General features: G+C 37.3%; 37 protein-coding genes and 1 pseudogene. 12 read left to right on the top strand and 26 right to left on the bottom strand.

Annotated elements, in window-relative coordinates; all coding sequences use genetic code 11:
- The first annotated feature begins 191 nt into the window (after positions 1-191).
- Genes holA through ACO6FI_RS10250 form a run of 6 tightly spaced genes read left to right on the top strand, consistent with a single transcriptional unit; the run spans position 192 to position 4,566 of the window.
- Positions 192-1,160 (top strand): DNA polymerase III subunit delta, encoded by a 969-nt coding sequence (gene holA / locus ACO6FI_RS10275; protein ID WP_485457257.1) that lies wholly within the window; start codon positions 192-194, stop codon positions 1,158-1,160.
- Between the two features lie 34 nt (positions 1,161-1,194).
- Positions 1,195-1,782, top strand: a complete 588-nt coding sequence (locus tag ACO6FI_RS10270) for a xanthine phosphoribosyltransferase (RefSeq protein ID WP_485457256.1) — start codon at positions 1,195-1,197, stop codon at positions 1,780-1,782.
- 1 nt (position 1,783) lies between these two features.
- Positions 1,784-2,338, top strand: a complete 555-nt coding sequence (gene yfcE, locus ACO6FI_RS10265; RefSeq protein ID WP_485457255.1) for a phosphodiesterase — start codon at positions 1,784-1,786, stop codon at positions 2,336-2,338.
- Positions 2,322-3,473, top strand: coding sequence for a THUMP domain-containing class I SAM-dependent RNA methyltransferase (locus tag ACO6FI_RS10260; RefSeq protein ID WP_485457254.1), 1,152 nt, complete (start codon positions 2,322-2,324; stop codon positions 3,471-3,473). Before yfcE ends, ACO6FI_RS10260 begins: the two co-directional genes overlap by 17 nt.
- Positions 3,474-3,488: 15 nt before the next feature.
- Positions 3,489-4,091 (top strand): RdgB/HAM1 family non-canonical purine NTP pyrophosphatase, encoded by a 603-nt coding sequence (gene rdgB, locus ACO6FI_RS10255; protein ID WP_485457253.1) that lies wholly within the window; start codon positions 3,489-3,491, stop codon positions 4,089-4,091.
- The gene (locus ACO6FI_RS10250) at positions 4,072-4,566 is read left to right on the top strand and encodes a metallophosphoesterase family protein (protein WP_485457252.1); all 495 of its coding nucleotides are present in this window, start codon (positions 4,072-4,074) and stop codon (positions 4,564-4,566) included. Before rdgB ends, ACO6FI_RS10250 begins: the two co-directional genes overlap by 20 nt.
- A 75-nt stretch (positions 4,567-4,641) precedes the next feature.
- Here ACO6FI_RS10250 and ACO6FI_RS10245 read toward each other — a convergent pair whose 3' ends face one another.
- From ACO6FI_RS10245 to ACO6FI_RS10195, 11 genes are all read right to left on the bottom strand, one after another.
- Complete coding sequence (locus ACO6FI_RS10245; protein ID WP_485457251.1) at positions 4,642-6,285, bottom strand: cell wall-binding protein; 1,644 nt, start codon at positions 6,283-6,285, stop codon at positions 4,642-4,644.
- Positions 6,286-7,362: 1,077 nt separating this feature from the next.
- Positions 7,363-11,076 carry a glycosyltransferase gene (locus tag ACO6FI_RS10240; protein ID WP_485457250.1) on the bottom strand — a complete coding sequence of 1,238 codons (3,714 nt, stop codon included), beginning with the start codon at positions 11,074-11,076 and terminating at the stop codon, positions 7,363-7,365.
- Between the two features lie 11 nt (positions 11,077-11,087).
- Positions 11,088-12,416: an ABC transporter ATP-binding protein gene (locus ACO6FI_RS10235; protein ID WP_485457249.1), complete on the bottom strand. Its 1,329-nt coding sequence runs from the start codon at positions 12,414-12,416 to the stop codon at positions 11,088-11,090.
- A gap of 8 nt (positions 12,417-12,424) precedes the next feature.
- Positions 12,425-13,234, bottom strand: a complete 810-nt coding sequence (locus ACO6FI_RS10230; protein WP_485457248.1) for an ABC transporter permease — start codon at positions 13,232-13,234, stop codon at positions 12,425-12,427.
- 23 nt (positions 13,235-13,257) lie between these two features.
- Positions 13,258-13,809 (bottom strand): dTDP-4-dehydrorhamnose 3,5-epimerase, encoded by a 552-nt coding sequence (gene rfbC / locus ACO6FI_RS10225; protein ID WP_124953030.1) that lies wholly within the window; start codon positions 13,807-13,809, stop codon positions 13,258-13,260.
- A gap of 141 nt (positions 13,810-13,950) precedes the next feature.
- Positions 13,951-15,060 carry a molecular chaperone DnaJ gene (gene dnaJ / locus ACO6FI_RS10220; protein WP_485457247.1) on the bottom strand — a complete coding sequence of 370 codons (1,110 nt, stop codon included), beginning with the start codon at positions 15,058-15,060 and terminating at the stop codon, positions 13,951-13,953.
- A 15-nt stretch (positions 15,061-15,075) separates the two neighbouring features.
- Positions 15,076-16,944 carry a molecular chaperone DnaK gene (dnaK, locus tag ACO6FI_RS10215; protein ID WP_485457246.1) on the bottom strand — a complete coding sequence of 623 codons (1,869 nt, stop codon included), beginning with the start codon at positions 16,942-16,944 and terminating at the stop codon, positions 15,076-15,078.
- Positions 16,945-17,023: 79 nt separating this feature from the next.
- Positions 17,024-17,638 (bottom strand): nucleotide exchange factor GrpE, encoded by a 615-nt coding sequence (gene grpE / locus ACO6FI_RS10210; RefSeq protein ID WP_485457245.1) that lies wholly within the window; start codon positions 17,636-17,638, stop codon positions 17,024-17,026.
- A 10-nt stretch (positions 17,639-17,648) separates the two neighbouring features.
- Positions 17,649-18,680, bottom strand: a complete 1,032-nt coding sequence (gene hrcA / locus ACO6FI_RS10205; RefSeq protein WP_485457244.1) for a heat-inducible transcriptional repressor HrcA — start codon at positions 18,678-18,680, stop codon at positions 17,649-17,651.
- A 166-nt stretch (positions 18,681-18,846) separates the two neighbouring features.
- Complete coding sequence (locus ACO6FI_RS10200) at positions 18,847-20,193, bottom strand: sodium-dependent transporter (RefSeq protein WP_485457243.1); 1,347 nt, start codon at positions 20,191-20,193, stop codon at positions 18,847-18,849.
- An 81-nt stretch (positions 20,194-20,274) separates the two neighbouring features.
- Entirely contained in the window at positions 20,275-21,960 is a 1,686-nt protein-coding gene (locus ACO6FI_RS10195; protein ID WP_485457242.1) for a tryptophanase, read from the bottom strand.
- 592 nt (positions 21,961-22,552) lie between these two features.
- Between ACO6FI_RS10195 and ACO6FI_RS10190 the strand changes: the two genes are divergently transcribed.
- The gene (locus tag ACO6FI_RS10190; RefSeq protein WP_485457241.1) at positions 22,553-23,212 is read left to right on the top strand and encodes a helix-turn-helix transcriptional regulator; all 660 of its coding nucleotides are present in this window, start codon (positions 22,553-22,555) and stop codon (positions 23,210-23,212) included.
- 115 nt (positions 23,213-23,327) lie between these two features.
- Entirely contained in the window at positions 23,328-24,122 is a 795-nt protein-coding gene (locus ACO6FI_RS10185) for a cell wall-binding protein (RefSeq protein WP_485457240.1), read from the top strand.
- A 203-nt stretch (positions 24,123-24,325) separates the two neighbouring features.
- Here ACO6FI_RS10185 and ACO6FI_RS10180 read toward each other — a convergent pair whose 3' ends face one another.
- The 8 genes from ACO6FI_RS10180 to ACO6FI_RS10145 all read right to left on the bottom strand — a co-directional run bounded on the left by ACO6FI_RS10180 (position 24,326) and on the right by ACO6FI_RS10145 (position 31,764).
- Positions 24,326-24,697, bottom strand: a complete 372-nt coding sequence (locus ACO6FI_RS10180) for a hypothetical protein (protein ID WP_485457239.1) — start codon at positions 24,695-24,697, stop codon at positions 24,326-24,328.
- Between the two features lie 222 nt (positions 24,698-24,919).
- Positions 24,920-25,930 (bottom strand): signal peptide protein, encoded by a 1,011-nt coding sequence (locus tag ACO6FI_RS10175; protein WP_485457238.1) that lies wholly within the window; start codon positions 25,928-25,930, stop codon positions 24,920-24,922.
- A gap of 160 nt (positions 25,931-26,090) precedes the next feature.
- Entirely contained in the window at positions 26,091-27,173 is a 1,083-nt protein-coding gene (locus tag ACO6FI_RS10170; protein ID WP_485457237.1) for a DUF5305 family protein, read from the bottom strand.
- Entirely contained in the window at positions 27,173-28,360 is a 1,188-nt protein-coding gene (locus ACO6FI_RS10165) for a signal peptidase I (RefSeq protein ID WP_485457236.1), read from the bottom strand. The genes ACO6FI_RS10170 and ACO6FI_RS10165 overlap by 1 nt, the downstream gene beginning before the upstream one ends.
- Entirely contained in the window at positions 28,341-28,718 is a 378-nt protein-coding gene (locus ACO6FI_RS10160; RefSeq protein ID WP_485457235.1) for a hypothetical protein, read from the bottom strand. The genes ACO6FI_RS10165 and ACO6FI_RS10160 overlap by 20 nt, the downstream gene beginning before the upstream one ends.
- 8 nt (positions 28,719-28,726) lie before the next feature.
- The gene (locus ACO6FI_RS10155; RefSeq protein WP_485457234.1) at positions 28,727-29,464 is read right to left on the bottom strand and encodes a hypothetical protein; all 738 of its coding nucleotides are present in this window, start codon (positions 29,462-29,464) and stop codon (positions 28,727-28,729) included.
- A gap of 46 nt (positions 29,465-29,510) precedes the next feature.
- Positions 29,511-30,146, bottom strand: coding sequence for a response regulator (locus tag ACO6FI_RS10150; protein ID WP_485457233.1), 636 nt, complete (start codon positions 30,144-30,146; stop codon positions 29,511-29,513).
- Positions 30,147-30,156: 10 nt separating this feature from the next.
- Positions 30,157-31,764: a sensor histidine kinase gene (locus ACO6FI_RS10145; protein ID WP_485457232.1), complete on the bottom strand. Its 1,608-nt coding sequence runs from the start codon at positions 31,762-31,764 to the stop codon at positions 30,157-30,159.
- Positions 31,765-32,105: 341 nt separating this feature from the next.
- Between ACO6FI_RS10145 and ACO6FI_RS10140 the strand changes: the two genes are divergently transcribed.
- Positions 32,106-33,068, top strand: coding sequence for an Mbeg1-like protein (locus tag ACO6FI_RS10140; protein WP_485457231.1), 963 nt, complete (start codon positions 32,106-32,108; stop codon positions 33,066-33,068).
- Positions 33,069-33,123: 55 nt separating this feature from the next.
- Here ACO6FI_RS10140 and ACO6FI_RS10135 read toward each other — a convergent pair whose 3' ends face one another.
- Positions 33,124-33,966: an aldo/keto reductase gene (locus ACO6FI_RS10135; protein WP_485457230.1), complete on the bottom strand. Its 843-nt coding sequence runs from the start codon at positions 33,964-33,966 to the stop codon at positions 33,124-33,126.
- A 7-nt stretch (positions 33,967-33,973) separates the two neighbouring features.
- Entirely contained in the window at positions 33,974-34,465 is a 492-nt protein-coding gene (locus ACO6FI_RS10130) for a DapH/DapD/GlmU-related protein (RefSeq protein ID WP_485457229.1), read from the bottom strand.
- 123 nt (positions 34,466-34,588) lie between these two features.
- On the opposite strand from ACO6FI_RS10130, the gene ACO6FI_RS10125 reads away from it, so the two are divergent.
- Entirely contained in the window at positions 34,589-35,470 is an 882-nt protein-coding gene (locus ACO6FI_RS10125; protein ID WP_485457228.1) for a LysR family transcriptional regulator, read from the top strand.
- Between the two features lie 220 nt (positions 35,471-35,690).
- Here the strand turns inward: ACO6FI_RS10125 and ACO6FI_RS10120 are convergent, their stop codons facing one another.
- Positions 35,691-36,548, bottom strand: a complete 858-nt coding sequence (locus ACO6FI_RS10120) for an N-acetylmuramoyl-L-alanine amidase family protein (protein ID WP_485457227.1) — start codon at positions 36,546-36,548, stop codon at positions 35,691-35,693.
- A gap of 594 nt (positions 36,549-37,142) precedes the next feature.
- On the opposite strand from ACO6FI_RS10120, the pseudogene ACO6FI_RS10115 reads away from it, so the two are divergent.
- Positions 37,143-38,512 (top strand): annotated as a pseudogene (locus ACO6FI_RS10115) (transposase).
- Positions 38,513-38,753: 241 nt separating this feature from the next.
- Complete coding sequence (locus ACO6FI_RS10110) at positions 38,754-38,993, top strand: DUF4411 family protein (protein WP_485457226.1); 240 nt, start codon at positions 38,754-38,756, stop codon at positions 38,991-38,993.
- A 157-nt stretch (positions 38,994-39,150) separates the two neighbouring features.
- On the opposite strand, the gene ACO6FI_RS10105 is transcribed toward ACO6FI_RS10110, so the two are convergent.
- The 4 genes from ACO6FI_RS10105 to ACO6FI_RS10090 form a co-directional block, all read right to left on the bottom strand.
- Positions 39,151-39,369 carry a hypothetical protein gene (locus ACO6FI_RS10105; RefSeq protein ID WP_485457225.1) on the bottom strand — a complete coding sequence of 73 codons (219 nt, stop codon included), beginning with the start codon at positions 39,367-39,369 and terminating at the stop codon, positions 39,151-39,153.
- Positions 39,370-39,416: 47 nt separating this feature from the next.
- Entirely contained in the window at positions 39,417-39,647 is a 231-nt protein-coding gene (locus ACO6FI_RS10100; RefSeq protein ID WP_448947794.1) for a transposase, read from the bottom strand.
- Between the two features lie 36 nt (positions 39,648-39,683).
- Positions 39,684-39,929 (bottom strand): hypothetical protein, encoded by a 246-nt coding sequence (locus ACO6FI_RS10095; protein WP_485457224.1) that lies wholly within the window; start codon positions 39,927-39,929, stop codon positions 39,684-39,686.
- A gap of 259 nt (positions 39,930-40,188) precedes the next feature.
- Positions 40,189-40,413: a hypothetical protein gene (locus ACO6FI_RS10090; RefSeq protein WP_485457223.1), complete on the bottom strand. Its 225-nt coding sequence runs from the start codon at positions 40,411-40,413 to the stop codon at positions 40,189-40,191.
- Positions 40,414-40,895 lie beyond the last annotated feature (482 nt).

The following is a 40,895-nucleotide window of genomic DNA, read 5'->3' as shown; positions in this document are numbered from 1 at the left end:
AAAGATTTATAGCACAGTACTTAATTTAAATATTGTATCGTGAATAATTCAGGATCATTTATGCTTGACACAACTTTTTTAAATTTTTTCTATTTTTCTATTTTTTTAAGTTGACCCAAAACTGTATTTTTTCCTGAAATACTCTCTATTTACACTGGAGGCTTTCACCCTTTCATGTTATAATCTTGCACATGAAAGTATTAAATAATGATTTGAAAACTTCTACATTCAAAGGCATTTATGTACTATCAGGTGATGATGAATTTTTAAAGAACAGCTACAAAAAAAGACTTAAAGCAGCTATCGTAGGTGAAGACCAAATGAATTTTGCTTATTTTGAAGGAAAAGGAACAGATGCAGATGCCGTTATCGAATTTGCAAATACTCTTCCCTTCTTTTCAGAATACAGATGTATCCTTATAGAAGGAAGCCGGTGGTTTAAATCCGGAAACGATAAGTTTTTAAACTATATATCAGATAAGCCCGATAGCACAAAAATCATTTTTGTGGAAAACGACTTGGATAAACGTTCCAAGCTTTACAAAAAAATAAAAGAGCTTGGATATATTGCAGAACTGAATCATCCTACCAATGATGAACTGATAAATTGGGCGGGAAATATCATAAATAAATCCGGCAAAAAAATCACAGTTTCAAATATGGACCTGTTCATTGCCAGAGTGGGAAATGATATGGAAAGACTGAAAAGCGAGTTGGAAAAGCTTTTATCCTTTACTCTTGACAAAGATATTATAGAAGAGGAAGATATAAGGGCTATAACAAGCATAAGTCTGACAAACAGAATCTTTGAATTGATAAAATCTATTACCAATAATAAGATACAGGATGCATTAGATATATATGAAGATTTGGTAGCTTTGAAAGAACCACCGCTGAAAATAATGATTCTCATCACAAGACAGTTTAACCAACTTTTGCAAATCAAGGAATTGATAGCAGCCGGTTTTAACGAAAAGGATATAACCTCAAATATGAAATTAAATCCTTATGTAGTAAGGAATCTGATGCGTCAAGCAAGAGGTTTTGATATGGCTATGCTTTTATCTTATGTAAAAAATGCAATCGAGTTGGAAGAAGCTATAAAACAAGGTAATATCAATGATAAGCTGGCACTTGAGATGCTAATGCTTACACGCTAAACACTTATGTGTTTTCAAAAGGAGAGGATTTTTCATGAAACTGTTAGAAGAGCGTATCAAAAAGGATGGAGTTATCAAAGAAGGTAATGTTGTAAAAGTTGATTCTTTTTTAAACCATCAGATGGATGTACAACTCTTTTTAGAAATGGCAAAGGAATTTAAGTCAAAGTTTGCTTCACAAAATATAAACAAGATTTTGACAATAGAGTCCTCAGGTATAGGTATCGCTGCTATTGTCGCATTAGAATTCGGTGTACCGGTAGTCTTTGCCAAAAAATCAAAATCCATAAACATTGACGGTGATATGTACACTGCAGAGGTTGAAAGCTTCACACACAAATGCAAGAATCAGGTTATCGTTTCAAAGAAGTTTTTAGGTCCTAAAGACAAGGTACTTATAATTGACGATTTCCTTGCAAACGGCTGTGCACTTCAAGGACTTATCTCAATTGTCAATGAATCAGGTGCAAGTGTAGAAGGTATCGGTATTGCTATCGAAAAAGGCTTCCAAAGCGGCGGCCGTGCCATAAGGAACTTAGGTTTCCGCTTGGAATCACTTGCAATAATAGATTCAATGGATGCCGCTACACAAAATATAGAGTTCAGAGCGCAGGAATCCTAATATGAAATACTTTTTTGCATCCGACATTCACGGCTCATCATTCTATACAAAAAAGATTATTGAGAAATATAAAGAAAGCAATGCTTCAAAACTGGTACTACTTGGTGACTTATTATACCACGGTCCTAGAAATGACTTGCCTAAAGATTACTGTCCCAAGGAAGTCTTTGCAATGCTCAATGAATATAAGGATAGTATCATTGCAGTCAGAGGAAACTGTGATTCCGAAGTTGATCAGATGGTCTTGGATTTTCCAATGCAATCCGACTACTGTATAGGCATATTCAATGATATCTATTTCTTCATAACACATGGACATATATACGGAGAGGATCATATGCCGAAGCTTGCCAAAGGAAGTGCCTTCATATACGGACATGTCCACCTTCCGATAGCGAAAAAATCCGGAGATATTTATATATTAAATCCGGGATCCGCATCACTGCCCAAGGAACAAAATCCCAACTCCTATGCAATACTTGATGATGATATTTTTACCATATACGACCTTGACGGCGATGTATTAAAGGAGATAAAACTTGAGAAAAATATTTGAGTTATACGCGCCCTGCCACTTCGGACTTGAAGCAGTACTGAAAAAAGAAATCGTAGATATAGGCTATGATATCACCAAAGTCGAAGACGGAAGGGTATACTTTGAAGGAGATGACGAAGCCGTTGCAAGAGCCAACATGTGGCTTAGAACGACCGAAAGAGTAATGATAAATGTTGCACAATTTAGGGCGACCTCTTTCAGCGAGCTGTTCGACTCGGTCGCAGATATCCCTTGGGAAGAATATATTCCTGTCGACGGAAAGTTCTGGGTCAGCAAATCTACATCAGTTAAAAGCAAGCTCTTCTCACCTTCCGATATCCAGTCCATTGTAAAGAAAGCTATGGTCGAAAGACTGAAACGTATCTACAAAAAAGATTGGTTTGAAGAAACCGGTGCCGAATATCCGCTCCGTGTTTCTATAAACAAGGATATTGTTACTGTGGGACTTGACACCACCGGAGTATCACTTCACAAAAGAGGCTACAGAACTATGACTGCAAAAGCTCCTATTACAGAGACTCTTGCAGCCGCGCTCATTATGCTGACTCCATGGAAAAAAGACAGAATACTTGTAGACCCGTTCTGCGGCAGCGGTACATTTGTCATTGAAGCAGCTATGATGGCCGCAAATATTGCCCCTGGGCTAAAAAGAGGATTTTTAAGTTGTAAGTGGTCTAATCTTATTTCAAAAAAAGTTTGGGATAATACTTATGAAGAAGCACGTGAAATGGTGGATATCGACACAGGTGTTGATATCCAAGGCTATGATATTGATAAAAATATTGTAGAGGCAGCCAGAAGCAATGCCACAAGAGCCGGAGTCATAGATATGCTTCACCTTCAGTGTAGAGATGTCGCAAGTCTGTCACATCCGAAAAAATACGGTTTTATCATTACAAATCCGCCTTACGGTGAACGACTTGAAGAAAAAGAAAACCTTCCGGCTATATACAAGGCTATAGGTGAGAGGTATGCAAACCTTGACTCTTGGTCGCTTTATCTTATAACCTCATATGACGATGCTTGTAAGTATATTGGAAGAGAACCTGATAAAAACCGCAAGATTTACAACGGTATGTTACAAACCAGATTTTATCAATATATGGGACCGAGACCGCCTAAAAAGACTAAATAAAGGTTTTAATACAGTATGAAGAAAATTATTTTTGCAACCGGAAATCAGCATAAACTTGAAGAAATCAGAGCTATTTTGCCTAATTTTGATATAATCTCCGCTAAAGAAGCCGGAGTATCACTTGATATTGAAGAGACCGGAACGACATTTAAGGAAAACGCTTATATAAAGGCAAAAGCTATTTGGGAAATTACAGGCGGTATCGTAATGTCTGATGACTCCGGACTTGAAGTGGATTATATCGACGGCGAGCCCGGAGTATACTCATCCAGATATATGGGCGAGGACACCTCCTACACTATAAAAAATCAAAATATAATAGACAGATTAAAAAATGCCTCCGGAAATGAAAGAAGTGCAAGATTTAAAGCCTGTATCTGTGCTATACTGGAAGACGGTACCACATTATTTTGTGAAGGCAGTATGGAAGGGCTGATTGCCACACAAATCTTAGGTTCTAACGGATTCGGCTATGACCCTATACTTTACCTACCTGAATATCAAAAAACAAGTGCCGAGATAAGTTCTGAGGAAAAGAATAAGATAAGCCACAGAGGCAAGGCACTTACAGCAATGAAACAAAAGCTGGGGGAAATTTATGAAAATACTGATTGTTAGTGACACACACAGAGTAGACGATATTTTAAAAAAGGTAATATCAATAGAAAAACCTTTCGACATGTTCATCCATCTGGGTGACGGCGAAGGCAGCGAGACAAAGATAAGCCTTATGCTTGACCCTACATGTGCATGTCTTATGGTAAAGGGAAACAATGATTTCTTTTCGCAACTCCCTGCCGAAAAAGAAGTCAATATAAAAAATCACAAGGCACTCCTTGTACACGGACACCAGTACGGTGTAAGCATGGATATCTCAATACTCAAAGACGAAGCTCTCGCCAGAGGTTGTGACTTTGCAATGTACGGACATACACACAGACCTTATCTAAAGACTATAGACGGAGTGACCGTACTAAATCCGGGTTCACTCGGCTATCCGAGACAGGCAGGTCATATACCTACATACATGGTGATGAATGTAGACGATGACGGCAACTTTGAAATAGAGACCAAAGAAATAATGGGAGCATAATAAAAAGGGCTACACGCTTTGTGTAAGCCCCTTTTTATTTTAAGATTTCAAAAATGATTCACTTTATAAATTTCTCTATTCAAGTGTAACAGTTGTAACCACCTTGTTGTTTACTCTTATCTTGTAGTCCTCGACGTCTCTCTTTGTTCCGCTCTTTAGAACAACTCCGGCATTACTGAGTAACTTCACCTGATAATTTGAATTCGGTGTTGTTATATGCCATGTAGTCTTCTTCTCAGTCTCTTCTACAGAAGATACATATCCCGGCATATTAAGAAGTTCTCCTACAGTTCCCTTAAATACAAGCTGATTATCGTTACTCTTATCAACTACAACAACTTCATACTTGTCATACTGATCGGCCTTTATATTAAGACCTCCGATATAGAGTTTATCATCTCTTATTCCGTTAAATCCGGCACCTCTGTTGGAACCTGCCTCTCTGAAATAGAACGTTCTGTTTTCATCATCAAGCTTAATGCTCTGCTTGCCGTACTTTTGAGAACCGTCCTTACCGTCTCCGAAGTACATCATACGATACTTACCTGACAAGAATTCACTGTAATGAATCTTACCGATGGACTCTTCGATATTCTCCTGAGTCTCATACGGAATCTTCTTACCGTCTCTACCAAGCTTATCTACAAACTCTGTAGTAGAATACTTACCGCTTGGCAGCTGCTTCATCTCAAACAATGCAAGACCTGATATCATTCCGCCCTTATCGTCAAAAGCATACTTCTTTCCGTTAATGGTCTTTATCTCATTTGCAATCAAATGACCTTTGCCGTCTGCATAGTACCAGGCACTGCCGTCTTCTTCCCATTTACCCTTGTTAAGGAAGTAGCCCGGAATAACTTTGAACCATCCTTTTGTAGATTTTGCACCGTCCTCAGGTGTAGAGAAGTACATAAAGCTCTCGCTGTATTGAGCTCTCTGTGATTTCGGAACTGCTGTAGAAGGAGTAGCCTCCGTATACCAGCTTGCAATCATTCTACCGTCTTCGTCAAATCCATACTTCTTTCCGTTGATGGTCTTTCCAAGACTCTTTACCTCTTTCTTACCTGAGGCATTGAAATAGAACCATCTTACCTGATCGGTATCCCAGTAATCAATATTCGGTTGTTCTTCCATGGTTCTTGCATTGTCGTCATGAACCATAATCTCTCTCCAACCTGTAGTCATTGCACCGTCATTTGCATCACCGAAGTAATACTTTGCATTCTTCCATGCATCCTGATCTATAAGTCTCTCACCCTGTGATACCCATCCGAAAAGCATCTTTCCGTCAACATCAAAAGCATACTTCTTTCCGTTGATAGTCTTTAGAGAAACATCACTTGAAGATGATTCGTTTCTCTTATATGCTTTTCCGTTGTCACCAAAATAGTACCACCACTGATCAGGCTCATCCTTGTCGTAGTCATTTGTATTCGGCACAGCAACCCACTGATTTCTTACCATTACACCGTTTACATCCACATAGTATGTAGCGTTTCCGTCATCGATAAGAGAATCTTTTGCCATATCTCCCAAATCATCCAAATAATACCAATAGTCCCCTGATTTTTGCCACTTCTGTGATAATTTCTCCTCGTTTTTGTCATAGTATACCCAAGTACCGTTCTCCTGTTGCCAACCTGTTGCAGCAAAAGATGTCATCGCACCTGCAACACTCATAGCGCCTACGAGTAATGCCAGCTTTGTCTGCTTCTTCATTATATTCTCCCTGCTAATCTATTTGATATAAGTCAGTATGCTAATATACATAACCACTTTATCTGTACATATTTTATCAGAATAGAGTCAAAATATAAAGTATTTATTTATATTTTTTATATATATCTATAATCTTTATAAATTTTATACAAGTATAATTACATAAAATTTTTATATCAAATCTTATTCAAGTCTAATTTTATAGTTTATTTAAAAATTTGACTCTAAAATATATGCAATATATTTGGGTTAAATTGCACAAAGCGGATTTTAGTTAGTAAACGCTAACTAAATTCTTATACGAAGACCTTTCCATAACCTTTCTTTGTGAATATTCTACCGTATAAACTCTTTTATACACAATAAGAAGAGAGCACCGACCTTCCACATCAACGCTCTCTTCAACATATTCCTGGCTCCAATGGATTAATCCTCTCTTTCTAATAAACCGGAATTTCTATATCTGATGCCTCCTAAAAATTATTGACATCCTGTATAGTTATTGCTATTCAGTTTTTAATTTATCCTCCTATAAGCTTCCTTTCACTTCTAATACATGGTTGTTATCAATCTATCTACACGGTCTATCTCTCGTACGAATCTCACTTTCTCGTCATAAGACTTATACGAATACTATCCTAACCGATTCTTCAGATAGTAACTTTTAAAGTTTTCAATAATATATTATCTAAATAATCTTCTTATAGGTTCCGGATTAGATCAAAGTCTAACCATTACTTACGTTTTCTTCGGACCGTACCTCCTTTTTTATTTCCACTTAGCAAATCTGCTGCTTGCTTGCTTCCTCCTCGTGGATACGTTCATCAAACTTTCTAAGAATATATTCTCTTTTGTTTATGTCTACAGTATATCAGATTTTTTCTTCTTGTCAATAGTATTTTTTAAATTTTTATATTAAAACGGCATTTTATTTTATTTCTTTTCTTGATTTCGTATTTATATCTGTCTTAATTGTGTATATTGTTTTAATTATCTGAGTATTATATGTAATTCAAAAAATACTTTATGTAAAAAGTGGGCTGAAAAATCAACCCACCCCAACACTTGACATAGAACCTAAAAATCCTCTTTAATTATCTTCCACACCGCATCTATGCTGTGTCTGTTCTTTACATACTCTGTCGCCTCAAGGTGCATATTCTTTAGAGCTTCCTTATCGGTATAGAGCGCGACACATTTTGTTATAAACTCGGCTGGTTCATCCGCCACAAGCATCTGATTATATGAGTTGTCTATGCCCTCCGCACCTACACTTGTGGTGATTACAGGGTCTCCGTAGTAGAGCGCCTCTATTACCTTACCCTTGACTCCCGCTCCGTACCTTAGAGGTACTACCACAAGCCTTACCTTGGTGTATAGCTCTTTTAACTCTTCTTCACTGACAAAGCCTTTGAAAATGATACCCTTTGCCTCATTATGCATTGCCTTGATCTCATCTGTAGCATTGGATCCGACTATATAAAACGGTGCTTTTATCTGTGCGTATATTTCATCCCACATATTATCAAGGAAGTACTTCAGTGCATCGGCATTCGGCGGATGTGAAAATCCTCCGACAAACAGTACACCCTCTCTGATATCAGGATTGTAATCTATATCCATAAACTTATCAAAGACGTAAGCGGTGATTGCCTTGGCGTTTATCTTCTTATCAAAGGTATGTATGTAGTCCACCTCTACACTTGACGGGTAGTAGCTTATGCTCGCCTTTCTCATAAGATCAAGTTCCATACTCTTCCAGTATGCACTTGCATTCTTCTTCTCCACGTCCCCGGTAAGCTCATACTCGCGCCTCTCACGAAGGAAATGCAAATCATGTCCATAGTATATGACCTTGATATTTGTCTTTTCCTTGATAAAATCAATATACTTCGTGGCGATATGAGGTCTGTTGAGGTAGGCAATATCAATATTTGACTGATTGTTTTCAATCCACTCAAATATATTTGTCCTCATCTCATTGCCGTAGAGTACCTCCACTCCCATCTGCTCCAATATGGTGGTGTACGGCTCTGACTTTGCAAAATTGTCAGGTAGGAACTTCACTACATATCCTCTTTCTATAAACATCTTTATATACTGAAATGTAGTCTTTGAACCTGCATCCTTATCAAATGTAGGCACATAGTGATCTACAAACAGAATAACTTTTTTGCCCCTGCTTCTTTCTCTGGCTCTGAAGGCATTCGGCACACCCACATTGTCATACTGATTTTTAAACTCATCACTCCATTTTTCCTGAAGCTTTTTGTTGTTCTCCACCTGATATCTCTTAAGCCCCGTGCCGTTGACGTCGGTACCGTTTGATACACCCTCAAAGTGAATTACTACACTGAGCGGCTGATATACCACTCGCAAGTTTCTCTTTCTTACCTCAAAGGCAAGATCCGAATCCTCACAGTATGCAGGCGCATATCTTGTATCAAATCCGCCTATCTCTTCCCAAAGTTTTCTGCTAAGCATTATCGCGGCACCTGATATATAGTCCACGTCTCTGACATAGTTATACTCAGGCTTGTTAGGGTCGTCACATCTGCCGTAGTTCCATCCGCTGCCGTCACTCCATATGATGCCTCCCGCCTCCTGAAGTCTGCCGTCAGGGTATACCAGTTTGGAGCCTACCATGCCTATGCTCTTATCTGACTCAAGCAGCTTTATAAGCGGAGGAAGCCAGTTCTTTTCCACTGTAGTATCATTGTTTAAGAAAAAGATGTACTCTCCCCTTGCCTTTTTTGCGGCATTGTTACAATTTTTCAAAAAGCCCTGATTGGTTTCATTTCTTGCAATCACAAGCCCCGATACAAACTTGTCTATTTCACTTGTCGCATCGGTTGAAACGTCATCCGCAATTATCACTTCATAGCTGTATTCATCTGTATTTTCAAGCAGTGATACCAGACAGGCATAGGTATAATGTATCTGGTTGTATACAGGAATGATAATACTTACCTTCGGGTTTTCCACATATGGGAAATTAAGCTTGCCCTTTTCTCTGTATATATCACCTATCTTGAATTCGCCCTCAATGAGATTCTTGCCTTCAGCGGAATGTGTCAACTTGAAATATTTTATAGGGTGAGTGATACTCATTATCCTGTAGTTTAACTTCTTTCTCTCAATACTTCCCTTAGGATACTTTTTGTTGTAGATGGTACTGAGCTTTCTTCTGATTCTGAATGGTATTGACAGGTTGCCGTTATATACATTCAGAGTCTTTGCAAGTTCTTCATTCTCATGCCTTAAGTTATCTATGATTATACCCAGATTATTTACATGATTGTCTGTCAGAGTTCTAAGCCTTGTCATCTCTTTTATAGCCAGTTCTCTGTCCTGATTTATCGCATCAAGCTCTCTTATCTTATTCTTTGCATGCGGCAATTCTTTTAAAGCTTCAATTCCCTCATTCAGGATATCACGGCTTACAGTCTCTACAAAGTAGTTGTCAAGGTAAACTTCCTGATAATCTCCATGTATATACTCTTGGAACTGCCTTTCTATAAAGTCAAGCCCGTCCATATCATCTATCTCAAACTTTAAGAGGAATTGTTCTTCACTTAGGTTGAACTTATCCTTAATCTTCTTTGCATTATTCTGATAGAAGTTATGCAATGCACGATACTTTATAAAAGTCTTTCTGTCATTTATAAAATCCATCGAGCTGTCATATACCCACTCACAGTCAATGGCGGTCAGTTTGTCACCTTCAAAGATAAAGTTGTCAAATATCGCATCAAGATTCAGTGCATCCTTATCTATTATCTTATCAATATACTCACAAAGCTTTTCAATGAATTTATCAAGGCTGTATTCAATGCACTCTTCACATACGGTACTTAAAGACTTTCCCTCAATAAACTCAAAGTTTATCTCTCCGGCATTTTTAAACACTCCCTTAAGTACATTTACATTGTCATTTTTAATAAGCTTTGACTTGTCATACATACCTAAGATATGTGGAATACCGTCCTTTTTCAGCGCGGATTTTACAACATACTTCTTGTTATCTTTGCGCCTTATTTCAGTCTTTATCTGATATTTCGGAAGTCTGGTTCTGTTGTATTTTATATAGATGCTCTCTTCATCTCCACCTGATACTATGACATATGAGTTTGCAAAGCTGTCAAAATCATTTGACTTTGCCGCTTCACAAAATCTGTCTCCGATATCCTTAAGTGCAAACTTAGGATAATCGTATGCCTTTATCTGTGAGAGTTCTCCTGCACCCGGCATTTCCTTATCTGAAAAGAGCTTGTATACATATCTGTAATTAGGATACGGGTAATATGTATCGCTCTTACCTATCCAATTTCTTACATCTTTTACACTTAGTGCATTCTTATCGCCAAACTCATCTTCAAAGTAATTAAGTCCGTACCTGTTATCAAATATCAGCACAATCTTTTTATCAGGTTTTTTCACGCTCATAAGCTTAGATACCATATCACTGCCGTAGGCAATTACAGTATCAAACTCATTAAAATCTATGTTTTCAAAAGCTTGAATATACTCTATATTGCTTTCAAAAACAGCTTTTATACTTTCAAGTTTTTCAGGTTCTTCTTCATAGACATATACTTTTGATTTTTTTATCAAATCATCCAGTACGACTACCTGACTTCCCAGAAACAATGTCCTTCCCTTTATATTAAGCCACTCGGTATTTCCAAGTGCCAAAGATGAGAAAAACGACAAGTTACAAAGGCCGGGATTTTCCTTCAAAAGCCCGTATTCATCTTTTCCATACTTTTTTGCAAGTTCTAAAAAACCCATTTTCTCTCCCGTTATTTGCTATTTTGAGTAAGCTTTACTTTCGACTCCATATCATATACACCTACAGTGTTCTTGTTTGAGATAACTGTAATGAATGTCACATCATATAATCTGTGATAAACCACATGTGTACCGTTCTCAAATCCGGTACAGCTCATACTTAAAAGGTACTCACCGCCCTGTAAGGTCATCTTCTGCTTAAACTCCACTACCGCATCGTCACCCGGCTTTACAGGTTTTACCTCCACACCTTCAAACATGGTATTGGTTCCTGTAAGTTCTGTACCCTTTTTATCCTTGATGGTAAATGTGAATATAGGCGACTCGATATTTGCATTGAATTTTATCTTCTCTCTAATCGTAAACTCCTCACCTTTTAGTAAAAGGTTGGTCAGCTCACCCTTTGAGTCCAATATTCCAAGGTCATAAATCTCCGCCCTACCGTCACCGTATTCGGTCTTATTCGGATTGATTGACATTTTTTCCTTCATAAGTCCGTCATGTTCTTTTACATGAGTTTTATTGATGTCATTGTTAAGTTCCATCATATCCGCAAAATTACTGTCAAGTCTCTTTGCAAGGTCCGCTTCAAGATCATCCATTCTTCCTGCCAGTATCTTCTTGTACAAATCCACCATCTCTCCGGCAGGTCCCTCTGCAAGGAATTTTCCCTTATTAAGAAGTATTACCTTGTCACAGTATTTTATTACACTTCCCATATCATGAGTTACCATAAGTATGGTTGTACCGGTCTTTCTTATCTCTTCCATTCTCCTGTAACATTTTGCCTGGAAGAAAACGTCTCCCACGGAAAGTGCCTCATCCACTATCAATATTTCAGGTTCCACATTGATTGCAAGTGCAAAGGCAAGTCGCACAAACATACCTGATGAATAGGTCTTTACAGGCTGATATACGAAGTCGCCTATATCCGCAAACTCAAGTATCTCATCAAGCTTTTCATCCATCTGTGCCTTTGAAAATCCCATCATGGTGCCGTTCATATAGATATTTTCAATACCTGTATAGTCCATGTTAAAACCCGCACCAAGCTCAAGAAGTGCTGATATATTACCGTCCACTTCCACGCTTCCTGTGGTGGGATTTAATACACCTGTTATTATCTTCAGTATGGTGGACTTTCCCGAACCGTTTGTTCCGATAATGCCCACCGTAGAACCCTTCTCCACGCAAAAGGATATTTTATCCAGGGCAAAAAATTCCTTATGATATTTTTTATGTGTGAGGGAAATACTTTCCTTTAACCTGTCTATAGGCTTATCATACAGTCTGTAAATCTTTGTTACACCACAGACATTTATTGCTAAGTTGCTCTGCATACTTCTCCTTATAATACATCTGAAAAATGTGGTCTTAACTTATTGAAAAGTCTAAGTCCGATAAATAAAAGTACTATTGTGACCACCCAAAAATATAGTGTAAGTCCCGGTCTTTCAAAAAAGTAGTTTCCTCTTAGGATACTGTCTCTGTAACCCACCACCACATAGTACACAGGATTCAGCTTCATTATTGTCTCCACTTTTGAAGGAAAATAACTGAACATTGTAGGGTCCCACATAATCGGTGTCATCCACATACCGAACTGCAATGCGATACCCACTATCTGCGCCATATCCTTAAAGAATACATTGATTGCACAGGTTATATATATAATTGCAAGTGCAAATACTGAAAGGCAGAAGCTGTAGTATATTATTCCTATCCAGCTTACCATAGGCAATCTTCCGAATGCCAATGTCATCACAAGCATTATTACCACGAAGATTCCATGAACTATAAGGCATGAAATCACCTTTATTACAGGAAGTATCGACACATTAAATACTACCTTTTTTACCAGATAATTATATTCCGAAAGTACCGAAGTACCCAAGTTAAGCGACTCCGCAAAGAAAAACCAAGGTACGATTCCCGGTACAAGCCATACTACATAAGGCACTCCGGGTATAGGCGGTACACTTTTAAATCCCATCTGGAAAATCAAAAAGTATATAAGTACCGTTACCACCGGCTGCACAAACATCCATGCCACGCCAAAATAGGACCCGACAAAGCGCTTCCTAAAATCAGCCTTTGCCAAATCCCATATGATATTTCTTGATTTTAATATTTCTCGTATAAGCGATATTATATTCATATCCGTTTCCATTCGTTATTTTATTAGAACTTGAATGTCTCCTTCAGTCCTTTCCACTTTGTATCCTTCTCAGACATGATTAGATTGAGTCCTTCTATAGGCCAATCTATACCTATATCAGGGTCGTCATACTTAAGTCCGCCCTCATCATTAGGATGGTAGAAGTCGGTACACTTATATGCAAATACCGCCTCATCTGAAAGTACTACAAATCCGTGTGCAAATCCCTTCGGTATATAAAACTGCTTCTTGTTCTCGTCTGAAAGTACCACACCGAAATATTTTCCGTATGTTTTTGAGTCTTTTCTTAAGTCCACAGCCACATCATATACTTCACCGCTTAGAACTCTTACAAGTTTACCCTGCGGATGTTCCTTTTGGAAATGCAGTCCGCGAAGTACTCCCTTTGATGACTTTGACTGATTGTCCTGTACAAACTCCATGTCAAGACCGGCTTCTGTAAAATCATTTTTATTATATGTCTCTACAAAGTAACCTCTGTCATCCTTAAACACTGTAGGAGTTATCACACAGAGTCCTTCTATATCACATCTTTCAACTTTGATCTTTCCCATAAATACACCTCATTATTAGCTTTATTCTGACCTTGATTATACTTCACAGCTGTATATACGTCAAATACGAACGTAAAAGAAGCCACGAGATATAATCCCGTGACTTCCAAATCGTCCAAACAATAAAAGTTTTGTAAAATATTATTTATTCATTGTAGCATCAAAAGCCTCAAGTGCGGCCTTCTGCTCTTTTGTAAGCCTTGTAGGTACCGATACCACCAATGTAATATAGTGGTCACCTCTTACATTCTTATTTCTGAGAGAAGGGACACCTTTGCCCTTTAATCTGACTCTGCTGTCTGTCTGTGTACCTGCTTTAATAGATACGTCCACATCACCGTCCACAGTCTTTACTCTGATACTGCCTCCAAGTGCAGCCCTTGCAAAGCTTATCGGCACTGTGGAATATATATTTGTATCCTGACGCTTGAATATAGGATGAGGACTTACAATGACCTCTACAAGCAAATCTCCTCTAGGTCCTCCGTTTACTCCCGGTTCACCTCCGCCTGCAACTCTCACAGACATACCGTTGTCAACACCTGCAGGTATATTCACCTCGAACTTCTTCTTTATCTGAATATATCCGTTTCCGTGACAGTCAGGACATTTATCCTTTATAATCTTTCCGCTGCCGCCGCAGTCAGGACAGGTCTTTACATTCTGCATAGTTCCGAATATTGTCTGCTGCGAATATCTTATCTGTCCCTTACCGTTACACTTCGGACATGTGGTAGGTGAAGTGCCTGCCTTGGCACCGCTTCCGTGACAGGTAGCGCACTCGTCCTTGTAGTTGACTGTAACATCTCTCTTACATCCGAAAACAGCCTCTTCAAATGTAAGCCTTACCGCAACTTTGACATTGGCGCCCTTCATAGGACCGTTTCTTGTGGCTCTGCCTGCACCGCCGCCTCCGAACATTCCTCCGAAGAGGTCGCCGAATATATCGTCACCGCTAAAGTCAAAGCCTGAGAAGCCTCCGAATCCGCCAAAGCCTCCGGCTCCCGCACCTGCTCCACCGTCAAAGGCAGCATGACCGAATTGGTCATACTGTCTTCTCTTTTCAGGATCGCTTAGTACGGCATACGCTTCGCCGGCTTCCTTGAACTTTTTCTCGGCTTCAGGATTGTCCGGGTTTGCATCCGGATGATACTTCTTTGCCAGCGCTCTATATGCCTTTTTTATTGCAGAGTCATCAGCGTTTTTGTCAACACCGAGTACTTCATAGTAATCTCTTTTACTCTCTGCCATCCTTTGCTCTCCTTATTATACCTCTTTGTAATCAGCATCTATAACGTCGTCATCACTTGATGAGCCTGTTGCCTCGCCGCCTGCCTGTGCAGCACCCTCGGCACCTGTTGCTCCCTGTGCTCCGGACTTCTCATATACCTTTGCAAACAACTTCTGAGCGCTTTCCATAAGCTTCTCCTTGCCTGCCTTGATATCATTTACCTGATCTTCAGTCATTGCATCGATAGGTGCTCTGTTTATGGCCTCCTTAAGTGTGTTAAGATCCGCTTCAACTGCAGCCTTATCACCGGCATCCAAGCTGTCTCCTACTTCCTTAAGAGCATTCTCTGTCTGGAATACCATAGAGTCCGCTTCGTTTCTTGCATCGATACCTTCTTTTCTCTTCTTATCCTGAGCCTCGAACTCTGCAGCTTCCTTTACAGCCTTATCTATATCGCTCTCAGACATATTTGAACCTGATGTGATTGTGATATGCTGCTCCTTGCCTGTTCCAAGGTCCTTAGCTGAAACATTAACGATACCGTTTGCATCTATATCAAATGTAACTTCGATCTGCGGAACACCTCTCTTTGCCGGAAGGATTCCGTCAAGTCTGAACTGACCGAGAGTCTTGTTGTCTCTTGCAAACTGTCTCTCACCCTGTACTACATGGATATCAACAGCTTCCTGGTTGTCTGCCGCTGTAGAGAATATCTGGCTCTTCTTTGTAGGTATTGTAGTGTTTCTCTCGATAAGCTTTGTAGCGACACCGCCCATTGTCTCGATTGAAAGTGAAAGCGGAGTAACATCAAGAAGTAATACATCTCCTGCACCATCTTCATTGTTTAGCTTACCGCCCTGAATACTTGCTCCGATTGCAACACCCTCATCAGGGTTAATGCTCTTTGAAGGCTCCTTACCTGTAAGCTCTTTTACCTTCTCCTGTGCATTGATCATTCTTGTAGAACCGCCTACAAGCAATACTTTACCAAGCTCGCTTGCTGTAATACCTGCATCCTTAAGTGCGTTCTGTACAGGTACTGCAGTTTTCTCGATAAGGTCATGAGTAAGCTCATCAAACTTAGCTCTTGTAAGAGTCATATCAAGGTGCTTAGGTCCCTCAGCAGTTGCTGTGATGAAAGGCAGGTTGATATTTGTAGTTGTTGATGTTGAAAGTTCCTTCTTAGCCTTCTCTGCAGCTTCTTTTAATCTCTGAAGTGCCATCTTATCTGTTGAAAGGTCTACACCCTCAGCCTTCTTAAATTCGCTTACAAGCCAATCTGTAATCTTGTTATCAAAGTCGTCACCACCAAGATGTGTATCACCGTTTGTAGCCAAAACTTCTATAACGCCGTCACCGATCTCAATAATTGAAACATCAAATGTACCGCCACCAAGGTCGTATACCATAATCTTTTGCTCAGCATCGTTGTCAAGACCGTATGCAAGAGCTGCCGCTGTAGGCTCGTTGATAATTCTCTTTACATCAAGACCTGCAATCTTACCTGCATCCTTTGTTGCCTGACGCTGTGCATCGTTAAAGTATGCCGGAACTGTGATAACGGCCTCTGTAACCTTCTCACCCAAGTAGCTTTCAGCATCCGCTTTCAGCTTTTGAAGAATCATTGCTGAAATCTCCTGCGGTGTATATGACTTACCGTCAATAGTTACCTTGTAATCCGTACCCATATGTCTCTTGATTGAAGAGATTGTTCTGTCGGCATTTGTAACCGCCTGACGCTTTGCAGGCTCACCTATAAGTCTCTCACCTGTCTTTGTAAATGCTACAACTGAAGGTGTTGTTCTTGAACCTTCAGAGTTTGGAATAACTACAGGCTTTCCACCCTCCATAACTGCTACACAGCTGTTTGTTGTACCTAAATCTATACCGATAATCTTGCTCATTATAATTTCCTCCAATAATAAAATATTTAATCTATATAAAATATTTGACACCTTTTACAGTGTAAAATATATTGTCAACTTAGTTGGCAACCTTTACCATACTATGTCTAAGAACACTGTCCTTATACATATATCCCTTTAAAAGTTCCTCCGCAACCACATTCTCACCAAGACTTTCATCTTCAACATGCATCACCGCATTGTGAAAGTTCGGATCAAACGGCTGCCCTACACAATCAATAGGCTTTACTCCCAAATCCTCAAGAGTCTTTTTTAATTGATTATATATCATTGTAATTCCGTCAGCAAATGCCTTACCGTCTCCTTCCTTAGGTGCCGCCACCATTGCACGTTCGAAATTGTCAACTACCGGCAAAATCTTTTCCACAATACTTCTTGTACCCATATCAAACATGGTCGCTTTTTCCTTCTCGCTTCGCTTTCTGAAATTATCAAACTCCGCCATGCTTCTTTTGAGTCTGTCTGTCAAATCCGCAATGGCAATATCTTTTTTATCCTGCTTTTCTTCAAGGTTTTCATCGCTGAAAGCCTCACCCACTTCAGCTTCCATAGCTGCAGCCTTTGCCGCCGCTTCCTCAGGAGTTTCGTCGGCCTCAGCAGCTTTACTTGCTTCTTCGCCCTCTAAAACTTCCTTATTTTCTTCCTGTTCTCTTTTAAAATCTTTTTCTTCCACAACCCTCTCCTTATTCATCATTTTTAAACTGCTCATCCAAAGATGCCATCACAGTCTTTACAGTCTTTAATACCTTCTCATAGTCCATTCTCTTCGGTCCTACTATACCGATAGTACCTCTAAGTCCTTCACCAATCTCATAATTGGCAGTAACTACCGAAAGGTCTTTCATATCTGAAACCGGCACTTCATTCCCTATATACACCTTGACACCGTTCTCACAATCCTCATTTACATCTGAAAGTATTTCCTTTAACTTATCCTTTTCCTCAAAAGCGTTTACAAGCTGACTTGCCTTTTCTCTGTCGGATATTTCAGGATACTTGAAAATATTTGTCGTACCGCTTGTATATATCTCCAGATTATCGGTAGCACTTTCAAACACCGCCGCAACCTCTCGCAAAACCTTATCAACTATATCTCCGTAAACTCCTGCATCTGTCCGTAACTTGTTCATAATGCTTAAGCTTATCTCTTCTACAGTTAGACCGTTAAGAGAAGTATTTATAAGAAGATTCAAATTTAAAATCTCGCTGTCGGATATTTCACTGTCGATATCTATTATCTTATTATTGATAATATTTCCCTCAGCTACCGTAACAAGCAGAAGCTTAAACCTGTCCATCTTTGAGAGCTGCAAAAACTTTACTTTATTTGAGTGAATAGTAGGTCCTGATATCATTGCGGCATAATTGGTATCTCTTGCAATTATCTTTGCCAACTGCTTCAAGACGTTTTCCAATCTGTCCACTTTTTTGAACATCAGATCCTTGAACTCCTCAGTCTCTATCTCCTTTTCTCTCAAGATCTCATCTACATAAAATCTGTATCCCTTATCTGAAGGAATTCGTCCTGCCGAAGTATGCGGCTGCAAAATATAGCCCATCTCTTCAAGGTCGCTCATCTCATTTCTTATAGTAGCGGAACTTAAGTTTAATTCAGGGAGCTTTGAAATAGTTCTTGAACCGACCGGCTCCCCGGTTTCCATATAGTTCTTTATGATAGCTTTTAAAATAATCGCTTTCCTGTCATCTGAATCCATTCGCTCCTCCCTTCTTCGTTTGTTAGCACTCACTTATATAGAGTGCTAATCTCTATTAGCTACTATATTCTATATATAAGGATTTGTCAACAACTTTTTTTAAAAAAATTGCACAAAAAACTCCCAACTTTTTTGAGTTGAGAGTTTTATAAAATATGTAATAAAATCAACCGATTCCGCCATAGAATGCGCCGGCTATAAGTGCCAGTAATGCAAGTCCTGTATATACATACTTTCCAAGGAAGAACCATATTTCTCCCTTCGGTTTCTTTGCACCGGTATTTACAGCTTCCATTGTATATTTCTTTCCAAATACAAAGAACAACATTACAGAAGCAAGTACCGCACCTATCGGGCAGATATATATTGATACCGCATCCATCCAGTTTGAAACAATTCCCTGTATAAGTATTGCAACAACAACTCCGATTACTCCTATAATACCTACAGACTGTAATCTGCCAAGCTTAAACTGCTGCTGCAAGGTAGCTACAGGCGCCTCATATAAGTTGACCAAAGAACTGAGTCCTGCAAATGTAACACATACAAAGAATACTATTCCGACTATCATTCCGCCCGGCATCTGATTCATGATATTTACAAGGTAGATAAACATAAGTCCCGGACCGCCTTCGCTAAGCTCCGCACCTGATGTAGCCATAGCCGGTATAATAACAAGAGCCGCCAAAAGAGCCGCACAGGTATCAAATATAGCTATATTCATTGCCGAGAACGGTACATCCTCTTTCTTACTTAAGTAAGAACCGTAAATAACCGTACCGTTGCCGGCTATAGACAGTGAGAAGAATGCCTGTCCGAATGCAAATATCCAAAGTCTGATATCCTTTAATCCTTCCGGATTTACAGTAAATATATACTTATATCCGTCAACCGCTCCCGGCTGTATACCTATATAAACAGCCAGACCTATCATCATTACAAAAAGCAGCGGCATCATAAGCTTGTTTGCTTTCTCAATACCGTCCGCAACTCCAAAAGCCATGATTGCAAAATTGACAATAAGCGCAATTACTATCCACATATTATTGCCGAAGGCACTTGCAGTTGTACCGAAGGTAGTACCTATAAGGTCCATATTTGTACCCATTGCAAATACCTTACCTGTAAATGCCATTACAACATATTTGAATATCCATCCGACTACACATGAATATCCGATAGCAAGTGCCAAAGAACCTATAGTAGGTATGATGCCGATGCTCTCACCTACTTTTCTACTCTTACCTGCATGCGCCATAGCTGCACCGAAGGCTCCTATAGGACCTTTACCTGTGCTCCTTCCTAGTGCGATTTCCTCAACAACACCTGTACTTCCTATAAGTATAACAAATATGAAGTAAGGAATCAGAAAAGTCATCCCCCCCCAGGCTGACACCAACACCGGAAATCTCCACAGATTTCCCATACCTACGGCAGAGCCTACACATGCTATAATAAACCCTATTTGTGAGTTAAAACCATCCTGCTTTGCAGGTGTATTATCCAAACTCATAAACTTCCTCCATCTTGTTAAAAAAACAAGTCCCCCTTATTGGATAGCAGCCCGACCGCATCGGCCGGACCGCTTTATATCTTATTTATTTTCCCAATATTTGTAGTTTTCCTCATCACACATCTCTTCCTTAGTCGGAGCATAAGGCTCTGCCCAAGCGTGGAAATGTCTCATCGGCAATGTGTGACCGAATGTAATCTTAAGATTCGGGATAGTATCTCTATCCTTGTAAAGCTGTGTCAATGCTGCAATTATATAGTCCATATGCTGTTTGCTGAACTGGCTTCTGTTGATAGCCAAACGAACAACATTACATACCTCTTTTTGCTGCTCAGGAGACTTAAGATCATACTCCATTGAGAAATCTCCAAGCTCTGAACAACGTATACCGTAACGATGAATCATCTCAAGTGAGAGTGCCTGACCTGCAAAGCTTTCATGTCCTCTCTTATAGTTGAAGAACTTGTCAACATCAATATAGACTCCATGTCCGCCGGCCGGCTGTACTACAGGTACACCGTTAGCTGTAAGTCCGTCTGCCAAATACTGGCACTGTCTTACTCTCTCATCCTGATAATCAAATCTTGCCTCTTCATACATTCCTTGGCAAAGTGCCATGATGTCATGTCCGGACATACCGCCGTAAGAATCATTACCATAAGCCGATATCTGACGAACCTTCAAAAGATGTCCGATATCCGTCTTTACGCTGCCGTCCTCATTGAACTCCGAAAACTTCTGCCAGAACAGACCCTTGTCACGGAAAGCCAAAACTCCGCCCATATTTGCATGTCCGTTTTTCTTAAGTGAAGCGGAAACAACATCAAAGTAAGAGAACATCTCTTTTGCAATCTCACAGATTGACTTATCTCTATAGCCGTCTTCATTCATCTTGATAAAGTAACAGTTTTCAGCCCATCTTGCGCCGTCCATAACAAAAGGTATATTGTACTTATGAGCGATCTTTGAAACCTCTCTGATATTGCCCATAGATACGGCCTGTCCGCATACGGAGTTGTTGGTTACTGTTGAATATATAAGCGGAATATTCTCAACGCCTACAGCCTCTATAAGCTGATTCAGTTTATCAATATCCATATCTCCCTTGAAAGGATTCTTCTCATACTTTCCGCTCTCAGGCACTTCAAACAAAACTTCCTTATGGAAAAGATTTCTTGGAATATTTCCCATCTGCTTGATATTGCCCTCTGTTGTATCAAAGTGTGCATTTGACGGAATGGTAAATACCTTACCAGGCCATCTTCTTGCAAATAAAGGCTTTAATACGTCAAATAAAAGTGCCTCTGCACAACGTCCCTGTGGAACAATAAATGTATTCGGTCTGGAAAGCTGGTATTTACCTCCGTTGATAAATCCACCCTCGTAGTCAACCAGATACACCTCGTTCATCATCTTCTCTACATCATCTTTGTCAATGCCTTCTTTTATGTAGTTGATGAGTCTCTTCTGGTCATCGCCTCTCTCCCAAACGTCTCTGAATGCATCCAGTAAAACATAGTATCCCTTATTTCTACCATATGATTCATCTGCAAGGAACATAGCCGACCACTGTGTATCTGTCATTGATGTAGTACCTGAGTCTGAAAGACAGTCAATATATAAAAGGCCTGCCGGGAATGCAAACTCATTGTAATGAGTCATCTCAAGCGCCTTTCTTCTTTGCTCCTGTGTAACTGTAGGAACCTCTCTGACTACATGTGTCCATGACTTCGGTGCCTCCACACCTAACATTTTCTCATACTCCATTTTAATACCTCCAAATATATTTATTTGATACCCCGGTCATCGTAACAAACGACTGGCGGACGGTATTACAATTTCTATAATATAGTAGATAACACTTATTCCTTCACATTGTATTTTTTATATTGCGTACACATTTTATACAATTTATTTGTATTTTTAAGGTTTATTATCTAAATATCCTTATGAGAATAATTTATCACTAATTTTAATTATTGTCAATATTGTTTAATAAAAAGTCTCTGTAAAAATATTTTTCGTATATTTCTGTGCAATATGCATTAAAATATGATTTTCTAAATTTTCTCAACAAAAGCAAAAACTTCCTACTGATAATTTTTTTGAAATATTATTATCTGTATCTTTACAGTAAAACCGATGTATTTTTGCTTTCAAACTTCCTTTGAGAATTTTTATGAGAATTTTTAAGCACTCGATTTTCGGTCTTAATTTCTCTTTTATTTTCTTATTTTAGCTAATTTGTATAATTTTTATTTTTTCTATTATATTCTTTCAAGTTTTGATATAATAAATATAGAGCGTTTCAGTTTGCAATTTATATTTTGCTGACTAAACAAAACTATCGGGGGTAAATATGAATGAATTTAATATAGGCAGGTACATTGATATTTCAAACTTTTTAAGTACACTGCTCGGTCCCGACTATGAGATTATAGTATATGATCTGAAGCATATATTGCACATAGTAAACGGAGAAATAAGCGGAAGAAAATCAGGTGACACTATAAGTCCGGCTATGAAAACCATACTTAATAAAAGTACTTCATCTACTGAAAAGTGGCTCTCCAACTACCGTGCACTGTCAGGTAACGGTAAGATTTTACGATGTTCCACTTTTTATATAAAGGATGCCGATAATAATCTTATCGGTGCATTGAATATAAGTTTTGACGACAACCGGTATAAGGAGCTTTCAAACCTTGTGTTCTCACTCTGTCATCCCGACAACTATGTGAGTAAAAATATCTCTATTGAGATAAAGGGAAACTGTGAACAGGAAATCTTCTCAGACAGTATTTCAAATGCTATTGACGAAATACTGCTTCGTATCGACAACAAACTGCCGTTTAATAAGCTTAGCCATATCGAAAAGCTTGATATAATAAAGCAACTTTATCAAAAGGGTATTTTTTCCATGAAGGGAGCTATAAAAACTGTAGGGCACAGACTCTCGTGTTCTCCTGCAAGTATGTACAGATATCTTTGTACAGTAAAGAACGAGAGCAAACTTTAAGAAAGAGTAAACTATATTTAATTAAATTTAATATAAAGTATTGCCTTTATATGCTAGAATAGAATTATGAGTGTGTCTTTTAAGACAAATAGAACTTATAAAAGAAAGGATATTTATGAAGAAACTGATTTTAATGTTATCCATGGTTTTTTCACTCTTTATGAGTATGTCTGTTTTTGCAGCAGGCGACTATTCTATAGGTGGTGCATCATGGGACACCGGAAGCAAGGCACTTGCAACATGGGACGAAGCTGAGGACAAGACCAAGTACAAGATACAGCTTTTTAAAGGCAATAAAAAGATCGGATCCAACAACAGCACAAGTGCTCCAAAGTATGATTTCACAAAACTTATTATCGACAACGGCGCAGGAAGCTATTCATTCAAGGTATATCCGCTAAAGGGCGGCCCTGATATGAGTATTCAGTCGGAAGCTGAGACTTTTGATGCGGACACAATTGCCGAATATAAGAAGAGCAGAAGCAATACCACATCACTTAACCCGTCAACAAATACTGCAAATAATACCAACAATTCAACAAACAACGGCGGTTGGTATCAGTCAAACAACTCATGGTACTACAGAAAACCTGACGGTACACATGCTACAAACTGGTTTATGGTAAATGATCATTGGTATTATTTTGATGCAAACGGTGTTATGCAGACAGGATGGATTACAGATTCAAAGGGATTCAGATATTACTTAAATCAGCCAAACGGTGATATGCCTGTAGGCTGGGCATTTATCAATAACAAGTGGTACTACTTTGAGGAATCCGGACTTTATAAGAAGGGCTGGATAGAGTACAAGGGACTTTGGTACTATCTTGATGCAAACGGAGAAATGGTTACAAATACAACTGTTGACGGATACAATATAAACGCAGACGGCGTTTGGGTTCAGTAAGGAGTAAATATGTTAAAGAAGCATTTATTTTGGGCAGCTGTAGCTGTAGTAGGACTCGTTATGTGTTTTATTACAGGTCATGCTATGACACAGAAAGCGTCAAAAACCGTTAAAGAATAAAAAAATAATTTCAAGAAATATTTTAAAGAAAAAGGCAGCCTATACGGCTGCTCTTTTTAATATTTTAAATACAATTTTTTATATCATTTCATCATCAAGCCCTTTGCAATAAATGCCATACCTCCGAAAATAAGTACAAGCATCAGCACCCAATCAAACAGCGATACGTACTGAAGATAAAATCTGGTAGACTGTATAAGGCTTGCTATAATCAAGATAACACTTAGTACAATAGCTGTCTTGGAGCCTTTATTAGGCTTTATAAACAGCCAGATTAAAGAAAATATAAGCGGAACTATTACAAGCCCTGAGTTAATATGTACTCCCATCATGCGAAACCCGCTACCCCAAAACAAATTGGTCACAGTCACCTTTTGTGATAAGAAGAATAAGCCTACCACCATCATTATAAGCCCACCCCAGAAAAATAAATAAAAATCACTTCTTTTACCCATTGTTTTGTCTCCTCTCTATTCTGTTTGTTTCTTATGATTATCTTGACTTTATTTTATCATAGTATACAAATTATGCAAATTAATTTTTATTTAACTTTTATATCTACAGTTTTTTATAAATTGTACCTATTGAAGGTTTATCACAATGTATTTTATATATTAAAAGAGACAGGTTCATAGACCTGCCTCTCCTTTAAATTAATCAAACTTTTTGTCCGACTATTACTTATTCTGATTTACCAAGATGTTTCCGTTTCCTGCATCCTTACCTGCATTGAACTGATCCCAAAGAAGATCCATTGAAAGCTGGATTCCCTTACCCTGGCTTAACTTATCATCATTATCTTTTCTGTCCTCTACAGTACCTGTTGTGAACTTACCTTCTGCATCAGGATCCATAGCAACACCTACAAACATATCAAGTCTCTGATCTGTAGCAGGAGCACACTTGATAACATTATTCTGTAATGCCGCCTTTACATCCGCATCATTTAATGCTGACAATCTTACGAAGTCAACACCGCCAACCTTGAAGAACTTGCTTGAATCAACACCGTTGTCTGCAAGTGCCTTAGCAAGCTTAAATGTAGGCTCGTTACCTGTCTTGTTAGGCTCATACTGCTCTCTGTGAAGGAATACTGCAACACCAATCATCTCATCAAGATTACCTGACTCTTTTGCCTTATCAAGGCTCTTTGACTCAAACTTGATATTGCTAAGCTTAGCTGCTATATCACCGACATTTACAATATCTGAACGGAATGCCTGAGCATATCCCGGATACATATTGTCAACTGTCAATACAACCTTACCGCTTGCATCTGTAACAGCCTTCTTATAAGCTCTTCCGATATCCTTTGTTAATTTTTCCTTATCCTTTAACTCAGCGTTAAAATCAACATTGTTGTAGCCCTTAGCTCTCTCCTTATAAGCATCAATGCTGCCCGGCTTAGCTATAATGTTGTAATCGCTTGCTCCTCTTAAGAAGAACTGATCACCAACATATGAACTGTCGCCGATACCGTCTACTATAGACCATCCGGCACCCTTGTTTGTCTCATCTCCATACTGTCCATACAATCCTAAGTCAACAAACTTAACACCAAAATCACCCGTTGTTGCCTTAGTTGTTACATTAAGTGAATCAGTCCAATAAGCATATCCTGTACCTGCCAACACCAATCCTAATGCCATTATTCCACCAACTAAAGTATTTCTTCTTGAACGCTTCATATCTTCCTCCTGAATTATAAAATTATGTGTTGTTAATCATGATATTCAACTTTAAAACTAATCTTAGTTTTCCTTATGAAACTATTCTATCTCATTTAATAAATAATTAAAACATACTCCGGTTATAATTCGACTACCACTAAAGTAGTAGTCGGTAGTACTACTTATTTACCTTCATTTCAAAAATATATACATACTGCTTTGCAAATATATATATTTTGTCGTCCTTAGGCAGATTATTCTCGCCCTCAACATAAAATATCGGATCTTTTATCTCATCTGAAAGTTCCACTATATCGACTATACTCTTTATTTTTATAAGAGGCCTTTCTCCAAATGCAGGTAAAGTATCAATGCATATCATCCTGCTGCCGTATTTTCTCATAAACTGCATAAGTTTTTTAAGCTTTAACTCTTCTCCTACAGCCTCGGCACTGAAAAATCTCACAAATACCAATATCGCAGCCGATACAATGAGCAAAAGTATAAATACCACATACTCTCTGAATCCTGCCTTTGAACTTACTGTAGTAGTTTCCGTTATATCTCCCTTATCACTACTTACATCATCCTTTTTTATCTTATAGAACTTGTCATTTGAAATAGGAATATCCACCTTATAAGAAAATTCCTTTTCCTCACTGTCTATATTGTACTTACCGCTAAAGAGTATATAAAAGTCCTTTTCGGTTTCACCTCCAAGCTTACCCTCTATCTCCTGTGCATAGTTTTTGTAAGTCATCCTGTCTATATCAAGGCTCTTATCTATCTTAACATCGTCGGTCACATTCTCATCTATCTTACCGTCTGCAAGCGGATATACCTTTTCATATATTATACTCTTTTCGTCACCGTCACCTGCCTGATAGCCCTGCAATACCGCACTTATAGTGTAGTCTCCGGATAAATTGACGACATTTGTCAAAATAATTTCAGAGTTAAAATCAATACTTACAGTATCTGTAATCGCACTCGGATAAACTCTGCCCTCTTCCAAAAAATCTCCGTCAAAGATATCATTCTTTTGCAGATGCACCTTATAGGATGCCTGAGTGGTAATATTATAATTATTTACACTCATCTCTTTTGTCTGTGTATGCGGCCTGAGCTTTATAAACAGCGCCGCTATACTTGCTGCCAAAAGTATCAAACCTGTTGCATATAAAAATATTCTTGCCTCTTTTGTCAGTTTAATAAAGTTTTTATTTTCAGTGTCGGCTTCTTTGCCTTTTACAACCTTCATTATTTGTCCACAACTCCTTCAGGAATTTCATTTTGTAATCTTAAAAGCAGCCCCGGTAAGCCTACCTTCGGAATCACCTTTATAACGATACCTCTGACATCATTAGGCTCCACCTTTCTCTCATCAACTGCATTATTATTGTCTCCTTTAGTCTGAAAGCTTATATTACCCGCCTTATCCTGTAAAACTTTTTCTATCCTGTGAACTATAGTTATATCATCTCTTTTAAAGCAGATAATCTCACCTTCACTAAGTGCGCTTATCTCTTCTTCTTTATCTATCTTTTTTATAAGTACCATATCTCCCGGCATTATAAGCGGCTCCATACTTCCTGTAAGTATCGCTTTAGGATATATAGGGAATACACCCACACAAAACCATACAAATAATGTGGCAAACAAAAGTGATACCAAACCTTTTATATCCGCTTTCCTGTCTTTACTCTCATACCTGTCTCCGGAAAATACATGGTCCACCGCAAACATTGAATATATTATAGGAAATGCAATACCTATAGACCCTTCCAAAAGCCAAGGCAGTTCAGGTAACACCGGAAAACACCTCTGAAAAATCTGTATTATTCCCAAATATATTAAACCGGGTAATACTCCTCCGTAAAATACAAGCAAAGACACCAAAACATTCTTTGTTATTATGGGAAATATCGTCTGTACACTGTATATAAAAATATCTTTTGTACTCTTTGCAGCCGTCAAACCGCCAAAGTTTATTTCTGTCAAACAAAATATAAACGTTATAATAACAGTTGCCGATCTTTTGTATTTGCATGTCTTATACGCCGCAGCAAATGAATATTGCCTTATCATCTCTCTTGCCGCAATTTGCGGTAATACTGTAATCATATTAAAAAGTATTCCAAGTACCGATATATCATAAGGACTTGAGGCAAGCTTTTTCATAAATACCGCAGGTACAAATTGTATAGCTATAAATATTATACCGCCTGAAATCCCGTACCCTGTCAGGTCCTTATCTCCCTTATGCATAATATAAAGACGCGGCAATATAAAAAATATGATGCCTATAAGCACAAACCAATACAGTGACATAGCTAAAGGCAATGTGTTAAGTCTTCCTTTAATATATGGCAAAGCCGGCATTATAACACATATTAAAAGCAGACTTGCATATACGGTATACCTATTTTCAGCGCTTAATTTCCTCATTGTCCGTATCCGCTTCCGCCTTGCTTTCAGTATTATTCTTTGTCTCCGTTATGCTTTCTTTCTTTACTGTTTCTTCAATATCCGGATTATTTTGTATACTTTCATTTGGAGTCGATTCTTCCTTTACACTTTCAGAACTTGATTTTTTGCCTTGATCGGGTCTTATAGTAATATCTCCCTGATCCGGTACACCAACTTTTTCCTGACCCTTCACATCACCGCTCACCTCTATATCCACATCATATACAACCGGAATATTTGTCTTTAACTTCAGCCCTGATTTCCAGTATGCAAACGCCGTTATTCCTGATGACATTGCCATAACCGCTACCAAGACGGCCAATACAGTTTTTTTCATATTGCCTCCTATTTTACACTCTTATTTACTTTGGAACCTGCCTGAAATACATCATAAGGAATTTCAAGCGAGTACTTAACCACAACACCGTTTTGTACACTTAGGGTATCATCCCCAAGCTCTTCAAGATTAGATGCATCTATATCAAGCTTTGTCGGCAAATCCTTAATCATATTTGCACTGTCTTCACTTATCTTTAAGTAAATCTGACCTATGCTCTCATCCTTATCTTCCTTACTCAAAGTCTCATAAACCTCAAACTGCAGCGGCTGTGTATATAAAGATTCATTTTCTCCAAGTGCATAGCTGACCCCGTTATATACAAGAACGGCACTGTCCGCCTGCAACTCCACATTTTCTCCCGTCTTTGACAAATCAAGCTTTGTATAATTTAATTTATTTACGCTGCTGCCCTCAGTAGGTGTTATTTGAAAATCCAATCTCAGTAACTTACCCTCAAGTAATGCATTGACAGGCAGCCCCTCGCCAAAAGATATTTCAAGTTCCTTGTCTGTGGGACTAAACTGTGCCAAAACAGGTGTTTCCACATTCCCATTTGCATCTGCAATACTTGCAGAATACTTCTCACCGCTCTTACCGAACTCCACATCCATAGTACCGCTTGTAAGATTAACCTGCGCACTGATACTTGAATTCCAGCTTGCATAGCCTGTACCTATTGCAACCAATCCGATAAATAAAGCCCCGAAAATACAAGACTTTACCGAAAACAATTTCTTATACATATCCACTCTTCTCCTAAAATATATTTTAAAATCTCAAGTTTATCACTTAAGAATTTAATATCGTTTGAAATCTTTCCATATGTTTTTCAACAAATACCAAAACTTCGGTTCTGTTATATATCTCCAACTTGCTGAATATATTTGAAATGTGCTTCTTTACCGTACCTTCCGATATCGACAAATTATTTGCAATCTTTGCATTGGAATACCCTTCTCGCAAAAGCAATGCCACTTCAAGTTCTCTTCTTGTCAATGTATCAATTCTTTTGTCATCTTCAGAAGTGTTTCCGACATTTGCCATCAAATCTGATGAATAGAATTTTCCGCCTCTGTCCACCACTCGTAGGCTGTACATTATATCATCTATAAAAGCATCCTTAAGTATATATGCATCTATGCCCATATTTTTTGCTTTTACAAAATCACTCTCACTTGAGGATGATGTTATAACAAAGGTTTTTATATTTTTGTTCTGACTCTGTATCCACTCCAAAAAGTCAAATCCGCTTTCATTGTGCAGGTTCAAGTCTACAAACACACTATCTATTGATTTTTCTTTAATCAAATCAATAGCTTCTTTTACAGTGCCGGCTTGCACAGTCTCTTCATCCGGTCTGTGCAGTTTTATTACAGATTCCAATCCCTGTCTTGCAATAGGATGGTCATCCAAAACAAGTACCATATATGCCTCCTTATCTCGGTAAACTCAGTTTTACTCTAACCCCACTTTTTTCACGCTGTACTATGCTCAAAAATCCTTTGAGCAAAACCGCTATACTTCTCATATTTCTCAATCCGTTGCCTTCATGGAAATCTTTATCCTCTTTGGAAAAGCCCGATCCGTCATCTTCAACAACCAGTTCAATGGAATTGTCGGTTAACTTTAATCTGACATCTATATTCTTTGCCTGCCCATGCTTTATAGCATTATTGACCGCCTCACATACCACTCTGTAAAGTGCTATCTTCTGTGCAACAGCTATGTAATCCGCCTGCTCATCCAAATCAATATCTATACTCACTTCATTTAATCTCTCCACTTCTTCCATATATGCATATGTAGTGTGAATGAAAGTATTCAGATTGTCTTTGAACCTTTTGCCGTAGATACTTTCACGCAACTCCGTCATAGTACTCTCTATGGAAGTTCTGAGTATATTTATTTCTTCTACATAATTTTCTCTGTTTTTTATCTTACCTTCCAATAAAAGCATTCTGCAGGCAATTCCGAAGAGCTTCTGTATTACAGTATCATGAATCTCATTTGCAATACGATTCTGCTCCTCTACCGAAACGAACCTTTCTATCTGAGAATACATATCCAAGTTGTTGAAAACTGTCTTTATAAGATGTAAATAAAAGTCTTTTACTTCCTTTGAAGTATCCGCTACCTTTCTTACCAGCACACCGCTTATATATGCACTCTCACCGAAAACTGTCACCTCATAACTGTCTCCTCCCGAATCCATATAGAATATATCTTTACTGTCCTCACTTACCGGTTTGCTTACTTTTTCATTCCAATCCCTTATCTTAAATAAAATATCATCATATGTACTTTCATCCATACCGTTACTTTCTATAATTTCAGGCACATCATCACGCTCAAACTTTATGAGAATAAACTCTGAATACATCTTATCCTTTTTTAATGTCAGAGAAAGTTTTTCCATGATCTTTTTAGGATCCGTCATTGCAAAAAGTCCGAAGCTCTCACTTAACTCCGACAGCATGGTAAACGCATAGTTACTTAGTTCCTTTTCTTTTTGCAGCTCTATATTGAGCCTTTCCGACTTTTCCTTTTGTTCGTCAATACATTTTATATAAATTCGCACAATATAAAACTCGCACATCAACATCATCACTCCCACAACAATGTTGATTTCCTGATATGCAGAATTTTCTATGCTCTTTCCCCAAAAAGCACAAATCCAACACCATATACAGGCTATAAATGTTATAACTATATTTTTGTCAAAGGCTACCAGTAAAAGTATACAGTTCACCTCATACCACAGATACGGGCTGTTAAACCCCCCGCTTAAGAATATAAAGATACCGTATGCAAATACCTCCAAGCCGAACATCACTCTGAAATGTACTATATTCTCACAAACTCTTTTATACAGCCAGCAGCTAAGCGCACAGGATATAGACATACCCATAAAGATATATCTGTTTATATCCTCACCGTTGTATATTGATACTAAAATATAAAATACTGTAGATACTACAAATGAGACTCCTCTCAAAAGTACATTTATATTTATATAGGTTGAACTCTCTCTGTCATCAGTCATATCATCCTTATTTCCAAGTACAAAAGTTTTCAGATATCTAAATATGTTTCCTATTATACTCTAAAAATTATTTATAACTCAACCATAATCTCAGGTTATAATATTCTAACTTTATTATTATTTATCTATACAATAACTTTTAACTTAATTTTTTATTTTGGATATATAATGTTTTTACCCAAATATGTAATCAATGTGTCTATGGAATCAGTATACCACACTTTCATGAAAATAGTTATCTTTCTTTATTACTTATACTATATGTGTTTACAATCATGTATTTTTATATTATTGTATTCTTATATATGATTTCCCTTGCAATAACGACACAGGAGGTTATAATGGCAAATATAATTGACTATATTAAATGGCGTGGGGATTTGTCTTTTGATGTTTCTCCTTTTAATGAACTTGATAATGCGGTTTTTTCATTATTCTCCTATATTGACTTAAAAGACTTGCAGAATAATATAAATTCAACAGGTATTACTATTTCAGACGCCTGTAAATACCTGATTGATCATAACTACCACTACGGTTATATGAGTGCAATAGGTACAGATTTTTTAAATTCTCTTTCAACCTCAGAAAGATTTGGTAAGGTTATGATAGTTGATTATATAGATCTCTACCATGAGAAAAAATACCAATTTTCTTCAACGGGATTTATGTATGACGACAGCCTGATGTATATTGCGTTTAGAGGAACCGATGACAGTATTGTAGCTTGGAAAGAGGACTTTATGATGAGTTTTTCAGTTATTCCTGCTCAGAAATTTGCACTTGATTTTTTAAAGAAGGTTATTTCACATCACCCGAATACTGACTTCATAGTGGGAGGACACAGTAAGGGAGGCAATCTTGCAATATATTCCTGTGCAATGTGTGATGAAATTTTCAAAGACAGAATCACTGCAATCTATAATAACGACGGACCCGACCTCTGTGATGAGGTAATCAATACCGATGTAATGAATACTATCAAAGATAAGATAATCAAGATAGTTCCCGAATTTTGTGTGGTGGGCATGATTTTTAACAATACAAAGAATATAAAGGTTGTAAAAGCCGATAATATTGCTTTTTTGCAGCATGATATACTCAACTGGAACTGTATAGGAACAAGTTTTGAATATGTCAATGATGTGAACAAGAATGCAGATAAATTCAACAGTTTCGTAGATAAGGTATTGGCGAATACTGATTTAAGTAAGCGCAAGGAGTATGTGAACAGTTTCTTTGATAAAATAATAGATGCAGGCACAACAAGACTGCCTTGGGGGAAGAATAATCGTAATACTTAAATATAGAAGGGATTTGAATCAATAAACGGTTCAAATCCCTTTTTATTAGACTTGCTTATTTATCTTCATATTTAGGTTGCCATTTTGCAAAATGATCCATTTGTTCATCTGTATGGTAATGGTAACGCAAATTTTTATCAAGCTCTGCAATCCTTTCCATTTCTTCTTTTGTAAGTTCAAAGTCAAATATATCAATATTATCCTTTATATGGGCTTCATTCCTGCTGCCGGGTATTACCACAAATCCCATCTGTGTATGCCATCTTAAAATAATTTGTACAGAAGTCTTACCGTATTTTTTTCCAAGTTCCTTAAAAACAGGTTCTTCAATAAGTGATTTATCGCCATGTCCAAGCGGATACCAAGCCATCAACTTTATACCATATTTGTCCAAAGTTTTTCTAAGCTCTTTTTGAGTAAAATACGGGTGTGCCTCTACTTGAACAAACTGTGGGACAATGTCCCACTTCTTTTCAAGTTCGGCTATATACTTCCCCTCAAAGTTTGATATACCGATTGATTTTGCCTTTCCCTCTTTATATGCCTTCTCAAGCTGTCTATAGCCGGAAAGCCAATTACCGGCAGGCTGATGAATAAACAGAAGATCTACATAATCAACTCCCAAACGTTCAAGAGTCTCATCAACTGCATTGTCATTCTCATATTCAGTCGGCCACAACTTTGTAGAAAGGAAAATATTATCTCTATTTGCTCCGCTTTCCTTTATACCTCTTCCGACTGCTCTTTCATTTACATATGCATTGGCTGTATCTATAAGTGAATACCCCATCTTTAACGCTTCTCTAACACTGTTTTGTGCATCCTCAGGTGCAAGTGTATATGTTCCGATTCCTATTGTCGGGCATTTTATTCCGTTATTTAAATTTATTCTTTCCATATTCTCTTTACTCCTTCGAATCCAATATTTTGATTAATTTTGCCGGCACACCTCCGACAACAGCATTATCCGGTACATCCTTAGTAACTACAGCTCCGGCACCGACTACTGCATTTTCACCTATAGTTACCCCGGGACAAATAGTAACTCCCATACCTATCCATGCATTCTTTTTTATTAACACTTTTCCGTATGTATATTTTGTATGCCTCTCATACATATCATGATTTATAGTTGCAATCTTAAGCCCCGGAGCCGCCATTACACCATCTTCAAACATAAAAGGTGTCAATATACGAACATCATTGAGCTCTCTACCAAACAGTTCCTCTAAATATTTCATGTATTTTTCATCATCAGGCATACAGGCATTTGCTTTTGCACATAAAGTTCTTGATCTCATCATTTCCTGAACCGCTTCTTGAAAATAATCTTCCCTTACATCAGTCGGTCCACCCTCATTCATTAACTTATATACATATCCCTTATCATATTTCATTTAAAATTCTCCTTACATATTGCAACTGTTATTTACAATGTATATATTAGCGCTGTATAATCTATATATCCAATTAAAAATATGAATTATTGATTTAATTATTAAATTATATGAGGAGATTGTATGACTACAAAACAAATAGATTATATATTGGAATTGGCTCAAACATTGAACTTTAACAGAGCTGCCGAAAATTTATATATTTCTCAGCCCACAATGACTTATCAAATAAATTCTGCAGAGTCTGAAATCGGATTTAAAATTTTTGAGCGTTCAGGAAAGGGTGCCGTTCTCACACCTGCCGGAACCCAATTTATTACATCATTAAAAAATATTAAAACGGAACTCAATCTTGCAATATGGCAAGGACAAAATTTCTCTTCAAAATACCGTGAAGATATTAGAATTGCTATGCCTATCCGTTCCGCCATATATTTTCTCCCTGAAGCAATACGCACTATTATGGCTGACGATCCCGGTATATCTGTTTCTCCAACATTTGATTGGTATCATTGTATAGATTCGTTCCTAAATAGAGAACAGGACATTCTTTTTGCTGTAGAACAAAATATGGTTCGTATTCCTGATATTAAAAAATATCATCTTTTTGACAGCAGAATATATCTCGTCTGCCGTAAAGATGATGCTCTTTCTTCTAAGGATATGATTGTTTCATCCGACTTATCCGGCAGAACTCTTATGGTTGGCGGTCCTTCCGGGGCTCCTCTTCGTCGTGTACAACAACGTGTTGTAGAACAATCACATTGTGAGTATTTCAACAGCCATGACCATGATACATCTCTTACAAACGTAGCTGCAGGCAGAGCTCTTGTATTATCTCCGGGCTTCCTAAACGATCATACCGGTGAATTTGTATGGATTCCTTTTGACTGTAAAGAAGTTATTCCCTGCGCCTTATATACCCATGCTTCTGATAATAGAGCGATTATAAAAAATTTTATTGATACTATCATAAGCTTGTATCCCGAAGGATATAATTATTAACTTAAGCTTACCTTAATTCAATTCTACTTCTACAAAGATACAGATAAATTAAGGTACTATCGGGTAGCCATTGGGTAAAAGTAATCATCCAACTTAAATGTAGAAAGGGATTTGAATCAATAAACGGTTCAAATTCCTTTTTTATCAAAAGAGCAGAGAAAACTTTCATTCCTCTGCTCCTAATAAATTTATATTATGTCTCAATATATACAATATCGAATTATTTTATCCACCTTCCTGAAGCGTCAAGTTTGTAGCCGTCTGCAGTAGTGGTATTGCTTAGCATTGCTCCTGACGGGCTCATATAGTACCAATCGTTTCCTGACTGTACCCAACCTGTAACCATTGCTCCGCTTGCATTAAAGAAGTACCATACTCCGTTTATCTGTCTCCAGTTTGTAGCAATATATCCATCTCCGTCAAAGAAGTACCATATGCCGTCAACCTGCTTCCATGTATTAGTTACATAGCTTCCGTTAGATTCTTTATACTTCCATCCTCTATCAGTGTTTTCCCAACCCTGAGATGATGTATTTGCAGATGAACCCATATCTACATAAAAGTAACCTACTCTATTTGCATTTTTTTCATTGAAGTAGCTTCCCTCAAAATCATATGGGAGTGCAGCATTTCTACCTGTATCCTTAGAAAAAGATATTATAACATCCTGTCCGGTATATGCTTTATATCTGCTTCTTTGTAATATAGGGTCACCAATACTATAATTACTTATTGTAAGTGGTGAATACTCCGTTGCTCTTTCCAGAGCCAATGTAGGAGCTGAAAAAGCCGAATTCTTATAGTTAAACATAATAATATTATTTTCTTTATTAATTGCTCCCGAAGGATCATAGAAATATGTCTGCATATACTTTGAATCGCCCACATTCATACTTAGAACAGCATCTTTCGTAATAACCGGCATGGTTATCTCTGTTCCAAGCGGTGAGGTCCAAGTGTAAGTCCTTCCCGTATACCCACTTTTTATTGTGACATCAGGATTGCTTGACGTAAAAGCAAATGCATTAAAGCACATAAACGCAGAAAAAGCTGCTGTCAATAGAAATAGTTTCTTCATAAATACTCCTTTCAGCCCTACCCGTCATACTTATCATACATATATCTCACTTAGTCACTAAAACAAGTCACCGCTGAGATATCTATGAAAAAGAAAGTGATACAGCTAAAAAATATATTTTCTAATAGTTTATAAAACTATAGAATACAATTATATACTTTGAACTTTTATTTTGTCCTTACTTACACAATACCAACTTTTCACATATAAAGGACTCAGATACAATATCTCTCTTCTCAAAACTTTATGCAACGATTATATATTTATATATATATATTGTCAATATTGCCTTATCCATCTTAATATAAAATTAAAAATATTATACTCTTTGCTTGTGCTTCATCTGATATATCTACAGATCTCACACCCCATATTGCCATTCCGTAGCCTTAATTATCATCTGTATGATATGAACTTATTAAACTCATTTAATAAAATCTCCTTTCATTTTGGCAAACTATTAGGCGTTTGCGAAACGCCAAAAGCCGTATAAATACGACACTTTTTTATTACTGAATATAAAAATCTCCTCACGGTTTGTGATATAATGGAGTTGCAACAAACATAAACCACATCCCGAAAGGAGACATTACTATGATACCACAAAAACAACTCTCTTTGGCAGATATTTTTGAAGATTGTAAAGATATTTTTGAATCTGACAAACCTCATTTTCTTACCCTGCTCGAAAATCACATTGACCTTGATGAAATTATTCCGTTTTCTTTTTACAATCATTATTATGCAGCCACAGGTAGAAATCGAAAATATCCTTTGACTGCTATGCTTTGGGCTTTAATCATTCAACGCCTGTTTTCTATTCCTACTGATTCTCTTTTACCGGTCTTCCGTCATTATTCCAGACATCTTAGAGAATTCTGCAGCTTTACCAAAGTTCCTGATGCCTCTAAAATAACTCGTTTTAAGCAGGATTTTTTATTGGACTTACAATATGTTTTTGATAAGCTTGTTGATATAACTGAACCGATATATAGGGATATTGATAACAACCTTGCTTCTATGCTTTTGTTTGACACTTCAGGTATTGAATCTTATGTAACCGAAAACAATCCTAAATATGCCAACCGAATTATCAAGCAGCTCTAAACCCTATGCAAAATCTATGAATTTTGATAGTTCTTATGACCCTTATAAGGTAGCATATGCTTCTATGCCTACATCAGCTTCATCAAACCATGAGGTTAAACAGCAGTACATTAACGGACATTTCTGCTACGCTTACAAGTTCGGTATTATTACCAATGGGCTTGGAATTGTTCGTTCCATTGATTTCTACAACAAGGATTATCTTACTTCCCATCCTGACATTGTAGTTGAAAAGAAAGCAAAGTCTCCTGATGAAGAAAAATCACTTGCTGATTCCAAAGCTTTACTGCCTACCTTAAAGGACTTTAAAACAAGGCATCCGGGTATTAAACCATCTATATTCCTTGGTGATGCAGCCTTTGATACCATTGAAATTTACAAATCACTTTTTGAAGATTTCAATTTCCAAAAAGCATTTATTCCTTTAAAAGTTAAGCTCTCAATGGATAATGTCAAATATACATTCAATGAAAATGGTATTCCTTGTTGCCCTCATGATTCTTCGCTTCCGATGAAACGTGAAGGAAGTAAATCCCATTTAAGCAGCAAGCTGTCTACAATGAAGTTCGTTTGTCCAAAAATGAAACGGGAATACAACCGACAAGACAAGTCCAAACGGCGTGTCTGTCACTGTGACAATCCTTGTACAACTTTTTCCTGTAGTAGAATGATTTATGTTTATCCTGAAAAGAATCTCAGAGCTTATCCCTGAGTAGAATGAGGTTCTAAAGAATGGGATGAAACATATAAGATCAGGGTAAATGTTGAAAAATCAATCAATCAGTTTAAAGACAGTTTCTGCATTGCCAAACAGAAAACAACAAATGAAAAAACACTACATTCCGATTTACTGCTAGCCGGTATATCACAGTTATTAACTATAGTTATTGCTGATAAAATCAACCAACGACAACATATCAGAAGTTTAAAATCTTTAATTGCTTAGGACTTATTAACTTTATATAAGCACTATACTTATTAAAGTGCGCCCAAATCTTGCAGTTATCAACTTTTTAGCTTGAAATTTGTGCTTTACACAAATTTATCCTTGTATACAATAATGATTACTAACAATCTCAGCGAGTTTCGCAATTACCTATGGCAAACTATGGCAAAGTTCTTAGTTATGTCAAAAGTTGTTGCTTTTACCAAGATGCTACGCTCAGAGATTGGTCAAATAAGAATATTTCCGATCTATGGCTAATCGCGGTTGCAATCGCTTTAAATACTACTATAATCACCAAAGAAAGTGAGATTGGCACAGGGCTTTCAACAAAAAATTCGTCAGGAAACGCTAAAGTCCCTAATCTGGCAAAACATTTTGGAATAAGGTTATGAAAATCTATTTTACTTTATGAGATGCATGAAGTTTGTGCTTTAAATTCTCACAATAGAAACAACCGTACTGCCTTGATAGAAGAATTAATACTTAAATATAAAATGGATTTGAATCAATTAACGGTTCAAATCCATTTTATATACTAAATTTATTTTCCTAAAATGTCTTCACTCTCTTACCGGTTATTTCATCTATTTTGTAGAAATAATCCTTTACTATCCCTTTCTCATACCCACTGATATCTGCTGTTGGATACAGCTCATTCAGGTGCTTTCTTACTTCCATATCTCCTGCGTCAAGCCCTTTAAATTCATACCTTCTTTTATCCCACTCTTCATATGTGATTATTTTCATAAATTCTTCTTTCAAACTCATAATACTTACCTCTATAAATTTTTATATGATATTTTTACTCAATACCATTATAGTAATTCTTTCTCTAAATCAAAGTCCAACCCAATTTCCTCTAAACTTATTTCTCTGACACTAAGTTCTGTCCTTAAAATATCCAATACTTCATAGTATGCCAATGCTCTTCCGTCCTTAAAACTGTCTTTTTTATCATCTTTTGATTCTTTGACTGCTTCTCTCGCTCTTTCTACTATTCTTCCCACAATATAGGCTATTCCATCAATACTTATGTTATCGGCCATATTCTCCTCCTTTACTCAATTATCTTTAACAGCTTCTCAATAGTACCCCATACATTCTGCATATAAAAAAGTCTCCTCTTCAGTTCTTACAATAGTAAAAGGTTTCCCATCTATTTCGCAATCATACAAGTCATCCAATGGTGTTTCATGCTTTCTTCCGATAGTAATATTTTTCTCTTTTAAAATACTTTGTAATTTTTTCAGTTCCTCTTCCGCCGAAATTCTCTCATGATTCTTAAAATAAATCCTGTTTTTATCATTTTTAAGTAAAAAAGTTTTCATTATGATATACAAATCTCCATAAGAATTACTTTACCATCATATTATTTCTCAACAATTTCAAACATATCAGGATGATACAAATAATCGTCACCTGAGTCATCTATGATTCTATACCAACCACGTTCTATAGATACTAGATACTACCTCATAAATCTTATTATATGTTAATACCAAATAATCTGTTTTACCAAGCCATTTAACCTTCATTTCTTTATTAAAATCATCCTTTATTTACAAAGCTCACGATCAGGTATATAACCTACCTCCATCTCCTTTTTTTCGGGTCTTCTCCCTCTTTAGGCTTAGGGTATACTTCTGTAAGAATTCCTTTACTATCATATATACTATGATGTAGCCTTGGATATAATTCATTCAAATGCTTTCTTATCTCTATATCACCTGCATCAAGCCATCTAAATTCATCTCTTCGCCTGTCCCACTCCTCATATGTGGTTATTTTCATAAATTCTTCTTTCAAACTCATAACACAGCTCATCCAATCAATTTCTTGCTTTGACGGACATATACCTAAAATTTATCAACAACTTAAATTAATTCTGACATTTACATCCATTATATCATCTATTCATAGACTTTCAAACAATGCTTTCTTAACCTTCAGCTCGTTCTTTGCTTTGATTACATTTAATAAAAATATATTACTACAGTAAGAAAGCTATACAGCTCTACCATATTGATTGTACATGATTCTAAATAATTAAAACTTTACATAGCAAAAAAGACACCTATATTAAGTGTCTCTAAACTTCCATTTTTTATAGGAAAGTAAGTCGGAGTTGCACCGGCCTTTTCCCCATAGGGCTGTATACCTCCTATACGATTACCTTCCGGTTGTATTATCTCATATTCTCAGAAATTGTCAATTCCTAATATATATGAAAAACGCACACTTATAAGCCGTATATGATAAAGTCCTAATATACCCCAAACGAAAATGTCCTATTT

The sequence above is a fragment of the Lachnoanaerobaculum sp. genome (assembly GCF_057250505.1).
This window is presented reverse-complemented; position numbering and strand designations above follow the sequence as displayed.

Excerpts from the sequence above, each read along its gene's own strand:
- ACO6FI_RS10120 (WP_485457227.1), bottom strand. The coding sequence starts at position 36,548 with ATGAAGAAACTATTTCTATTGACAGCAGCTTTTTCTGCGTTTATGTGC.
- dnaK (WP_485457246.1), bottom strand. The coding sequence starts at position 16,944 with ATGAGCAAGATTATCGGTATAGATTTAGGTACAACAAACAGCTGTGTA.
- ACO6FI_RS10165 (WP_485457236.1), bottom strand. The coding sequence starts at position 28,360 with ATGAGGAAATTAAGCGCTGAAAATAGGTATACCGTATATGCAAGTCTG.
- ACO6FI_RS10270 (WP_485457256.1), top strand. The coding sequence starts at position 1,195 with ATGAAACTGTTAGAAGAGCGTATCAAAAAGGATGGAGTTATCAAAGAA.
- ACO6FI_RS10235 (WP_485457249.1), bottom strand. The coding sequence starts at position 12,416 with ATGCAGAGCAACTTAGCAATAAATGTCTGTGGTGTAACAAAGATTTAC.
- ACO6FI_RS10095 (WP_485457224.1), bottom strand. The coding sequence starts at position 39,929 with ATGAAAACTTTTTTACTTAAAAATGATAAAAACAGGATTTATTTTAAG.
- ACO6FI_RS10145 (WP_485457232.1), bottom strand. The coding sequence starts at position 31,764 with ATGACTGATGACAGAGAGAGTTCAACCTATATAAATATAAATGTACTT.
- ACO6FI_RS10140 (WP_485457231.1), top strand. The coding sequence starts at position 32,106 with ATGGCAAATATAATTGACTATATTAAATGGCGTGGGGATTTGTCTTTT.
- ACO6FI_RS10185 (WP_485457240.1), top strand. The coding sequence starts at position 23,328 with ATGAAGAAACTGATTTTAATGTTATCCATGGTTTTTTCACTCTTTATG.
- ACO6FI_RS10110 (WP_485457226.1), top strand. The coding sequence starts at position 38,754 with ATGGCAAACTATGGCAAAGTTCTTAGTTATGTCAAAAGTTGTTGCTTT.
- ACO6FI_RS10130 (WP_485457229.1), bottom strand. The coding sequence starts at position 34,465 with ATGAAATATGATAAGGGATATGTATATAAGTTAATGAATGAGGGTGGA.
- ACO6FI_RS10250 (WP_485457252.1), top strand. The coding sequence starts at position 4,072 with ATGAAAATACTGATTGTTAGTGACACACACAGAGTAGACGATATTTTA.
- ACO6FI_RS10155 (WP_485457234.1), bottom strand. The coding sequence starts at position 29,464 with ATGTATAAGAAATTGTTTTCGGTAAAGTCTTGTATTTTCGGGGCTTTA.
- dnaJ (WP_485457247.1), bottom strand. The coding sequence starts at position 15,060 with ATGGCAGAGAGTAAAAGAGATTACTATGAAGTACTCGGTGTTGACAAA.
- ACO6FI_RS10170 (WP_485457237.1), bottom strand. The coding sequence starts at position 27,173 with ATGAAGGTTGTAAAAGGCAAAGAAGCCGACACTGAAAATAAAAACTTT.
- rfbC (WP_124953030.1), bottom strand. The coding sequence starts at position 13,809 with ATGGGAAAGATCAAAGTTGAAAGATGTGATATAGAAGGACTCTGTGTG.
- ACO6FI_RS10180 (WP_485457239.1), bottom strand. The coding sequence starts at position 24,697 with ATGGGTAAAAGAAGTGATTTTTATTTATTTTTCTGGGGTGGGCTTATA.
- ACO6FI_RS10100 (WP_448947794.1), bottom strand. The coding sequence starts at position 39,647 with ATGGCCGATAACATAAGTATTGATGGAATAGCCTATATTGTGGGAAGA.
- ACO6FI_RS10230 (WP_485457248.1), bottom strand. The coding sequence starts at position 13,234 with ATGAATATAATATCGCTTATACGAGAAATATTAAAATCAAGAAATATC.
- ACO6FI_RS10125 (WP_485457228.1), top strand. The coding sequence starts at position 34,589 with ATGACTACAAAACAAATAGATTATATATTGGAATTGGCTCAAACATTG.
- ACO6FI_RS10190 (WP_485457241.1), top strand. The coding sequence starts at position 22,553 with ATGAATGAATTTAATATAGGCAGGTACATTGATATTTCAAACTTTTTA.
- ACO6FI_RS10200 (WP_485457243.1), bottom strand. The coding sequence starts at position 20,193 with ATGAGTTTGGATAATACACCTGCAAAGCAGGATGGTTTTAACTCACAA.
- ACO6FI_RS10090 (WP_485457223.1), bottom strand. The coding sequence starts at position 40,413 with ATGAGTTTGAAAGAAGAATTTATGAAAATAACCACATATGAGGAGTGG.
- ACO6FI_RS10240 (WP_485457250.1), bottom strand. The coding sequence starts at position 11,076 with ATGGGTTTTTTAGAACTTGCAAAAAAGTATGGAAAAGATGAATACGGG.
- ACO6FI_RS10195 (WP_485457242.1), bottom strand. The coding sequence starts at position 21,960 with ATGGAGTATGAGAAAATGTTAGGTGTGGAGGCACCGAAGTCATGGACA.
- ACO6FI_RS10160 (WP_485457235.1), bottom strand. The coding sequence starts at position 28,718 with ATGAAAAAAACTGTATTGGCCGTCTTGGTAGCGGTTATGGCAATGTCA.
- ACO6FI_RS10105 (WP_485457225.1), bottom strand. The coding sequence starts at position 39,369 with ATGAGTTTGAAAGAAGAATTTATGAAAATAATCACATATGAAGAGTGG.
- hrcA (WP_485457244.1), bottom strand. The coding sequence starts at position 18,680 with ATGGATTCAGATGACAGGAAAGCGATTATTTTAAAAGCTATCATAAAG.
- rdgB (WP_485457253.1), top strand. The coding sequence starts at position 3,489 with ATGAAGAAAATTATTTTTGCAACCGGAAATCAGCATAAACTTGAAGAA.
- ACO6FI_RS10135 (WP_485457230.1), bottom strand. The coding sequence starts at position 33,966 with ATGGAAAGAATAAATTTAAATAACGGAATAAAATGCCCGACAATAGGA.
- holA (WP_485457257.1), top strand. The coding sequence starts at position 192 with ATGAAAGTATTAAATAATGATTTGAAAACTTCTACATTCAAAGGCATT.
- ACO6FI_RS10150 (WP_485457233.1), bottom strand. The coding sequence starts at position 30,146 with ATGGTACTTGTTTTGGATGACCATCCTATTGCAAGACAGGGATTGGAA.
- yfcE (WP_485457255.1), top strand. The coding sequence starts at position 1,784 with ATGAAATACTTTTTTGCATCCGACATTCACGGCTCATCATTCTATACA.
- ACO6FI_RS10175 (WP_485457238.1), bottom strand. The coding sequence starts at position 25,930 with ATGAAGCGTTCAAGAAGAAATACTTTAGTTGGTGGAATAATGGCATTA.
- ACO6FI_RS10245 (WP_485457251.1), bottom strand. The coding sequence starts at position 6,285 with ATGAAGAAGCAGACAAAGCTGGCATTACTCGTAGGCGCTATGAGTGTT.